The sequence below is a fragment of the Streptomyces sp. NPDC048291 genome (assembly GCF_043201715.1).
Classification (GTDB): Bacteria; Actinomycetota; Actinomycetes; order Streptomycetales; family Streptomycetaceae; genus Streptomyces.
On record NZ_JBICZC010000010.1, the window covers coordinates 460,281 to 511,132 of the forward strand.

Consider the following 50,852-nt stretch of genomic DNA (forward strand, 5'->3'; position numbering starts at 1 on the left):
GGGGGGGCCTGCACCTGTCCCCCCCCCCCCGGGGGGGGGCCGGGGGGGGGTTGGGGGGGGGGGGGGGGGGCGCCCCCCCCCCCGCCCCTCCCTCGTACCCCGCCCGGTCATTCACTCCGTGGACTGCGGGGGGTCCAGAACCTCGCGTCCGACCTGTCCCGCGAGGGCGGCGGCCGGGAAACCCGCATAGGCAGCGGAGTGGAAGACGACCTCCTCCAGCTCCTCGCGCGTGAGGCCGTTGCGCAGCGCGGTGGGGAAGTGGATCCGCAGTTCGGTGTCGGCCCGCAGCGCGATGAGGATGCCGAGGGTCACCAGGCTGCGGGCGCGCAGATCCAGTCCGGGGCGCACCCACAGCCGGCCGAACACGGTCTCCAGGCTCTGCTCGCCGAGACCGGTCGCGAACCCGTCCCGAAGCCGGAGCTGGTCGCTGTCGCCGGAGGTCAGGTCCGGAATCATCTGACGCAGCAGCGCCAAGCCGTCGTCGCGGGCAGTACTCATCGGACTCCGATCGTCACGGGGAAGGGATCACAGGGAAGGGATCCGAGGGGGCAGGAGGTCTAGGGGGGCGGGACAGGGGCCTAGATGAAGGGTGGCCAGGCCACTCCGGCCGCCTCGTCCTCGGCGAGCGGGGCGAGCGACTCGGGCGAGGGGGTCGCCAGCAGCGATCCGACCAGGCTGTCGACCAGGTCGGCCAGTTCGAGGCCGAAGGGCGGCACGGGCCGCCCCAGGGACCGGGCGCGCTCGCGGTCCGCGGCGGTCTGCACGATCAGGGTCATCGCCCGGGCGAGCCGATGGGCCCGCAAGTGCTCCGGCAGATGCGGCAGGTGGGCTCCGAGCCGCTGATGGAAGTCGTGCAGCGAGGCGCGCACCTCCTCCGGCAGACGGTCGAGGAGCTCCTGGTGGCCCTGCTGGCGCAGGGTGGCGATGAAGCTCAGGTAGTGGCTGTCGGGCTGTTCGCCCTGCTCCAGGATGGCCAGCGCCTGGCACTTGAGCAGGCTCCGCAGGTCACCGGCGCGATGGCGCTCCAGCAGCTGTGTCCGGCGGGCGTGCAGGGCGGGCAGGCGGTACTCGATGATGGCGTCGATGAGCCGGTCCTTGGAGCCGAAGTGGTACTGGACGACGGAGTTGTTCCCGGCCCCCGCCGCCGCACCGATCTGCCGCAGGGACACGCCGTCGATGCCGTGCAGCGCGAACAGCCGCTCGGCGGCCGTCACGATCTCCGCCTTGGTCGAACTCAGACTCGTTCCCGTCACCCGACCATGCCAGCACGTCCCACCTGTTAAGTCAATGGCCTTAAAATTCAGGCATCCGTGCCAGTCCGAGCGAGCCGTCGGTCCGTGCCGTCACCGGACGCCGAATCCGGCGTCCAGCGGCCACTGGACACCTGTGATGAACCGCGCCCGGTCCGACACCAGGTAGGCCACGGCGTCGGCGATGTCCTCGGGTTGGAGGATCTCGATGGGCAGGGCATTGCGCATCTGGGAGATCTCGCTGTCCGCCTGCGCGGCCTTCCTGGCCAGCGCCTCGTTCTGGGTCATCCCGGTGGCCACACCGGTCGGGTGGATCGTGTTCACCCGGATCATGTGCGGGGCCAGGTCGTTCGCCAGCGTCTGCATGTAGCCGACGAGTCCGCGTTTGGCGGCGGTGTACGCCTGCGCGCCCGCGTTCGGTGAGCCCGTCCCCCTGATGCCCGCGCTGGAACTCGTGATCACGATCGAGCCGCCCCGGCCGCCGTCGATCACGGCCTGGAGACCTGCCCGGACCGTGTGGAACACACCGGTGAGGTTGGTGTCGACTATGTCCCGCCAGATCTCGACGAACTCGTCCCCCGTCTCCTCGGTGTAGCGGACGATGCCCGCGTTGGCGAGGATGAGGTCCAGCCGGCCGAACTCGGCGTACCCCTCGTCGAACGCGGCCTTGAGGCCGGGGTAGTCGCGCACGTCGGCCTGCAGGCCGACCATCCGGCGCCCCTGCGCCCGCACCAGCCGCACCGTCTCGGCCAGGTCGTCCGGCGACGCGTTGGGATAGTCCATCGTCCTGACGGCCCCGCAGATGTCGACCCCGATGACGTCCACGCCCTCACGGGCCAGCCGCACCGCGTGCGCCCTGCCCTGCCCGCGGGCCACGCCGGTGATGAACGCGACCTTGCCGACGAGCGACCCGGCCATCCGCGCCTCCTCTGCCTGATTGCCTGATTGCTCGATTCGGATTCCTCGTGCGGTCCCGCAGCTTGCCGGGACCGGCGGCACCGGGGGCGACAGGCTTCCGTTCAGTGGAACGGGCTCATCGGGCGAAGCCGTCGACTGGTAGCCCTGTGCCGTCGAGTGATGCGGCGACGGAGGAGGCGGCAGTGAGCGTGACACCCGAGCAGCGGCGGCGCGACCTCCTCGGACTGCGAGAACGCTGGTACGCCGAGGGGCACTACTCGTCCCGGACCATGGCCGACGCCCTCGCGGACGCCGGCCGACGCGTCCCCGGGACGCGGTTCGTATTCGCTGCGGAGGCCGGGACGGGGACCGAGACCGGGACCGGCACCGGGACTGATACCGGGGCGACCACGGTCACCCTGGCCGAGGTCCTGGCTCTCGCCGGGCGTGCGGCGGCCGGGCTGCGCGCACTGGGCGTACGGCCCGGCGACGTGGTGGCCGTCCAAGTCCCCAACCGCCTGGAGCTGATCGTCTCGTACTTCGGCGCATGGCTGGCCGGGGCCGTCGTCCTCCCCGTCACCCACATCTACGGCTCGGCGGAGGTCGGTGTCATCCTGCGGAACGCCGGGGCGAAGGTGCTGGTGCTGCCCGACGCCTGGCGCTCCATCGACTTCACCGACCGCCTGGCCCGGCTCGACGGCGGCCCGGGACTCGAACACGTCGTCATGATCGGCGACCGTACGGCACCCGGCGCGATCCCCTGGACCGACCTCGTAGCCGGGACCGCACAGGCAGCCCCGCCCGAAGGTGTGCACGCCGACGACGTCTGCGCGCTGATCTACACCTCCGGGACGACCGGCGTCCCCAAGGGCGTCCAGCACACGCACAACACCCTGCTGCACGAGCTCCGCAAGGGCGACCTGATGAACGAGGCCGGGCCGCAGGACATCCGCCTCATTCCCTGGCCCTCGGGCCATGTCGCCGGACTGCTCGCCGCGTGCAGCGGGATCGTCTCGGGCACCGACACGGTGCACATGGACCGCTGGAACCCGGTGCGCGCCGTCGAACTCGTCGAGAAGTACCGGTGCACGATCACCAGTGGGACACCGCTGCACGTGGAAGCGCTCCTGAAGGCCGCCGAGGAGAGCAGCCACGACATCTCCAGCCTGCGCTTCGTGCAGATCGGCGCCGCGGGCGTCCCGCCCACGCTGGTCGCCCGCGCCGACGCGGCCGGCATCGTCATGGCCCGCGCCTACGGCAGCACCGAGCATCCGCGGTGCGCCACCTCGCCCCTGGACGCCTCCGCGCACCAGCGCGCGGCGACCGACGGTCTCGCGCGGTTCGGCGACGAGATACGGATCGTCGACGAGCAGTTGCGATCCCGGGCGGCGGGGGAGACGGGCGAGGTCGTGACCCGCGGCCCCAGCCAGTTCGTCGGCTACCGGGACCCGGCGCATGACCATTCGGCGTTTCTGTCCGGCGGCTGGTTCCGCACCGGGGACGTCGGACGGCTGGACGAGGACGGCCGGCTCACCATCACCGACCGCATCAAGGACATCATCATCAGGGGCGGCGAGAACATCGCCTCCAAGGAGGTCGAGGACATCCTCGCCACCCATCCCCGGGTGCGGCACGCGGCCGTGGTCGCCGAACCGGACCCGCGCTACGGCGAGCGGGTCGCCGCCTTCGTGGTCCTCGACAGCGGCACCCTCGACGTCGAGGAGGTACGCGAGCTGTTCGCCCGGCACCGGGTGGCCCCGCAGAAGGCGCCTGAGCGCATCGAGGTGGTCGCCGACCTGCCGCGGGCCCCGTCGGGCAAGGTCCGCAAGTACGAACTGCGCGACCGACTGCGGGCGCCGGCGGCGGACGGGCCGGTCGAGGAACCCGGTCCGTGACCGACGCGGTCGTGACCGCCGTGGCCGTGCCCGTCAGCGCACGGCCACGGGGTTCACCAGCCCGCCGGTGCTGTGCAGGAAGGGCTCGGGAGTCGCGTCGAGCAGGAAGGTGTGACGGCGGTCCCGGGCACACGCCGCCGCGAGCTCTTCGAGCACCCAGTTCTGGCCCTGGACCATGCCCATCATCACCAGGCACAGGACGTGGACGGGCAGCATGACGTCCTCGACCTTCGACGGCAGCAGCTCCATGGGCATGTTGTCGATCGCGACGGCCGCCGCCCCCCGCGCGTGGAAGAAGAGCGGGGCGTCGACGTCGAGCGCGGGAACGGGCCGGCGATAGCGCGGTACGTCGCCCGCGAGGAAGTACGACGCCTGCCCGGTACGGACGAGGACGATGTCGCCCTCCTCCACCGGGGTCTCCTGGGCCTCCTCGACGGTCTCCAGGACGGCCCGCGTGACCGGGAACCCGCCGGGCAGGACGTCGACGCCCTGATGCCGGGCCACGTCCAGCAGAACGCCCCGCGACACGATGGGGCCGGCCGTCTCGATGCCGAGCCTCGCGGCGCCGAAGGCGTCGACGGCGTCCGCGGGCACGCCGTTGTACATCAGGCCCCGGTGGCTGCAGTGCGACAGCGCGTCCCAGTGCGTGGCCGCCTGCGTCGGGGTCAGCACGATGTCGTCGCTGTAGGCGGCCGCGTCCGGGCCGGGGCCCATCGGCGTGTTGATGGCCAGCATGGTCCGGACCGGGTTGATCCGGCCCCGTACCCCCGCGCCGTTCTGCGGGCCGTCCAGCGACAACGGCATGGCCAGGGAGAAGGTCTCGCCCGTGGCCACCGCGGCCGTCCCCTTCCTGACCACCTCGGGGGTGACGAGGTTGAGCGTGCCGCGCTGGTCGTCCGCGCCCCAGCGCCCCCAGTTGCCCACCTGCCCCGCCAGGACGTCGAACTCGGCCACACTCAACACGGGCTCCGCCTCTCGCCGTTGTGCGTCGACCGGCATTCACGCCGTTCGTCACAGGCCCTGCCTAGCGGATCCCGGTCAGTGGAAACCCCACCGGGGAGTTGATCCTTCCCCTGCTTTCCTCAAGTCGGATCCAGCCGACCGGGGAGGAGCACCATGACCAGGCGCGGAGGAACCACATGACGGGGAAGGACGGTCCCGCGCAGGGAGCGTCACCGCGCGTGGACCGGGCGTTCGTCGACCGCGCACTGGACGACGCGGACCTGAACGCCCTGAGGCTCGCGCTGTACCAGGCCACCGCGGACGACTCCCTGCTCGAACTGGAGCTGAAGACCGTCCCGATGTACGGCGGCGCGCTCCGGCAGACCGTCGTCGCCGACGAGGCCGTCGAGCAACTGCGAGCGAGGGCGCGGGAGTTCCTGCTCGACCCACCCGAGGACTTCACCGAGACGCGCCCCGACGACGCTGAACTGCGACGCATGTACGAAGTGTTCGGCGGCGAGAAGCTCACCGACCGGGACTGGGCCTACCGGCGTGGACTCGCCGCCTTCGACGACCATCCGCGGCTGGCCCGGTGGACCGGCCCGAGGCCCGCCCTGCCCGAGGACTTCCACGTGGCCGTCGTCGGCGCCGGCTTCGGCGGCATCGCCATGGCCGTACAACTGGAGCACCTGGGCATCCGGTACACGATCTACGAGCGGCGCTCGGAACTGGGCGGCACCTGGAGCATCAACACCTACCCCGACGTGCGGGTGGACACCACCAACTTCCTCTACCAGTTCTTCTTCGAGAAGAACTACCCGTGGACCGAGTACTTCGCCCGGGCCGGCGAGGTACGCGGATACCTCGAACACGTCGCCAGGAAGTACGGCGTCCACGAGCACATCAGCTTCGACAGCGACGTGCGGGAGGCGTCCTTCGACGCGGCGACCGGGCGCTGGACGATCGAGGCCGTGGTGGACGGCTGGGTGCGGCACCTCACCGCCACGGCCGTGGTGAGCGCGAGCGGGCTGTTCGCCACCCCCAGGCGACTGGACGTGCCCGGCGTCGAGGACTTCCGCGGCGAGATCGTGCACACCGCCGAGTGCACGGGCCGGGAACGGCTCGACGGCCGCGACGTCGCCATCATCGGCAACGGCTCGACCGGCGTGCAGATGCTGTCCTCCGTACGCAGCCGCGCCCGCAGCGTGGGCGTCTTCCAGCGCACCCCGCAGTGGATCACCCCGCGCGAGCGTTACGGCGAGCCCATCCGCCCGGAGACGCGCTGGCTCCTGGACACCATGCCGTACTACTGGAACTGGTACTGCTACTCCGCCGCCGCCCTCCGCCTCGGCGGCCAGATCCTCCAGGAGCCGGACCCACGGTGGCAGGCCGCTGGCGGTCTCGTCAGCGAGGCGAACGACGCGTACCGCGAGACCCTCACCCGGTACGTCAAGTCCCAACTGGGCAGCCGCCCCGACCTGTGGGACAAGCTCATTCCCCGGCACGCTCCCATGGCACGCCGGCTCATCGTCGACAACAACTGGTACGCCTCGCTGCTCAAGGACGACGTCGAGCTGGTCACGGAGACCATCGAACGCTTCACCCCGACCGGGATCCGCACCGCGGACGGCAAGGAACGCGACTACGACGTCGTCTTCACGGCCACCGGTTTCGTCACCCAGAAGTATCTCTGGCCGACCCGCTACCGCGGTCTCGCCGACGAGACCCTGGAGGACCGGTGGAGCGACCCCGCGAGCGGCGGTCCGCGCGCCTACCTCGGCCTCACCGTGCCCGACTTCCCGAACCTGTTCATCATGTACGGCCCCAACTCACAGAACCGCTCCGGATCGCTCGTCGTGTGGATGGAGACCTGGGCGCGCTACATAGGCGAGGCGCTGGTCGCCCTCGTCGAGACGGGGCACAGGTATCTGACCGTCCGCGAGGAGGTCTTCGAGGACTACAACCGCCGCCTGGACGCGGCGATGCGCGCCCTCGTCTGGTACGACCCGGCCTCGACGGAACGCAACTACTACGTCAACGAGTTCGGCAGGCAGCAGGTCAACGCGCCCTGGCGGCTGGAGGAGTACCACGAGCTCCTCGCCCGGTTCGAGCCGGAGCACTATGACTTCGGCTGAACACCGGCCGGGACGGGAGCCCGCGACCACGCGGGGCGGGGCGGCCGCGCGCGTCCCGTGCCGCGCCGCCCCGCCGCCGCGGACGTCAGGACTCCGCGTACGCGAACTTCCGCCCTGTGCCGCCGTCGACCACCAGTGTCTGGCCCGTGATCCAAGCCGACAGGTCGGTGAGGAAGAACAGGATCGCCGACGCGATGTCGCTGGTCGCGCCCACCCTGCCGAGCGGTACCCGGGCGCCCGCCCGCTCGTAGTAGCCGGGCTCCGGATGGCGCTCGGCGATGCGCGGGGTGGCCGTCTGGCCGGGCGCGACGACGTTCGCGCGGATGCCGGGGCCGAGTTCGAGGCAGGCGGTGCTCACCAGGTTGGAGAGGCCGGCCTTCGCGGCCCCGTACACCGCGTGGCCGGGAGCGGACCGCAGGCCCGAGACGGAGCCGACGAACACCATCGCACCGCCCTCCGGCATGGCCTTCGCGCCGATCTGCAGGGCGAGGAAGGCGTGGCGGAGGTTCAGGTCGAGGCCACGCTGCCAGAGTTCGTCGGTCACGTCGCCCAGCGGGCCGTTGTCGGCGATGCCGATGATGTCCGCGATCCCGTGGACGGGGCCGAAGTGCCGTACGGCGTCGGCGAAGATCCGCTCGACGTCCGCGCGGACGGTCGCGTCACCGGTGAGCGCCAGACCGCCGACCTCCTCGGCTACCGTCTCGGCACGGTCCCGGTCCGCGTCGACCACGGACACCTTGGCGCCGACGCCCGCCGCCGCGAGGCAGGTCTGCCGGCCGATGCCCAGCCCACCACCGAGGACCAGCACGTGTCTGCCCGTCAGGTCGATCAACCCACGGTAATCGGGGGTCAGTTCCGTGATGCTCATCGCTACACCTCAGCTCTGTAGGTATATCGATCAGGAAATATATATGTATCGGCTAAAAACATTCAATACCAGGGCAGTTGATGACAGAGGGGCGGTGCTCGAATGATCCGGGTTCAGCCCGAACGCTTCCTCCACGGCGTCCTGCCGGGGGTGTCCTGGACCGGCGGCGGCTCGCGGCTGCCGCTCGCGGCCGGCACGAAGCTGACGGCCGACACCGTCCGGGCCGCCCGGGTGCCGGCCGGCCTGCATCTCGACTTCACCGGCCCGGCGTCGACGGTCGAGCTGACCGTCGAGACGGGGGAGCGGACCAGCGTGCCGGCCCCGACCCTCCCCGAGGCCTTCGCCGTACGGGTGCCGGGCTTCCCGGCCCGGCTGGTGCCCCTGCCGCCCGGTGGCGGAACCGAGCTGATACGGCTGCCCGCGCGCGACCCGAGCAGCGTCGTGCGCGTCTACTTCCCGGAGGCGGCCGACGTGAGGGTCGTCGCCCTGGCGGCCGACCGCCGCCTCGAACCCGTCGAGCCGGGACCTCGCTGGGTGGTGTACGGCGACTCCGTCACCCAGGGCTGGTCGGTGTCGGCGCCCGGTCTGGCCTGGCCCACGTTGGTCGCCGACACGCTCGGCCTCGACCTGGTCAACCTCGGCTTCGCGGGCGCCGCCCGGGGCGAACTGCCCACCGCCGACGTCGTGGCCGACTCCGGCGCCGCCGCCGTGGCCCTGGCCTGGGGAACGAACACCTACTCGTCCCTGCCGACGAGCCCCGCCCAACTCGCCGAGACCACCCGGCTCTACCTCACCGCCGTACGCCAGGGCCTGCCCGACGTCCCCGTCCTCGTCGTCAGCCCGATCGTCCGCCCGGCGGCGGAGCACGTACCCAACCGCTTCGGTGCGAGCCTCGCGGAACTGCGCGCCGCGATGGAGGACGCGGTGCGCCGCTTCGCCGAGGCGACCCAGGACGACGGTCTGGTCCTGCTCCCGGGGCGGGACCTCGTACCGGCCGCACACCTCGTGGACGGCGTGCACCCGGGCGACGAGGGCCACCGCGCCCTTGCCGAGGGCGTCACGCCGCACGTCGCGGCCGGACTCGGCCGGAAGGCGCCGGCGGCGCGTCCGGCATCCGGCCGTTGAAGGCACACCAACACGCAACCGCCGTACGGCAGTGGGGAGAGACGAGATGGACCTGGCAAAGGCGTTCCGGCTGACCGGCAAGGTGGCGGTGGTCACCGGCGCGGGGAGCGGCATCGGACGGGCCGTCGCGGGCGTGCTCGCCGCGGCCGGCGCCCGGGTCGTCGCCGCCGACCTGGACGCGGCGAGCGCCGAGGCCACCGTGGCCGGCATCGTGAAGGACGGCGGGACAGCCGTGGCCCGGCAGGTGGACGTGGCGGATCCGGCCGCCGTGACCGCGCTGGTCGACGACACGGTCTCCCGGCTCGGACACCTCGACGTCCTGGTCAACAACGCCGGCATCATGATCCGCCGCCCCCTCACGGAGGTCCCGCCGGACGAGTTCGACCGGGTCCTCGCGGTCAACCTCAAGAGCGTCCTCTACGGCTGCCAGGCCGCCGCCCGTGTGATGCGGCCCGGGTCGAGCATCGTCAACACCCTGTCCACGATCATTGACTTCGCCACCGCGGGCACGGGGTCCTACGCCGCCGCGAAGAAGGGCGGCGAGGCCGTGACCCGTACGTTCGCCGTCGAGCTGGGCCCCCGGGGCATCCGGGTCAACGGCGTCGCACCCGGCTGGACGGACACCGGCATCACCCGCCAGCGGCACACGGACCCCTCCGGCGCGTTCGGGCAGAGCGGGTTCGACGAACTCGGCCAGAGGATGGCCGCCGCCGCTCCCCTCGGCCGCGTCGCCGAGCCGATCGACTCGGCCCACGCCGTCCTCTACCTCGCGTCGGAAGCGAGCCGGTGCGTCACCGGACACGTCGTCCGTGTCAACGGCGGCGCGTCCATGGCCTGACGCGGTCCGCCGTCACCTCGGCGAGCAGGCGGACCTCGCACCAGGGCATCCCATCGAACGCCACAGAACGGAGAAGCAGGCATGACGCAGACTTCGGCCGAGCGCACGGATCTCGATCGGGCGCGCACCAAGTACCGGGCCGAGCGGGACAAGCGCCTCGACCCCTCGCGCAGCGAGGTCCTCGACCTCGCGCGCCACGGGGAACTGGTCGAGGACCCGTTCACGGCCGTCGAACCGCGAGAGCCGCTGCACGACAGCGTCGACGCGGTGGTGGTGGGCGGCGGATTCGGCGGCCTGCTCACCGCCGCCCATCTGCGCAAGGCGGGCCTCGACCGGATCCGCATCGTGGAGAAGGGCGGCGATGTCGGAGGTGTGTGGTACTGGAACCGGTACCCGGGCGTGATGTGCGATGTCGAGTCGTACATCTACCTGCCGCTGCTCGAAGAGCTGGACTACATGCCCCGGCACCGCTACTCCTACGGCGCCGAGATCCACGCCCACACCCAGCGGCTGGCCCGGCACTTCGGGCTCTACGACCACGCGCTCTTCCACACGTCGGTGACGGGACTGGACTGGGACGAGCGCAGCGCCCGCTGGACCGTGCGGACAGACCGCGGGGACGGGTTCCGGGCCCGCTACGCGGTGGTGGCCCACGGCTCCTTCACCTCGCTGAAGCTGCCCGCGATCGAGGGCATCGACGACTTCGAGGGCAAGCTGTTCCACACCTCCCGCTGGGACTACGACTACACCGGCGGCGACGCGTCCAGCCCCATGACCAGGCTCGGGGACAAGACGGTCGGCGTCGTCGGCACCGGCGCGTCCGCCGTGCAGATCGTCGCCCCGCTCGCCGCGGCCGCCCGCGAGCTGCTCGTCTTCCAGCGGACCCCCTCCACGGTCGCCGTTCGCGACAACCGGGAGACGGACCAGGACTGGTTCCGCACCCTGGAGCCGGGCTGGCAGTGGCGGCGGCGGGAGAACTTCACCCGCGTCACCAACGGGGAGAAGGTCACCGAGGACCTGGTCGGCGACGGGTGGACCGTCTTCTACCATGCGATCCCCGACGGCGACGAGCACGGCGGACCCACGCCCGAACAGTTCGCGGAGCGGCGGGAGCTGGCCGACCTGCGGCACATGGAGACCATCCGGGCCAGGATCGACACGACCGTACGGGACCCCGGGACCGCCGAGGCGCTCAAGCCCTACTACCGCTACCAGTGCAAGCGCCCCTGCTACCACGACGAGTACCTGCCGGCCTTCAACCGGCCGAACGTGCGGCTGGTCGACACCCAGGGACAGGGGGTCCAGCGGATCACTCCCCGCGGGGTCGTCGTCGGCGGCGCCGAGTACCCGCTCGACTGCCTCGTCCTCGCGACCGGCTTCGACCAGGACTCCGCGTACACGGACCGGGTGGGCCTCGATGTGACCGGCCGCGACGGCAGCACCCTCTCCGACAAGTGGAAGGACGGTCCGGAGACGCTGCACGGTGTGATGTCGAGCGGCTTCCCCAACTTCTTCCTGCTGCCGCCGAACTACACCCAGGGTACTGCCGCGATCAACTTCTCCCACATCCTGGAGGAGACCGCGCGTCACATCGCCTTCCTCATCGCCGAGTTCGAACGGCAGGGGGTGATCGCGGACGTCACCCGGCAGGCCGAGGAGGCGTACGTCGGGCAGGTGGTCGACGGCTCCGGCCTGGTCCTGCTGGGCTCGGGCGGCTTCCTCAAGGACTGCACACCAGGACGCTGGAACAACGAGGGGCGCCCCGAGGAGCGGCCCCGCAAGAACGCGAACTACCCGGGCACCTCCACGGCGTACTTCGAGATGCTCGCCGAGTGGCGGCAGCGCGGGGAGTTCACCGGACTGAGCTTCACCGGCACCTGACCCGGTGGTGCCGTCCGCTGCACCTGACCAGGTGGCGCCGCCCACCGCACCCACGGACGGTCAGCCCGGCGGGAGCAGTCTCCATCCGCCGACGCTGCCCCCCTCCGCGCAGCCGCCCGGACGGGAGCGGGCGAAGGAGGTGCCGTCGTGCGTCTCGGCGCCGTCCGCGCCGAGCGCACCCAGGAGGACGAGGCCCGGCGCCACGTCACCGAGGAACGCGTGCGCATCGCCCGCGAGCTCCACGACGTCGTCGCCCACCACATCTCCCTGGTCAACGCCCAGGCGGGGGTGGCCCAGCACCTCATGCGCACCGACCCGGACCGGGCGTACCAGGCGCTGGCCCACATCAAGGACACCAGCCGGGCCGCGCTCGACGAACTCCACGCCACCGTCGGCCTGTTGCGCCAGACCGGCGACGCGCCCCACTCCCGGGCCCCCATCCCCGGCCTGGCCGACCTGGACGCCCTGATCGGCGGCATCCGCGCGGGCGGTTTGGCACGGCCTGATCGGCATGCGCGAGCGCGCCACAGCCGTAGGCGGAACCCTCACCGCCGGTTCGCGGCCGGAGGGCGGCTTCCGCGTCATCGCCGAACTGCCCCTGTCCCCGGCCCCCGTCACCGTCTGACCATCCGTGAGGAGCCCGCCGCCCATGACGATCCGCGTCCTGCTCGTCGACGACCAAGTCCTGCTCCGCGGCACCTTCCGGCTGCTGATCGACGCACAACCGGACATGGAGGTCGTCGCGGAGGCGTCCGACGGCCGGTCAGCCGTGCAACTGGCCCGGTCCGAGCGGGCCGACTTCGTAGTGACGGACATCCGGATGCCCGGGGTCGACGGCATCGAGGCCACCCGGCTGATCGGCCGGGACGAGGACCTGGCCGACGTGAAGGTGCTCGTCCTGACCTCCTTCGAGGTCGACGAGTTCGTGGTCGACGCGCTCAGGGCCGGAGCGAGCGGATTCCTCGGACAAGGCATCGAACCATCCCAGCTCCTCGACGCCATCCGGCTGGTGGCAGCGGACGAGGCACTCCTCTCGCCGGTCGCCACCAAGACGCTGATCGCCAGGTTCCTGGCCCAGCCGCTCCGGGCGGCCTCGCGGACCCCGCCCGGCTCGCCGCCCTCACCCCCGGGAACGCGAGGTGATGACCCTCGTGGCCACCGGGCTGTCCAACACCGACATCGCCGAACGCCTCTACGTCACGCCCGTCACTGTCAAGGCCCACGCCAACCGCGCCATGGCCACACTCGGAGCCCGCGACCGCGCCCAACTCGTCGTCATCGCCTACGAAAGCGGCCTGGCCCGCGCCGGGGAGACACAGCCCTGGACATGACCCGTCCCGGCGGCGCCCTTCGCACGGCGGAACCCGCACCGGGTAAGCATGGGACCTCGGTCAGGCCCTGTGCTGGCCATGCTGCCGGCCATGACCAGCGGTGTGACCACGGAGCCTGCCATCCTCGGCGCCACCGGCCTGACATCCGATCCGGAGCTGAAGGCCCGCTTCGCGGAGTCGGCCCACCCGATCCTGGCGGACCTGGTCGGCGCGGCGCCGCGCTGGGCTGGGTCGAACTACCCTCGCTGGAGGAGGTGGCGGAACTGCTCAGCGACGTCCTCTCCGCGGCGCAGGCCGGCGGCGCGGCCCTGCGCGCCACTTACCTCGGCCGTCGCCTCGTCGGGTTGGGACACTGGCTCCGCTACGCCCGACCGACCCATCGGCCGCACGCCGATCTGGAGAAGATCGCGGTCGATGCCGCCGCACATGGCCGTGGCGTCGGCCGGGCGCTGACCCCGGCCCTGATCGCCGATGCCAGGGAAGCGGGTGTCGAGTCCTCACCCTGGACGCCCGTGGCGACAATGCCCGCGCCCTGCGGCTCTACCGGCCGCTGAGCTTCACCGAATACGGCCGCCTCCCCGACTTCGTCGCCGTCGGCGAGCACCGCTACGACAAGGTCCTCTGCATGCTGGAGTTCCGCCGGCAGGACTGACCAGCGCGTGAGGTGGGCGAGCGCTCCGGTGCGGCGAAGCCGGCCTTCACCCGCGTGACGCGGCCCGGAACGACTACTTCTTGCCGCCGCCGAGGAGCTGCTCCAGCAGCTCACCGAGGCCACCCGGGCCTGCGCCGGGAGCCGCGCCGCCTGAGGGGGCATCCCCGGGAGCGGCCCCCTTGGTCGCAGCCGCACGCTTGGTGAAGACGGCCATCACGACGGGAATGAGCACCCTGATGATCCGGTCGACGTTCGCGGCGGGAATGCCGGTCTTCTTCGACACCGCCTGCGCGACGGGTCTGCTCATCTTGGCGAGCAGGCCGGCCATCAGGCCCCCGGCGAGCCCGCCGCCCAGGGTGGCCACGCCCTGCAGCGGAGGTTCGGCCGCCTCTGCGACGGCTTCGCGGACCTCGATGGCGTCCTCGTCGTCCGCCTCGGCCTGCTCCCGCAGCCGGCTGCTCATCGCGCCGGCGGTCTCGGCCACCGCCTGGCGGGCACCGTCGGTGTCGGTGCCCAGGAGCCCGGCGATCTCGTTCAGATCCTGGTCGCCGAGTTCGCCCAGTACGTCGTCCTGAAATGAAGATTCACTCATGCCGCAAACGCTAATGCGGCACATTCATGACATACCGCGCCACGCCGGGCATCGCCCGTGGGTGAGTGTCTGCGCCTGCCCCTCCGGTGGGAGGCGTCCGGAGTGCGTTCAGGTGACGGTCGCCTTCAGGTTCTCCTGGCGGGCAATGAGGCCGGACGCGGTCACCTCGACCGTCCGGCGTACGGCGTCTGTGAAGTCGATGCGCATGGCCGCCAGCGCGGGATCGGAGGCGTAGGCGGCGAGGACGGCTTGCGGGGGGCGGCTGCACGGCCAGGCGGCCATGGCCGTCAGCAGGGTCGTCTCCACGAGGGTCGAGGCTCCGTCGTTGCCGAGCTCCGGCAGGTACCGGGCGACGAGAGCGGTCAGGTTCCCCAGGGACTTCCGGGCGGTCCGCTTGTGCCGGATCGCGACCTCGGCGGAGATGTTGTGCTCCAGCACTGCGGCCTGCGAGCTGAACAGGTCGCACAGAACGGGCCGTCGCGCCATCGAGACGGCCAGGAGTTCGGCGAGCCGTTCCCCGCGCTTCCTGCTGCCGCCGCCGGTGGGAACGGCTTCCCGCTCCAGCGCGGCGACCCAGTCGGCGACCTGGGTCGCCAGCAGCTCCAGAAGCACCGCCTCGCGCGACTCGAAGTAGCGCAGCACGTTGGCCTTGGCCAGGCAGACCCGGCGGCTCAGGGCGCTGAGGCTGAGCTCGGCCACCGTCATCTCGGTCAGCATCGCGTCCGCGGCGTCGAGGATCTGCCGCCGCCGCTCGCTGCGCTGCTCGTCGGTTCGTGCTCGCTGGAAAGTCACCTCACCATCTTACAGACCGTCGGTACTTTACTAACGGACCGCCGGTTCGTTATGTTGGTCGGAGGCAAGATACCGGCAGTACTTTATGGAGGTCGTCATGTACCAGGTCCCCGACCAGCAGGGAAAGCTCGCCGTCGTCACCGGCGCGAACAGCGGCACGGGCAAGGAGGCGGCCAAACGCCTCGCGGCAGCAGGAGCCGACGTCGTCCTCGCGGTGCGTACCGAGGCCAAGGGGGAGCAGGCGAGGGCGGAGATCCTGGCCGCGCACCCCGGTGCCCGCGCGGAGGTCCGCCGCCTGGACCTGGCGGACCAGTCCTCGGTGCGGGCGTTCGCCGACGGCCTGATCGCCGACGGCCGTCCGCTGGACGTGCTGGTGAACAACGCCGGCGTGATGAACGTGCCCGCGCGCACGGAAACGGTCGACGGCTTCGAACTGCAGCTGGCCAGCAACTTCCTCGGCCCGTTCGCCCTCACCGTCCGGCTCCTGCCGCTGCTGCTGTCCGCCGTGGCGCCGCGGGTCGCCACGATGAGCAGCGGCGTGGCGACGCGGGCGCGGATCGACTTCGACGACCTGCAGGCCGACCGCAGCTACAGCCCGACCCGGGCGTACGCCCAGTCGAAGCTGGCCGACCTCCTGATGATGGAGCACCTGGCCCACCTCGCCGCGCAGCGCGGCTGGCCCCTGCTCTCGGCCGGCGCGCACCCGGGCTACACCCGCACCGGCCTGACGACCTCCGGCCCGCACCTCAACGGCGGCCGCCCCGGTCTGATCGAATCCCTGGCCTACCGCATCGTCCCCTCCCAGGGACCCGAGCAGGGTGCCGAACCCCTGCTCTTCGCCGCAGCCGACCCCGGTGCCGCCCCCGGCGGCTACTACGGCCCCCGCTGGGCGGTCGTCGGTCCGACCAGGCCCGTCGCGCTGCCGCGCCCCGGCCGGGACGAGGCCGCTGCGGCCCGCCTGTGGCAGGAGGCCGAACACCTCACAGGCGAGTCCGTCCCCGCCCGGGCCACCACTTGACCGAAGCCGCCCCTCCCGCCGCCGACCGACAGAGATGCCTCCCCACCAACCAGGAGCCGCCTCCACGCATCGGCCCCAGGCACCCTGGAATCGGTCATCTAGGCTGGCGTGGTGACTGATGAGCAGGAGAGGGTGCAGCCGTCGGGAGTCTGGGCCACGGCCGTCGGGGTAGCCCGAGTACGGGCGTTGGAGACCGAGCGGGAGAACGCGCTGTTCCGCGACCCCCTGGCACAGACTTTCGCCGCCGCCGGCGGCCTGTGGCCCTCCTCGCCACCGCTCCCCGACGACGAGGCCGCTCGCCGTCGCCGGCTGGCCGTGGCGTTCTCCATCGTCATCAGGACGAAGTTCCTCGACGAGCTGTTGCGGCAGGCCTCCGCGTCCGGGGTCCGGCAGGTCGTGCTGCTCGGCGCCGGCATGGACAGCCGGGCCTTCCGGATGGACTGGCCCGAGGGCACCTGGCTGTTCGAGGTCGACACCGCCGTTCCACTGGACTTCAAGGCTTCGGTGCTGCGCCAGGAGCGGACCGTCGCACGCTGCGAGCGGATCACCGTCCCGGTGGATCTGCGAGAGGACTGGCCGGGCGCGCTGGCCGCCGCGGGGCACGACCCGGCCGCGCCGACCGCGTGGATCGCCGAGGGGCTGCTCATCTATCTCCCCGAGGACGCGGTGGAGCTACTGCTGGCCCGCATCAGCGCGCAGTCGGCGCCGGGCAGCCGGATGGGCCTGACGCTGGGCTCGCGCGGCGTGATCGAACGCTTCGGCGCAGACGCCGAGCCGGGATCCGCGGCGTCCATGTGGGTCTCGGAGATGCCCGACGACCCGGTCGCCTGGCTGGCCGGGCACGGCTGGGACGCCACCCCCCACACCCTGCGCGAACGCGCCGCCGCCTACGGCCGCCCGATCAACACCCCGCCACAGCGCGAGGAACGGCCCGGTGGACTGATCTCGGCGGTCCGCCGGTAGGTCGCCCGGGGCTGTTCACGGTCGGCAAGCCATGCGAAGTGGACCAGAGCCCCGGATGAGATCCTGCATGGGTGAACCATCTCGGCGACGCGCATCTGCGCACGTGGACGCTGCGATTCATGGCCCTCCTCGCGGCCGACGTCCGGACTCGGTTCGCCTGGCCGGGGAAGCGGGAACTGGAAACGGACTCCGCCGTCGAGGCGTTGGGGCTTCTCTGCCGTGTTTCCGAAGGGCTCGCGGAGCGCGGAGCCTTCGAACCCGAGGATCTGCGCGACCTTCAGGCCATCGGCCGTTGCCTCGCCGAACTCGACGCCACCCGCCGCACCGGCCTCTGGGCCAACTCCCTCGCCACGGATCCGGCGTGGGATGCGATACGTCCCCTGGCCCGCCGACTCCTCATCACGACGCTGGGCGACTGGCGCCAGGCACTGCCACGCCCGGTGGGCCCGCCCACGGGCCAACACTCAGCAACTCCTCGGAGGAAGAATCCTGCCGGCCCTTTGAACGCGCCCACCCGTAGGGTGATCGCGACGAGAGGAGTGACCCGATGAACCCTCGCGTCCGCCGCGTGCGCCGCAAGCTCGCCGCCGCCCCGTTCCAGCCGCTCCTCCGTCTGGGGCCGCCGTCATGTCTGCGGCTCGGAGCAGGTCCCTTCCATGGCCTCATACCGTCGGCAAGCTGCACCTTGCTGCACATGCAGCCCCAGGCCGAGCCCGGTGCCCCGCGCGGCTTCGACGAGGCCCACCTCACGGGGGAGGGCGATCTCTTCCTCCACAGCATCGAGATGGGGCGCGCGGACGTCTGCGTTCTCGGCATCACGGGACCGCTCACCGGCCGTGTACTCGCCGGCGACAGCGACGGCTGCTGGGGCCCCGACGTCTCCTCTGTGGATGACTTCCTCTCCTGGTACGAACGCCGGCTCGACCTCATGGCCGCAGGGCAGGACAACCGAGCCCCGGAAGTCACCTCCCCGGATCTTCGCGGCCATCCGAACCGGCACCGGCCGGCTCCGAAGATCTGACTCTCCGCCGGCGGCACTGTGATCAGCCCCCTGCTCCGCGGTCCCACCGGAAGACCCAGGTGCGGTTCTACCGTTCACGACGCCTTGCACCGCCACCTCATTCAATGGCGGATTCCTGGCGACCATGCTGATACCGACTTTGGTGGCGGCGTTGGTCTACACGCCGGACGCTGCGCTTCGGGGTCTCCCTTTGGCGGAGTGGTGGCTGCTCGAGGCCGGCCTTAGGACGTCTGTTCCTGACCTTGACCGCGTCATCACGGTGAGCCGACACGCCCTATGCGGCCGGGAGGGGGCCGGGTACGTCGGCAGGGGGCTTCGGGTCCGGCTCGTACGGGGGCGGTCGCCACATGCTTGTGTCCGTTTCTCGCGCGCGGCAACAGGAGCGGCGGTCCTCACCGTGTGCGTCGTGAACCCTCAGATTGCGCGCTGTGTGGGTTGACAGTGCGAGTTCTGTCCGGAGTCGGCAGAACCGTCTGTACCTTCCGCCAATAATCGTCAACAATTTCGTTGACCAACCATGCGTCCCTGTGGATCGCGGGGCTACGGTCCTCGCCGTACCGCCCCTGTGAAGCCGCAGTTGCCAGGGGCCGGGTGTGGGCCGCGAGGTATGGCGGTGTGCTCCGAGACGGGCAGGCCGAACGGGCCGCCCCGCACACCGCCACGACGGTCACTCGCCTCGGCTCAGCGATCGAACGGAGACCGAGTATGCGCATGCTTTCCAGATGGTGCCGGTGGAAGTCCGCCGCTTTCATGGCCACCCTGGCCACCCTGGCCGCCGCCCTCGCCCTCGTGACCGGGGTCAGCATCGCCCTCGCCGGCGCGACGCCCGGCAGCGCGTCCGCACCCGGTTCCGCCGCGGCGGTCGACGCGGCCACGACCACCTCCGGCATCGCCCCGGCGATGACGTGTTCGGGCGTGACATCCCTCGACCTGGCCGCCGCCGTGCCCGGGGTGCCGTTCGAGGCCGGCTCGGCCACGGAGGTCGCCGTGGGCAGCAACACCCTCGGCAACTGGGGGTACTGCGATGTGCAGGGCGTCATCGCCCCGCAGATCCACTTCGAGCTGCGGCTGCCCGACACGGGCTGGCAGGCGGACTACCTGCAGCTGGGCTGCGGCGGCCTGTGCGGCAGCGTCAACACCGGTAACGCCGCCGCGTCCTACGGCTGCGTCCCGCTGACGGACGGCGCCTTCGACAGCCCGCAGCTGGCCCTCACCTACAGGGACATCAAGTTCACGGCGTCCTACTACAAGAAGGTGATGGAGCCCAACGCGGGCATCTACGACGCCACGGACCCCGACCTCACCGCCTTCAAGAAGGCCGGCGGCAAGCTGATCCTCTGGCACGGCCTGGGCGACCAGCACATCCCGGCGGTCGGAACGATGGCCTACTACAAGGCAGTTGAGAAGGCCATGGGCGGCGAGGCGGCCACCACCGGCTTCGCCCGGCTGTTCCTGCTCCCCGGCGTCGCCCACTGCGGCGGTGGCCAAGGCCCCGACAGGCTGGACGCGCTGACCGCGATCACCGACTGGGTCACCCAGGGCAAGGTCCCGGCCGGCCTGCTCACTTCGACGGTAGACAGCGCCGGCAAGGTCACCTCGTCCCGGCCCGCGTACCCCTTCCCGGCCATCGCCGAGAACACCACGGGCGGTTCGTCCGACGACCCCTCCAGCTACACCTCGGTCAAGTCCACGGCCGAGGCGAACCTGACCCTGAACTGGCTCGGTTCCTTCCGCTCCGGCTACGAGCAGGTCGGCAACCGGATACACGGCAAGTGGGTGATCAGCAAGGGCAAGGCCTGACCTGACCCCGCCGGCCGGCCCGACCCCGTACACACGCCGCTGACGCGCGCGGCCCCGCCCACGGGCGTGGGAGGAGACACGGCGAGCATCGTCCTGTGGGACCTCGCGTCAGGACACTGCGTCGCCGTACCCGGCCTGACCGGCGGCAGGGCCCGCTGGCCGGCGTTGTTCAGCCCGGACGGCGCAACCCTCGCCGCAGGCGGCGACACCGCGTTCTACCTCCGTGACCTGACGACCGGCGACGTGACCGCCGTCAAGATCGGACTCCAGAAGGTCACCTCGCTCGCTTTCGGGCCGGACAACAGAGCCGTGGCCTCCTCCGTCGACGGCGAGCTCGTCCGTCTCTGGCACGACTCCGAGTGACCGGCCGGGGCCGGGGGAGCGCTCGGCGGCCCCTTGGCCGACCGCACTGTCGGGCCCGTCGGCGTCCGGCGTGACATCGCGACGGTGCGGACCCGGACGGCCACGGCAGGTTGGAGCTGGTGCAGCACCACGCCGCCAGGGTGATCGGCTCAGAGCTGTCTTGGGTGGGAGTCGAGCCGGAGGGGTGGGCATGAGTGACAGCCAGGTCGCGATCAAAGTCACGAGTGACGAGGCACTGGTGCTGTCGCACCGGCCGGAGAAGCTCCGGATGACAGACCTCAGTCGCGTTGTCGATGATCCGGCTGCCTGGGTGCCGGTCCACCACATCGCCGGAAGGCTGGACGAGGCACCTCCTGAGTTGTTCGCCTCCGCCTGTGACCATCGACTTGAGGCCGCTCGACGGCGACTTCGAGAAGACGGCAGCCGAGCCGAGATCGCCTGTGCCCGGTCACTGTGCGGCCGACCGGGACGCGGCCCTCGGGGAGTAACTTGCCGCCGTGACCAGACAATCGAACACTCCTGACCCGAAGGTCAGCCGCCAGGTGCAGCAGCAGGCCGGGGTCGCCCCGAGCGGTCCCGGCGGCGGCACCCTCTTCACCGAACCGGTTCTGGTCGTGAACCAGAAGGCCAAACTCATAGAGCTGACCAACGAGTACAAGGTCATGGACCAGCACGGCAACCAGCTCGGGTCCGTGGCCGAGGTCGGGCAGAGCGCGCTGCGCAAGGTCGTACGCTTCATCAGCAGCTGGGACCAGTACTTCACCCACCGGCTGGAGATCCGGGACGCCCAGGGGCAGCCGGTGCTGCAACTGACCCGTCCCGCGAAGATATTCAAGTCGCGAGTGATCGTTACCCGTCCGGACGGAGAACCGGTGGGCGAGTTGGTCCAGCAGAACGTCTTCGGAAAGATCAACTTCGCCATCAACGCCGGTGGGACCCAGATCGGCGCCATCAAGGGAGAGAACTGGCGCGCCTGGAACTTCGCTGTCGTCGACCAGGCGGGCACCGAGGTCGCCCGGATCACCAAGACCTGGGAGGGCCTCGCGAAGACCATGTTCACCACAGCGGACAACTACGTCCTCCAGATCCACCAGCAACTCCCAGAGCCGTTGCGGAGTCTGGTCGTCGCCACGGCACTGACGGTCGACACGGCTCTGAAGCAGGACGCCCGCGGACTGGGCTGACGACGAGCCGTGTTGGAGCGGCGCAAGACGCACCCGTCGGGGCAGCGGAGCCTGCCCCGACGGGATCGAAACGGCATCACATTGCTCCCCCTCGTGGTCGTACCTGTCGTTCTCCGATGGACGGTTGGTCCAAGTCCTCCGCCGTGGCAGGGCGTTGGCAGGGAGACGGGGTGGGCGAATCTTCCCGGTCGCGCCACCTGCGCACCTACAGCGCGGGGCGGCGGGTCCCGGGACCACGATGCCCCGCGCGATCCTCATCACACCCGCCGACCGCGCCCTCGTCTTCGAGCGCTTCCTCCGCCTCGGCCAGGCGCACAGCCGCGACGACGGCAGGGCCGGGCTCGGGCTGGCCGTCGCACGGGACGTCGTACGCGACCACGGCGGAGACCTCACCGTCACCGACGCGCCCGGAGGCGGCGCCGCCTTGCCGGTCACCCTGCCGCGGGCACCGCTCGACGCGGGCGGCGACCGCATCCGACCGCACCCCGCACCGTGGTCGGACCCTCCGGCCCGGCCCGACCCGGAGGCGTCACAGGTCGGTTGCGACAGCTTGATACCGTCACGGTGTCGGACCGCCCAGCGCCGTCGAGGTCCGCGGAACCATGGCATTCCCAGCCGGTGACACGGGCCTTCGCTCCGTCGGTCCGGCCCCGGTCGCCAGGACCACGCGCGTCCGGGCAAGGGCCTGCGGGCGGCGGCCTCCCACGTCCTCGGCGACCACCGGACACGCATCTACCAGGCGCACTCCTGGACGAAACGACGGCCCGCCAAGGGGAGTTCGCTTCAGCGCTGTGATCGGCTCTGCTCCTCGGTGCGGGCTGGTCAGGCGCGTCGACGACGAAACGGCCCCCATCGCGTTCCCTATCTGGTTGACCGGGCAGCCACGGCAGGGCCGGTGAGGTGCCTGAGCAGGCGGACCGTGATCCGAGGGCGAGACCGGCGAGTCGCCGGCCGCGGCGGCGCGCACGGCCTCCGAGAGGAGAGTGGGCTACGAGTCCTCCGCCAGGAACCCGCAGGCGCCGCCGCGCAGCGCCCGTAGACGTACTCGTCGAGGTCGAAGGTGGTCAGCACGGGCGTCCTCCTCCGAAGCGTGTTGCTGGTTGAATGCTGCGCGCCGCGGCGCTCGGGGTGAGGTGCTGACACCGCGCGCCCGTTCTCCCTTCGCGATGTGACACGGGCCACATCGGCCCCATGTCACGAACGGAAGGGCAGCTTGCGTCTGGTGGTCGTCCGCACGGCGGGAACGACCGACACGAAAGAGGCAGCAGAGCGATGAACGCGACAGCAGCACAGCAGCACGAGGTCCTGGTCCTGGGCGCTGGCTACGCCGGGCTCTCGGCCACGATCCAGCTCGCAGCCCGCACCAGGAAGCGTGGGAACCTGCGAGTGATGCTGGTCAACCCCTACGACACCTTCACCGAGCGGCTCCGACTGCACATGACCGCCACCGGCCAGGAGACGGCCGAGATGAACATCCCGGAGTTGCTGGACGGCACCGGGGCTGGCTTCGTCCGCGGTTGGGTCACCGCCGTGGACGCCGAGGAGAAGACCGTACGGATCGACGACGACCGGGTCCTGCGCTACGACACCCTCGTCTACGGCCTGGGCAACATCGCGGACACCGTCGCCGTCCCCGGCGTGGACGACCACGCCTACACCCTCAACAGCCCGGAGGACGCGGCCCTCCTCGCTGACCGGCTGACCCGGCTCGACGGCGGAACCGTCGTGGTCGGCGGCAGTGGCCTCACCGGCGTCGAGGCCGCCGCGGAGATCGCCGAGCGGCACCCGGAGCTCCAGATCGTGCTGCTGGGTCGGCAGGAGCCGGGCGCGAGCATGCATCCAAAGGCCAAGGCCCACTTGGACGCGGCGCTCGCCCGGCTCGGCGTGCAGGTGCGCAGCGGCGTCGAGGTGGCCAAGGTGCTACCGGACAGCGTCGAGCTCGCGGACGGCTCCAGCATCCCGGCGACCGCGGTGCTGTGGACCAGCGGCACCCGTGTCTCGCCGCTGGCCGCCGCCGCCGGCCTGATGGTCGACGAGCGCGGCCGGGTGGTCACCGACAGCGCGCTACGCTCGGTCTCCCACCCGGACGTCTACGCCGTGGGCGACGCGGCGGCGATCCGCCAGGGCTACGGCGTGATGCACGGCACCTGCCAGGGCGGCATGCCCACCGGCGTGCACGCGGCCCTCTCGATCCTGCGGGTGCTGGCCGGCAAGGAGCCCAAGCCCTTCCGCTTCGGCTACTACCACACACCCGTCAGCCTGGGCCGGAACGACGCCGTCGTGCAGTTCACCCGCCCCGACGACAGCCCGCGCCGGATCGTGCTGACCGGCAAGCGGGCCGCCAAGTACAAGGAGACGGTCACCGCCGCGCCGTGGCCGACCTTCGCCCGCATGAAGAAGATGCCCGCCTCGGGCGCGTTCTGGCCGCACGGCGGCCGCTACACCCGGATCAGGAGCGCCAAGTGACCCAGCCGCAGCAGGTAGGCCCCGACCAGCTCGCCTTCCAGCAGTACCGCACCCTGCTCTTCTCCGTCGCCTACCGCATCCTCGGCACCGCCGCCGACGCCGAGGACGTGGTCCAGGACGCGTGGCTCAAGTGGTCGGCGGCCGACCGTTCCCAGGTCGCCGACCCCAAGGCCTACCTGACCCGGATCGTCTCCAACCTGGCGATGGAGCGGCTTCGTTCGACCCGCCACCAGCGCGAGACCTATGTCGGGCCATGGCTCCCCGAGCCGATCCTCACCGGCCCGGACACCGCCGACGGCGTCGCCACGGCGGACTCGGTCTCCATGGCCCTGCTGGTCGTCCTGGAGACGCTGAGCCCTCTGGAGCGCGCGATCTTCGTGTTGAAGGAGGTCTTCGCCTTCAGCTACGCGGAGATCGCGCAGGCGGTGGAACGCTCGGAGCCGGCGGTCCGGCAGGGCGCTCACCGCGCCCGCGAGCACGTCCAGGCCCGCCGGCCCCGTTTCACCGCGGACCGCTCCCGCCAACGCGACGTCACCGAGCGTTTCTTCACGGCGACGGCGGGCGGCGACATCAACACCCTCATGGAACTGCTCTCCCCGGACGTGACGCTGTGGACCGATGGTGGCGGCAAGGTCCGCCAGGCCCTCAAGCCGGTCGTCGGCCTTCAGACCGTGGCGAGTTGGTTCGCCGCGCTCGGCACTGTGACCTACCAGGGCGTCGAGCCCGGGCAGATGCGGGCAGAGCTCACCTGGATCAACGGCGGCCTGGGCGTGGTCTTCCGCGGGCCGGACCGCGTGATCGCCACGCTGACCTTCGATTTCGACCCGCAAGGCCGCATCTCGACCATCCACAACGTGGCCAACCCGGACAAGCTCCACGCCGTCGCGGACGGCACTCGGCACGAACTCTCCTGACCGCCCGATCGTTGTCGATGCCCTCCGGAGTCCCCCGCTGCCCCAGCACGGCCCGGGCCCAGGTGGAAGCAGATACGGCAGGCTGTGGCCGTCGTGATCCACTTCTGCTGATCGGCTTGCCTGCCTTGCCTGTTGCCGCCGCGCGTCCGATAGTCCTGACTGCCGCCGAGCGGCACCGGTTGAAGAAGGCGGCCTGGGGCCATAAGACCGAGCACCGGGCCAGGGTGCGGGCGCAGATCGTGCTCCGGGCGGCTCGGGGCAGGTCCAACGCGCGTATCGCCGTTGAGGTGGGAGTGCACGTGGACACCGTGCGCACGTGGCGGGGCCGGTTCGCCGACCTGGGCCTGCCGGGACTGGGCGACCGCAAGCGCCCGGGCGGCCCGCCGCTTTCACCGCGTTGCAGGCTGCGCAGGTCAAGGCGCTGGCCTGCCAGTTTCCCGCCGAGGCCGGCGCGCCGCTGTCGCGCTGGTCGTGCCGGGAACTGGCCCGCAAGGCCGTCGAGCGCGGCATCGCACCCTTCCTGTCGGCGTCCACCGTGCGCCGCTGGCTCGACCAGGACGCCGTCAAACCCTGGCTGTACCGCTCGTGGATCTTCATCACCGACCCGGACTTCCGACCCAAGGCGGCCCGGATCCTGGACCTGTACGCCCGCACCTGGGACGGCGAGCCGCTCGGCGCGGATGAGTACGTGATCAGCGCGGACGAGAAGACCTCCATCCAGGCCCGCTGCCGCTGCCACCCCACCCTCGCGCCCGGCCAGGCGAGAGCGATGCGGGTCAACCACACCTACGGGCGCGGCGGCGCACTGGCCTACCTGGCCGGCTACGACGTCCACCAGGCCACAGTGTTCGGCCACTGCGAGCCGACCACCGGCATAGCCCCCTTCATGACCCTGGTCGCCCAGGTGATGAGCCAGGAACCCTACGCGAGCGCGAAGCGCGTGTTTTGGATCGTCGACAACGACTCCTCCCACCGTGGCAAGGCGGCAGAGGACCGCCTTGTCGCCGCGTTCCCGAACGCCGTGCTGGTCCACACCCCGGTGCACGCCTCCTGGCTCAACCAGGTGGAGATCTTCTTCTCCGTCGTGCAACGCAAAGTCGTGGCGCCCAACGACTTCACCGACCTTGCCCAGGTCGAGGACCGGCTCCGAGCCTTCGAAGACCGCTACAACGCCACGGCACAGCCGTTCCAATGGAAGTTCACCACCTCCGACCTGGACGATCTGCTGGCCAGGCTCGACCGGCACATTGCCGATCACCCAGAAGAATCCTCCGTCGCGCTGGCAGCGTGATCAACCCCCGAAGGACTTCCGGAGCCGACCACTTAGCTGTGCCTAGGGCGAGTTCCTCGTCCTTTCAGGCAGAGGTGGGAGCCTTGCGGGGAACGGAAATGCCCTGCATGCGCAGGCCGGAAGGCGAGACCGAGCGGATGGCCAACCCGTTCCACCGAGTAGTGCACGAGTCTGCGCACCGAGAATTCCCGTTGTTCACCGCGGGCAACATGACGACCGAACAGGCGATCCGGAATCCGCCGAACAAGAACCCGGCCGGTCGCCATCCAGCGCGAGCGCTTGCGGCCGATCTGCTGCGGGCGTCCCGGGTCCTCGCCCTGCGCCACGGACGGGTTGTTTCCAGGCCGCTGTCCTGACCGAGATCACGACCAGGATGATCCAGACGACGAGGCCGGACTGGCCGAATCAGCGGGCGAGGACGACGCTGACGGGCCGGCGGCCAGGGCGCGCGGTGGGGCGGGTCACGAGCGGGGTCTGCTCGACGGGGCGGCGGCCAGCTGGTGCACCTCACGGTTGACCGCCGCCCCGCCGCCCCGCCGCCCCGCCGAACCGGGCGTCCTGGACCGGGTGGGTTAGAAGTGCCGTACGCGGAGCAGGAACTGGCAGCCGCCGGAGCGGCCGTCCGCATCGATGCCGACGGTCACCGGGTTGCCGGCGTAGGCCGTGCGGTACTGGCCCTGAGGCAAGTAGTTCACGCACTGGCCGGCATCACCGTCGGGGTAGAACTGCACATCGAGGCCGATGTCGGAGCGGCCCGACACCGTGAAGGTGAGGTCGCACCAGCCGGGGCGGCTGTCCGTGTCGACCCTGACCGCCTGGCCGAAGGTCCGGAACGTCTGGATCGGCATGCCGTAGGTGCCCTGGTAGTCCCCGCACTGACCGGCGTTCCCGCCGGAGCTGGGCAGGAACGTGTACGTGATGGACGCACCCGCGAGGGTCCCGTCCGGGTCGTAGACACCGAACGCCAGCTGACAGCCGCCGGCACGGTTGTCGGTGTCGAAGCGAATGGCCTGCGTCCAGTCCGGCGACGCCGCCCACTGCTGTCCGGTCGTCCCACCGCACTGGCCGGCGTCGCCGTCGGCGTTGAACTGGACGCCGATCTCCGGCGCGGCGACGAGCGGTGCCGTCACCGCGGCCATTGCCGTGCCCGACATCCCGGCCGTCGTCAGCGCACCTGCGGCCAAGACCAGGACGCACGCAAGCGCTCTGAGACGTCCGGGCAGTCGTAATCCACTCATGCGAAGTCCCCTTCCAGGGGTGATAGGCACTGAGGTGAGGATGCGTCGGGGCACGGCGGCGCTGTCCGAGGACGTCCGCAACGTGCGCCGAAGCCCCAGCTGAGTATGTCTGCCCCAGCCCTGCTCGTATCGCCCTGAACAGGCCATCGCTCCCGCACGGCAGCGCACTGGCCGGGACCGTGCGCCGACGGCCGCGTCGCGGAACTCGCCGGTGACCGCTTTCCAGACTCCCGGCGGCCTCCTGCCCACCGAGCTCGCCACGTCCCGCCGGTAGCGGGTCCCTTGGCGACCCAGTGGGCTCGGGCCGGTTCGACACCTCGGACGTCGCGGTCTGGGGTCAGGGCGACGTGCCGACCGACGCCACCGAGGTCTTCCCGCCGGACTCCGTGCCCGCGTCGAACACTGGCAGCGGTCTGGCCGCGTCCGACTACAAGCGGGCGACGGTCACCTACACCGACGCCTCCGGACTCGAGGTCAACACCGCCACACCTGGCGGGCACATCACCGCTACCGGCTACGACAGGTTCGGCCACACGGTGCGTGACCTGTCTGCCGCCAACCGCGAACTGGCACTCGCCACCGGCGGCAGCGGGCAGGACGAGCAGGTGGCGCCGAACATCAGTCAGATGACCGCCGCCGACCGAGCGGAGCTGCTCTCCACCCGCACGTACTACTCCAGCGATGGACTGCGCGAGACCGAGGAGTACGGCCCGCTGCACCTGGTCCCCCTCACCTCGGCGCTCAGGGCCGGTTCCGGAGGCACAGACCTGCCCGCCGGCACTCAGTGGACGGTGCGCCAGCACACCGTCAACACCTACGACGAGGGCCGGCCGACCGACGGGACCGCCACCGTCAGCGACCAGATCACCACCACCAAGGTCGGCGCGTACGCGGACGGATACCCGTCCGACACGGACGTGCGGACCACGACCACCGCATACGACTGGGTCAAGGGCCTGCCCACCAGCACCGTCACCGACCCGTCCGGTCTGGCGTTGAAGCGCACCACTTCATACGACTCGCAGGGCCGCGTCACCAAGACCACCCTGCCGAAGTCGTCCGGTTCGGACGCCGGCGCCACGGTCACGACCTACTCTCGGCCACCGGCAGCGGCACCTGCAACGGCCGTCCCGAGTGGGCCGACCTGGTCTGCTCCACCGTGTGAGGTCGCACTGTTGTTGCGGTGACCTCATGCCGGTGACCTGTGGTGCCGCAGATGGATTGCGACGGGTTCTGAACCCTGCTCGGGCCGTTTGACCTGCGATCCTGCAGGTTGGGTGAGGCTGCCGCACCGCCCGACCCCAACCTCAATGCGCTGCGCGTCGCACTCGTGCGGCTGCGGGGCGAGCGCGGATGGACCATCGACCAGCTCGCCGAACGCAGCAACCTGGCCCGGCGCACCCTCATCGACCTCGAACACGGCCGCAGCACCGGGAGCATCACCACCTGGCACGCACTGGCCCACGCCTTCGACGTCCCCATCGAACGCTTCCTCGTCTCCCTGTGCGAGGGGCACCCCGCCCCGGTACACCTCAGCCTTGACCCGGCCGCACCACCAGCCGCTCACCGGACCCAAAAAGAATCACCCGCCCGGACGAGACGACATCGAACGACAGATCCACATCTCGCGCAGGCGTTCCCGCACGTGAGGCCGATCGTGTGACATCACCGAAAGCCGCCCCCGGCCATCGGTGCGTCGTCTGGCACGGTCACCGCCATGCACCCCCACCCCCTGCCCAGGCGCCACCACTGGGACGGCAGCCCCCGCCACGTCCCCCGCCGCCGCGGTGTGCAGATCGCCCCGGCCAGCCCCAGCCGGCTGCTGCGTGCCGGTCAGAGCGGCCGCTGCCGCCACTGCGGCAACCGCGTCGACTGGTACCCCCGCCACGACGACCGCCCCATCGCCCTGCACCCTGCGGACGTCGCGGTCGTCGGCACCCCGGCGTTCTGCCGCTGGCACATCGGTGGCGGCATCGCCCACTCCCACGACGACGGCAGTGCCTGGTGCCGCATCCTGCACGCCGTCCTCTGCCCCCGGCAGCCTTTGCGTTCCCACATCGGCCATACCCGGCTCACGGGGCTGCGCCGCGACCTCGCCGTGCACTCCCGCCGCCTGATCGACGCCGGCGCCTTCACCCCCCAGCCCTGCCCGCAGGCCCCTGCAGCCGCGCCAACCGACGGGGACGGACAACCCGCCCGCCCTGTCGTCCGGATCCTCCTCGTCCCCTACCTCGGCCAGAGCCCCCTGGAAGACATCCGCTGCGTCGCCCAGACCCGCCAACGCCGCCGTTGCACCCACTCCGTCCTCGCCCCAGGCCACCTGGCAGGCCGCTGGACACTCCTGCCCACCGGACCCCACCACGGCCAACTCACCCTCCCCGACACCACGATGGCCGTCTACGACCTCACCCACCTGCCCTACACCCACCAACTGCGCTGGCGCGCCCAGCACTGCCCCACCCACGCCAACGGAACCGCCCCCGATCTCGCCCTCGCCGGCTGGCAGGTCTTCGACCCCCTCCTGCACGCCGCCCACATCCGCACCCGCCTGCCGCACCCCCCGGCATACCGGGGGAGAGAGCGGTGACGATGCATCACGCCCTGGAGATCGTGCTGACGCAGGCTGTGACGGTGGCCGAGTTGCGCCGCGCCGCCCAGAACTGGCCGCTCGCAGCCAACCATGACACCAGCCGCCTCATGGCTGTGGCAGGCGGCAAAACCCCCGAACGAGCCGCCCACCGCCTGCGCCAGCGGCTCGCCGGCCGGCTGCCCATCGACGTGATCACCAGCCACTACCCGGACGCCTACGGCTGCGTCCTGCTCAACATCGACTTCCCGCCCGACGCCCACACCACCCTGCGACAAAACGCCCGACGCGCAGGGCTGACCCCCGAACGCTTCGTACAAGAGGCCCTCCAACGGGCCCTGGCCGAGCACGCCGACCGGGAAGCCGACCGACTCGACCACGCCGTACGCCAACTCCTCGCCCACACCACTCCCGCGCACCTGCTCTCCGCCGTCGGACACGCCCTCACCCGCCCCCAACAGGACCTCGCCCCATGAACCCCACCGACGAACAGACAGCCGCCGCCGACGCCTTCCACGCCGGCGACCACCTCGCCCTGCAGGCCGGCGCCGGCACCGGAAAAACCACCACCCTCACCCTCCTCGCCCGCACCACCACACGCCGTGGCCGCTACCTCGCCTACAACCGGGCCATCGCCCAGGACGCCCGCACCCGCTTCCCGAACACCGTCCAGTGCAAAACCGCCCACGCACTCGCCTACGCGGCCGTCGGCCACCGCTACACCCGCCGCCTGAACGCACCCCGCCGCCCGGCCTGGCAGACCGGCCAGGCCCTCGGCATCACCAAACACCTGCGCATCGGCGACCGCGAGGTCTCCCAACGCGCCCTGTCCAACACTGTCCTGCGCACCGTCACCCGCTTCTGCCACACCGCCGACGAGGCCGTCCCCCCCCACCACGTGCCCCCACTGCGCGGACTGGACGACCCCGACCTCCACACCGAACTCGCCGCCCACCTCGTCCCGTTCGCCCGCAAAGCCTGGACGGACCTGCAGCACCCCGACGACGGAGCCGTCCGCTTCGACCACGACCACTACCTGAAAATCTGGGCCCTCACCCGCCCCCGCATCGACACCGACTACCTGCTCCTGGACGAAGCCCAGGACACCAACCCCGTCGTCGAACAGATCTTCCTCAGCCAGCGCGACCACGCCCAACTCGTCATGGTCGGCGACTCCGCCCAGGCCATCTACCACTGGCGCGGCGCCAAAGACATCATGACCGGCTTCGACGGCACCCACCTGACCCTGTCGCAGTCCTTCCGCTTCGGCCCCGACCTCGCCCACGAGGCCAACCGCTGGCTCCACCTCGCCGACGCCCCCATCCGCCTCACCGGCACCCCCGCCCTACGCACCGAACTCGGTCCCGTCACCCGGCCGGACGCCGTGCTGTGCCGTACCAACGTCGGCGCCATGGCTCAGGTCATGGAACTGATGGCCGCCGGATGCCGCGTCGCCCTCGTTGGAGGAGGCGACAGCCTGAGTGCTCTCGCCCAGGAGGCCGCCCGCGACCTCAAAGAAGGACGCCGTACCCATCACCCCGAATTGCTTCTGTTCCCCTCCTGGGGCGAACTGCAGGACTACGCAGCCCACGACCCTGCCGGACGCGACCTGCAGCCTCTCGTCGGCCTCGTCGACACCCACGGCACCGACGCCATCCTCGGCGCCGTTGCCCAACTTGTCGACGAACAGCACGCTCAGACCACCGTCTCCACCGCCCACAAAGCCAAGGGACGTGAATGGTCCCGCGTCAAGATCGCCGACGACTTCGCCCCGCCCAGCCACAGTGACCCGCCCGAGAGCGCAACGGCGCCTGCATCCCAGCCCATCGGCGACAGCGAGGCCCGCCTCGCCTACGTGGCCGTCACCCGCACCCGTCGGCGTCTCGACATCGGAGGCTTGGCATGGGCGCACGGCCGGTGATGACGGCTGGGGGCACGGGGACGTGATCCGGTGAGAGGCCTGCTTCTCGGGCGGAGTGCGGGCCTCGAATGCGTAATCTGTCGCCGGTTCCTTGACGGGACTGGCCGGTGCCTGTGGATGTGTGATCGCGGGCCCGTTTTACCGCAGATCGAGGTGGCCGGCATCCTGGAGCCCGCCTACCGCGTCGCTGGCGACAGCTTCGACTACGCCCTCAACGACAACATCCTGCACGCCGCCGTGATCGACGCGATGGGCCACGGCCTGGACGCAGCCGCGATGGCGACCATCGCCATCGGCGCCTACCGTCATGCCCGGCGCCTGTTCATCAGCCTGGCCGAGAAGTACGCGTTCATGGACGAGGCCATCTCCCGGCAGTTCGGGCCCGATCACTTCGTCACTGCGCAGTTGATGCACGTCAACATTGCCACCGGTGAGATGGAACTGGTCAACGCGGGCCACCCCGCGCCGCTGCTTATCCGCGACGGCCAGGTCGTGCAGCAGCTGGAAAGCGCGACGACGCTGCCCGTCGGCTTCGGAGGTGAGGTGCCCCGGATCAGAGAACACCGGCTCCAGCGAGGCGACCGGGTGCTGTGCTACACCGACGGCATCATCGAGGAACACGTCGACGGAGGGGAACCGTTCGGTGAGGAACGCCTTACCCGCTGCGTCAACCGCCTGGGCGAGAAGCCGTCCGAGGGGATGCGGGCCGATCTGCGCCGGCTCTCCCACACTCTGAAGAGGGAACGGGGCGGGCGCACCAGCGACGACGCCACCCTTTTCATGATCGAGTGGCACGGGGGCGCCGCCGACCACCTCGCCGTTCTCGACTGAGAGTCTCTACGCCGGCCTGGTCCGAACCGGACAGCACCGCCCACATGGACGACGGCCACTCGCCCTGCCCGTGGCAACAAACACACTCCCGAACCGGGACCCCCGCCCCCGCACATGAGGCGGACGCCCGACCACCTGATGCCTGCATTATTCCGTCACCCCGCGAACCGCATTTCGTCGGTAACCCACCGGGCGCACCGGGCAGCTGCAGTCCCGGGTCCCGCCAGGGAGCCGGCAGATGAGTGGACGCAACGCCTGGACGGCACGGCATCCGAAAGATAATCGATTATCTGTGGAATCGTCTATGCTGAGAGCATGACTGGCGCGCCTCGCAACCCGGCTCCCTGTGGGAAGCAGATGCTTTCCGAGCAGGTCTACGCACACCTGTGGAGCGCGATCATGCGCGGGGGCTACGCCCCTGGTGACGCCCTCAAACCGCAGGACCTCGCCAGGGAACAGGGCGTGAGCCTGGCCGTCACGCGCGAGGCGCTTGTGAGACTGGTCGGCGAGGGGCTCGCCGACCGACTGCCCAACCGCGGATTCGCGGTCCCGTCCTTCTCGGACCACCGCTGGCAGGAGATCGCGGAGGCCCGCCGGACCATCGAACCGGTTGTACTGCGCATGTCGATTGAGCGCGGCGACATCGACTGGGAGGCCCGCGTGCGGGCCGCTCATCACCGCCTGGTTCGCGCCCCGGCGTACGTCATGGAGGAGGGTGAGCATTACAGCAGCGCCTGGTCCGAGGCCCACAGGGCCTTCCACCGCACCCTGCTGGAGGGGTGCGGCAACCTCACCCTGCTGGAGACCTTCGACCGGTTGTTCACCGCGAGCGAGCTGGCCCGCCGTTGGTCGGCGCACCGCAACCCCGACCGGGATGCAGCAAAGGAACACCGCATGCTGGAGGAGGCGGCGCTGGCCCGCGACGCCGACACCGCAGCCGCGGTCATGGTTCAGCACCTCGCTTTAACCGCGGCTGCTCTCACCGACGATTCAGGTCAGGCCACCTAGCCGCGGACTGTCTCCAGTTGTGATCAGGATCAGGTTCATTGCCGGTCTGATGGGACTGCGGTGTGACGCATGCGCAACTCGCCGACAGTGAATGGGAGTTCATCGCACTGCTCAGGCCGGCCGACAGATTCGGCCCGTACCCAGAGTGGCTGCGTGAGCGGTTCGAGGGGGTGATCCGGTGGTACCGCGCCGGAGACGGGCGGAGGGAGATGGTCCTGTTGGAAGAAGCGATTGCTGAGGCCGCCGGCAAGGGACGAGATCGACATGTCCCTGGTCGGTGTGGACTCCACCACCAGCGGACTCGTCAAGACGCGGCTGACACGCGGGTCGGCGAACAGGCCCTGGCGGCGTGGGATGGAGGCTGCCTCGCAAAAAAGGGGAGCGTCCGAGGAGCAAGGCGGGCGTGACGGCGAAGCGATCCGCGCCGAACGCCGGCGCATCCATCCGCGACGGTGCGCCAGGCTGAAGGCATTCCTGCTCGGCTGGTCCCGAGGCGGGCTGACCGGCAAGATCCACCTGGCTGCCGGGCGGGTTGCCGACAGCCCCCAAGTTCATTCCCGTCCTGAACAAGGTCCGGGTCCGCCTGGCCGCCGGTTATCCCCGCATCCGGCCAGTCGCGATGGCTGGCGACAGGGGCGGAAGCCCGAGAGCCACCTGGCCGGACTCCGTCTCCGCGCGGCGGCCGTCTGGGTCGGCAGGCTTCTGAAGCCCACTGATCACGACCGGAGGCAGGCCCCGGAGGGCAGGTCGCACCCGGTATGTCCTTATGGCGTGCTGTCAGCGTCCGTGATCGAGGGGTTGAGCGACGTCAGCAGTCTCAGCAGCAGTGCGTGCGCCTGTTCCTGTTCCTCTGGTGTCAGTGCCTGAAGAGCCTCGGCGTGGGTGGCATCCACCGCTTTTCTGGCCTCATCGGCGAGCCGTAGACCGGCTTCCGTGGCGTGGAGCCGCTGGGTGCGTCTGTCGCCGGGGGTGATCCGCCGTTCCAGGAGTCCTCGCTCCACCAGCCCGTTGACCGCGGTCCCCATGGACTGGGGGGTGATCGCCGCCCTGCGCGCCGCAGTCGCGCTGGAGACGCCCGGATCGAGGATGGCCTGTGCCAGGGCACTGTTCTGGGCGAGGGTCAGTTGGAATGGGCGCAGGGTGCGCTCGATCCGGGACGCCATGATCTGGCCGATCTGCCAGGCCACATAGCCGGTGCGCCGGTCGGCACGGGTCACGTGACGGACCTTTCTTGTAAGGCAACTGATTATGATGTATTGATATTATCAGTCAACTTACATTTGAGGAATCTGCTCCCGATGTCCCAGCAAGTCGCCCACCGCCACCCCCGCAGGCACGCCTTGGATGTGGCGCATCCACCGCCCCGCCCCGGAAACACGCGTGCCGTCGTGCTCCCCGTGGCGGTCGTGCTGCTGATCGGCACCGTGTTCGTCAGCGTGTATCTCGCCGCCTTCCATGCACCGCGCCCGCATAAACTGCACGTAGGCACGACCGAGATCGGTACTCGCCAGGAGCACCTGCAGCAGGACCTTGCGCGTGTCGTCCCGGGCGGCTTCACGCTGGAGACCTACCCCGATGAAGACGCGGCCCGGCAGGCCGTCCAGGACAGGTCTGTGTACGCGGCCTACCTGGGCAAGGGGAAACTGCTCTACGGCAGCGCCAACGGAGCTGCCGTCACCGCGACAGTGACCACCGCCTTCGGCTCTGCGGCTCACGCGGAGCACCGAGATCTGTCCGTCGAAGACGTGGCCCCGGCGGCGGCGGGGGACACGCGGGGTCTCTCCGTCTTCTACGCAGCCTTCGGCCTGGTGCTGGCCGGGTATCTCTTCGGTATGACGACGTACCAGCTTGCACCCCGGCTCCAGTACCGCTGGCGGATGGCCAGTCTGGCTATGTTCGGACTCGTCGGCGGTGTCCTGGTCGGTGTTATCGCCGGGAGTACAGGTTTCGGTGCACTGCCCGGCCCCTTCTTCCAGCTCGCCCTCGTCATCGCACTGATGGGCGCCGCCGTCGGCGGTACGACCATGGTGCTGCTGCGCCTGTTCGGCTCCGCGGGCGTCAGCATCGCCTCGATACTCCTGCTGATCCTTGGCAACAGCAGCAGCGGCGGGATCATGCCGGCGGCCTACCTTCCGGGCTGGCTGCGCCCGCTGTCGGAGATCCTGCCTGTCGGGGTGGGGGTTCGCGCCATGCAGGGTCTGTCCCGGTTCCAGGACGACGGTCTGTCCCGTGCGTTGATCATCCTTCCCGCATGGGTGCTCGGCGCGGCCCTAGTGCTCTATCTCAAGGACGTGTTCCGCCGCGAACCCCCGACCGCCGCGAGCGCGTCCGGCCCGCCGCAGCACACGCCGGGCTGGGCATCGGAAGGAGCAGTTGCGGGACCTGGCCAGGCGCGCGGATGATACCGGCCAATACCACGCAAATCCGCTAAGAAGTTGCGCGGACAGGGGCGTTTCACGGTAGTCGGGTTGGGCTGCTATCCCGGCGGTGGGTGCTCCAGGTGCGGCGGACGAGGCTACGCACGGTACGCCTTCAAGCGGCTCTTGCCCTTGGAGGTGCTCGCTCGGAAGGTCAACGTGTGCTCGTCGTCCGGTTGTGGCGACGACCTGTCACGGACTCGGATGCTGCGATGAAGGCTTGCACGAGGGGACGGTTGTCTCCTCGGTGGGCGGCCATGAAGATCCGGCTCGCTGTGGGAGGCCCGTCGAGTTCGAGGCGCCGGGTGCCTGCGGGGAGCAGTGTCGTGACGCTGCAGGGGGCGATGGTGACGCCGAGGCCGGCGGCGACGAACATGATGTTGGTGTGCCAGTTTGAGAACTCTTGCGCGACCTGGACGTCGATGCCGGCGTCCCGCAGCGGCTGCGTGTTCACGTCGAACGCCCGAGCTCCTGCTGTACGCGGGAACAGGATCAGCGGGTCAGCGGCCAGCGCTGTTGCTTCCGCATGGTCGTTTCTTGCGGAGGGGTGCTCTGTGGGGATACCGGCGACAAACCGTTCCGTCGTCAGCAGGGAAAGGTCGATGTCGTCTCGCTCCTCGGCATCCCGCACGGTCCCGACGTCGGCCGTGCCCCGCTCCAGGGCCGCCAGGACGTCGACGGTGAAGCCCTCGTGCAGCTTGATCTGGACGTCTGGGCGGCGGCGGGAGAATGCACGGAGCCGTTCGCCGACGATCTCGGTGGCGGAGGTGATGAAGGCGACATTCAGGCGGTCGGCCTCGCCGCGCCTGACACGGCTGGCCTCGTCGAGGTCGGCCGCAGGCGGGACCGGGGTGGTGGCGCCGGGCAGCGGCCGGCGCCACCACCCTTCAGAGGGATTCGGCGATCCTGCGGAAGACGCGGGCGTGGCGGTGCGACCAGTCGGCGCTGGTGGCGACCGGGAGGCAGGAGAACTTCACGATCACCACCTGCCTGGCCGGGTCGACCCACAGGTACTGGCCGTGGATGCCCGTCGCGTACAGGCTGCCGTGGTCGTCGCCGGTCACCCACCAGTGGTTGTGGTACGAACCGCGCGGGTGCACCTCGCTGAAGACCGTGCCAGTGACTGCGGCCGGGTCGCCGCCCTGGACGATGGCGTCGATCCAGTCCTCGGGGACCACCTGCCGGCCGCCCGCCACTCCGTGGTCCAGCAGGAGCAGGCCGATCCGGGACAGGTCCCGGGCGGTGGTCGACATACCGCCGTTGGCGAAGGCGAAGCCCGCTCGGTCGATCGTGATCTGGGCGTCCCGCTCCATGGCCAGGTGCCGCCACAGCCGCTCGTGGAGCAGGTCCGGGTAGCGGCCCGCGGTGACCCGCTCGGTGACCCAGGCCAGTACGTCGGTCGCTGCCGAGCAGTACTGGAAGCGCCTGCCGTGGGGGCCCGAGGACCGCAGGGACGCCAGGAAGTCGAAGACGGTGCCGGGGTCCTCGGGCTGCCGTGTCCGCCAGCCCGCGATCCGGTCCTGCAGACGTACGTGGGAGGACTGGTCGTGGTAGTCCTCGCTGTAGTCGACGTCCGCCGACATGTCCAGGATCTGCTGGATCGTCGCGGTCCCGAACGCCGAGTCGCCCAGTTCCGGCACGTACGTCCGGGCGGGCTCGGAGAGCTCCAGCGCGCCCTCGGCGACGAGCTGGCCGATCAGCAGCGAGCACACCGACTTGGACACGGACATCAACAGGTGCCTGCAGTGCCGGTCCATCACCCCGTCGTAGGTCTCGTAGCGGATGCCGTCGCGGTCGCACACGAGGAACGCGTCGGTCGCGGACGCCGACAGGAAGGTCTCCAGCGGAACCTCACGGCCGTCGAGCGGAACGTGCAGCCCGGTCAATTCGGAGCCTGCGGCGGAAGGGGACGGCTCGGGTGGGTCGGCGGCGCGGATCACGGCCGCGGGGACGATCTGCTCCGCATGGGCGAAGCCCCAGCGACTCAGCGGGGCGTCCTGCCAGTTTTCCAGCGTGATCGGCCAGGGGCGTCCGCCGCCCTTCACGATGCTGTCCTTCGCAGGGGTCACGCGTTGTTTCCCTTCATACCGGGGCGGGTGGTGGTGACGGCCGTGGCCAGGTGACAGGCGGCTTCGACGCCCTCGGGTCCGGCAGGCTGCGGCAGGGGGACATCGGTGGCGCAGGCGCCGTCCGCCACCTTGCTGCCCTCCAGCGGGCACCGGGGCCGGTAGGCGCAGCCTGCTCCCGGACCGGGAGCAGGCCCGGAGGGTTCCGGCGGGCCGGCCAGGAGGCGGTCGCGTCCCTGACCGGGCACCGAGTCCAGCAGCGCGCGGGTGTACGGGTGAGCGGGGGAGGCCAGCAGCGGGCCGGCCGGACCCGTCTCGACCAGCCGCCCCCGGTACATCACGCCCAGTGTGTCGCTCATGTGTCTGACCACGTCCAGGTCATGGGAGATCAGGAGGAAGGCGAACCCGAGGGAGGCCTTGAGGGCGAGCAGCAGATTGAGGATCTGGGCCTGGACGGACACGTCGAGGGCCGAGGTGGGTTCGTCGAGGACCAGCAGTCGCGGGCTCGTGGCCAGGGCACGGGCGATACCGACCCGCTGGCACTGTCCCCCGGACAACTCGTGCGGCAGCCGTGCGCCGTGTGCGGCCGTCAGCCCGACCTGGTCGAGCAGGTCCGCCGTGCGCCGGGCGGTCTCGGCGCGGCCGAGGCCCTGGAGCCGCAGCGGCTCTCCCACGCTGGCCGCCGCCGTACGGCGGGGATTCAGAGCGGCGACCGGATTCTGGAACACCATCGCCGCGTCCCGCCGGACCGTGCGCAGTGCGGCTCCGTGTGCCGTGGCGACGTCCGTCCCGCCGACCAGGCAGGTGCCGCTCGACGAGCGCAGCAGGCCGAGCGCGGCGCGCGCGAGGGTGCTCTTGCCGGAGCCCGACTCGCCGACCAGGCCGAAGGCGGACCCCGCCGCCACGGTCAGGCTGACCCCCCGCACGGCGTGCACCACCTCACCGCGGCGTCCGGAGCGGGCGGGGAAACTCACCTCCAGGTCGCGTACCTCCAGTGCCGCCCTGCCGGGGGCCGGGTCCACCGGAGTGCCCGCGTGGTCGCCCGCCGGGTCGTTCACCACACAGCCTCGGCCAGGAACGGCGGCCTGCGGCCGTCCGGGGGGCCGCCTTCTCGGGGCACCGGCCAGGTTCCTCATGACGCCGCCTCCTCAGGGGCCCGCAGGCACGCGGCCTGCCGTCCGGGCGCAAGCGCCCTGGGCCGGGGATCGGTGGTCCGGCAGATGTCCATCACCTCTGGGCAGCGGTCGGCGAAGGCGCAGCCGCGCACCTGCGCGGCGTCGGGCGGGACCGTGCCCGCGATGGCGGTCAGCGGCTGCCCGGGGGCGCCCCGGCCGGGCAGGGCACCGAGCAGGCCGCGGGTATAGGGGTGGCCGGGACGGCTGAGGACGTCCTGGGTCGGCCCGTGCTCCACGACCCGGCCCGCGTACATCACGGCCGTGCTGTCGCACACGTCACCGACCACACCGAGGTTGTGGGTGATGAGCAAGGCGGTGAAGCCACTCTCCTGTCGCAGGTCGAGCAGCAGGCGCAGGATGTGCCGGGCGACGGTGGCGTCGAGCGCGGTGGTGGGTTCGTCGAGGACGAGCAGTCTGGGCCCGGCGACCAGCGCCATCGCGATCATCGCGCGTTGCAGCATGCCGCCGGACAACTCGTGCGGGTACGCCCGCGCCACCCGGCGTGGATCGGGCAGGCCGACCCTGCCGAGGCGGTCGAGGACCAGCGCCTCGGCCTCGCGGCGGCTGATGCCCAGGTGCCGCCGGGCGACACGGCGCACCTGGTCGCCGATGCTGAAGACAGGGTTGAAGGCGGTCGCGGGGTTCTGGAAGACCAGGGACACGGCACCACCGCGCAGCGCGGCCCGCTCGGCGGGCGGCAGACCAGCCAGTTCCGCGCCGCCGAGCCGGATGCTGCCGCCGAGTCGGGCGTGCGGCGGGAGCAGACCGAGGACCGCCATCCCGGTCAGCGTCTTGCCGCACCCCGTCTCGCCGACCACGCCCAGGATCTCCCCCTGGGACACCCGCAGATCGACCTCCCGCACCGGCTGTGCCGGGGGCAGCTCAGGGCGGCCGGGGCGTGGGAAGGACACGGTGAGGCCGGTGACCTCCAGCAGCGGTCCCGGGCCCGGTCGGTCGGCGGGAGCGATGTGGTCCGCGGTCGACCGGGGGTACTTCTGAGGGCCGTTGACTGAAACGGGGGTGTCCTGGAACCCGGCCGCCGAAACGGGGTGTTCCTGTGGGCTCATGGCTGAGGCGGAACTCTCCTGAGGTGTCATGGCCGCGCCTTCCGCGGGTCGAGGAGGTCGCGCAGCGCATCCCCCAGCAGGTTGAACCCGAGGACGGTCACGAAGATGGCGAGGCCGGGAAAGGTGGAGATCCACCACGCGTCGAACAGCGAGGCGTGGCCCTCCTCCACCATCAGGCCCCAGTCGGGCGACGGCTGCTGGGCGCCGAGGCCGAGGAAGGCCAGCGAGCCCTCCGCGAGGATCACCGAGCCGAGGTCGACCGTGACCTGGACGAGGATCGGGCCGACACAGTTGCGCACGACGTGGCGGGCGAGGATGACCGGCAGCGGAACGCCCATGGACCGGGCCGCTTCGACGAACGGCCGCTCGCGCAGGGAGCGGGCCTCGGCGCGTACCAGCCTCGCGTACCACGGCCACCAGCAGACCGCGAGCGCCAGGCCCGCGTCGAGCCGGCCGGGGCCGAGGAGGGCGACCGCGACCATGGCCAGCAGCAGCGGCGGGAAGGACTGGAAGAACTCCGTCACCCGGGAGATCACGGTGTCTGTCCACCCACCGAGGTAGCCGGCCGACGCGCCGAGCGGCACGCCCACCGCCACGGCCATTCCGACGACGGCCACCGACAGCAGCAGCGCGGGCCCCGCGCCCAGCATCACCCGCGACAGCACGTCGCGGCCGAGTTCGTCGGTGCCGAACAGGTGGGCCGTGCCGGGTGCGATGTTCCGCGCGGCGACGTCGGCGGCGCCCCGGCCCTGCGCCGGGTAGGGGGCGAGCCAGGTACCGGAGACCGTGACCACGGCCAGCGCGGCGACCAGCACCACAGCGGCCGCGCCGAACCGGTCGGCCCGGGCCAGCCTCAGCCAACGCCGCCACAGCGACCGCGTCCTCGATTCCGGGGCCCCCTCCGGTACGGCCGCCGTCGTGTCCCTGATCACCGGGGCCGTCATGACAGCCTCACCCGTGGGTCGACGCGTGCCTGCAGGACGTCCACCACCGCGTTGGTGAACAGGTAGCCCGCGGCGCCCAGCAGGGTGATGGCCATGATCGACGGGTAGTCGACGGCGAGCATGGTCTGCGTGGCGAACTGGCCGATGCCCGGCCAGTTGAAGACCGTCTCCACGAAGAACGTGCCCGTCAGCGAGTACGCCACGGCCATGCCGAGCACGGTCAGAGTGGGGGAGAGCGCGCCCCGCAGCGCGAGCGTCCACACGATCGCCCTCTCCCGCAGCCCATAGGCTCTCGCCGCGGTGATGTGGTCCTGTGCCAGTACTTCGACCATCGACGCGCGCGTCATGCGGGCCACGAGGCCCACCTGGTAGGCGGCGAGCGTCACCGTGGGCAGCACCAGATGGTTCAACCCGTCGGAAAAGGCGGTCCAGTTGCCGGTCAGGAGACTGTCCAGGAGCGGAAAGCCGGTGACGGACCTGATCGGGTCGACGAACCGCAGGGTGCTGCTGAAGGCGCCGGTCGCCGGCAGCAGGCCGAGCCGGTCCACGAACGCCACCTGGAGCAGCAGTCCCAGCCAGAAGGCGGGCATGGACACGCCTGCGATGGACACCAGCCGGACGAGCGAGTCGACGCGCCCGCCCTCGCGGCGCGCGGCCACGACACCGAGCCCGATGCCGAGCGCAGCGGACAGCAGGGTGGACGCGGCGATCAGCTCCAGTGTCGCGGGCAGCCGGTCCGCGATCTCGCTGAGCACCGGGCGTTTCGTGGCCAGCGAGTAGCCCCAGTCACCGTGGACCAGTCGTACGAGGTAGTGGACGTACTGCTCAGGCAGTGGCTGGTCCAGCCTGAGCTGTGCCCGTATCCGGGCCGCTTGTGCCGCGGTGGCTTTGGGACCTATGTAGGCCAGGGCCGGGTCGCTGGGCAGGACACGGGCGAGCAGGAACGTGGCCATGGTCAGGATCAACAGCACCGTGGCAAAGGACGCCGCGAGCCGCGCGAGGTGTCGCATCATCGAAGCCCCCCCGTCAGCCCGTCGGCTTCAGCGCGGCGAAGAACACGGTGAAGGGATAGTTCTCGTTGAACCCGAAGCCGCTGAGAGCCTTGGGGACGACGTAGACCGCTCGCGAGTCGTACAGCGACAGGCCGGGCGCCTCGGAGTAGAGGATGCGCTCCGCCTGCACGTACAGCGAACGGGCCTTCGCCGGGTCGTCGGCGGTGTAGGTGCCGGCCTTGTCGACGAGGCCGTCGTAGGTGGCGTTCTTCCAGTAGCTGAGGTTGAAGTACGGTTTGACGCTGCTGTGGTAGAGCGAGTACAGGTTGTCCGAGCCCGCGTCGCTGTAGGTCGGCCAGTAGTAGAGGACGAACATGTCCTGTGCCCCGGCCGGGTTGGACTTGGCGTTCTGCCACTGCTGGTTGAACAGCTGAGAGGTGACCTTCACGGTCACTCCGAGCTTTGCGTAGGCGTCCTTGAGCAGCGGCACGAACCGGGCCTCGGCCTCGTTCTCCGAGGCGTACGTCAGGTGGAGGGTGAAGCCGCCCTTCGGGTAACCGGCCTTGGCCAGCAGCTCCTTGGCCTTGGCCAGGTCCTGGTGGTACTGCGGCACGGAGGCGTCGTAGGGGAAGATGTCCTTGGGCACCGGGCCGTGCGACTGCGTGCCGTAGCCCTGGGCGCCGACGGTGATGATGTCCTTGTAGGGCGTGGCGTACGACAGGGCCTGGCGGACCAGGGGGTTGTTCAGGGGCTTGCGCCTGGTGTTGAAGAAGGCGACGTAGTTGAACGGCGAAGAGTAGTCCTTGACTGTGTACTTGGCGTTCTTGCGGAACGAATTGACGTTCTGCAGGGGGACGGACGTGGAGAGGTCGACCTCACCGGCCGTCAGCATCTGCTGGGCCGTCACGGTGTCGGCCGTGATCTGCACGTCGACCGTCTTGTAGGTGGCGGCGCGCGCGGTGTTCCAGTAGGACGCCGCGCGCGTCAGGACCATCTCCTTGCCGGCGCGGTAGGACGCCATCCGGTAGGGGCCGGTGCCGCCGTCGACGCCCTTGGTGTTGTAGTAGGTCTTGTCCTTGGCCGCCGCGTTGAGGGCTTTCGGGGAGACGATCCAGGCGCCGTAGGTGGACGAGGCGATGAGGTCCATCGCGGCGGCGTACTTCAGGTGCATCACGACGGTGTGGTCGTCGGGAGTGGTGATGCTCGCGAGCGGCGCCCAGATGAAGGAGGCACCGCCGCTCTTGCGCGCCGCGAGGACGCTCTGTTCGACCGCGGCGGCGTCGACCCGGGTCCCGTCGTGGAACCTGACACCGCGCCGGATGGTGAAGGTCCAGGTCCTGGCGTCAGCCGACTTCTTCCAGGAGGTGGCGATGGCGGGCGTGTACGCGGTCGACGAGCCGGCAGCGTTCTTCCACAGCAGCGGCTCGTAGATGTTGCCCAGGTACATCGCCTCGGTGGAGAAAGAGGCCACCGGGTCGAGGGTGGTCACGTCAGCGGTCGAGGCGACGGTCAGGACGGCGTCGCCGCCGGACGTGGCGGGTCCGGTGCAACCGCTCGCGGCCAGGGCGCCGACGGTGAGAGCGGCCACGGCGGCCCACCGGCGCGAACAGCGCGCGGGCAGACGTCTGTGATGCACGAAGCACCTCCGGATGGGATGTCGAGAAGAGGGCAAGAAGCGGTGACGTGTGGGGGTACGCGAACCGACCGGGCTGCGGGGCGCCGTTGCCTGACAGTGTTGACCTGCGGGATATGACCCGCAAATACTTGTCTTCCGTACTTCCCATGCCTTGGAGGCATAGTGGAACTGCGTGTCCTTGAGTACTTCCTGTCGATCGTGGATCTCGGTTCGGTCACGGCTGCGGCGCACGAGGTGCACGTGACACAGCCGTCGCTGTCCCGTCAGATCCGGCAGCTCGAAAGGGAGTTGAGTCTGACGCTGTTCCGGCGCGGGGAGGGGCCGCTGCGACTGACGCCCGCGGGCCGCGCGTTCCTGCCGGTCGCCCGTGACGTGATCGCCCGCGCCCGGCTCGCCAGGGACACGGCACGTTCGATGGCCTCCGGCGCGGGCGTGCCGCTGACCGTGATCGCGCCGCCCACGACCGTCACCGACGTCGTGGCGCCGTTCGTCGTGGCCAGCGGTCCCGAGGGACAGATCACCGACGTGATCGAGGCCTCCCCGCACGGCGTCTACGGCGCCCTGTCGGTCGGCCAGGCCGACTTCGCCATCGGTACCCGGCCCCCGCCCTCCGACCTGAGCTACGTCGTGCTCGGCCAGGCCTGTGTGTGGGTCCAGGTCGCCCCCGGCCACCCCTGGGCGGACCGTGACCATGTCACCCTGGACGACCTCAGCACGGACCGGATCATCGTCATGGACGAACTGCACGGTGTGCGGCGGGTCCTGGATGAGGCGGTCGCCAAGGCCGGGCTGGGCTACAAGGCCTCGTACGTGGCCAGGGCGCCGGCCGTCGCGCAGGCGCTGGCGGCGGCGGGCAAGGGCGTGTGCGTCGTCTCCGACGACCCGCGCTTCGCCCTGCGGTCACTGCCGATCCGGCTTGCCGACGGGCCTTTGCACGTCACCCTTTTCGGAGCCTGGGACCCCACACACTACGCCTGCGCCCAGATCCGTTCCTGCCTCGACGGGCTCGCCGTCTTCTGCCGTGACCTGTTCGCCTCGCCTCCCGGCGCCAAGAGCGGCCATACGCGGGTGACATGACGTACGGCACCAACAGGCATTCGACAAACTCCCGTCGCCGGGGTCACCTTCAGCGGCATGAGACCCAGCCCGAGACTCCGCGTGGCCCTGTCCTGCCTGCTTCTGCTGGCCGGGCTGACCGCCACGGCGACCACGGCCTCCGCCGACACTCTCACCGCCGTCGCCGACGACCCCCTGACCGGCAGCGGCGCGGTCAGCCGCACCCTGCTGACCCGTACGGACCTCACCACCGGCACCTCCAGCGCTCCGGTCAGCGACTCCGCCTTCGCGCTCCCCACCGGCGCGGCGGCGCCGTCGCACTCCTTCCAGGGAACTCTGACGCTCAGCGGGACGTCCACGGGCGGCGGGTTCAGTGAGCTCGTGGACACCTACAACCGGACCTCGACCGCCGACTCGGTGTGGAAACACCTGCCGTCGGTCTCCGTCACCTTCGTGCAAAACGGCAGCCACCTCATCCCGACCGTGCGGGGCCTGCAGTACACCGGCTCGACCGTCTGGAACCTGGAAGTGGGCGCCGGCCGGGCCTGGGACGAGACCTCCGACAACGGCATGACCCGCGCGTCCTTCCCGTTCGCGCTCGTCGAACGCAACGCCAACTGCGTGCACAACGGGGAGATGACCTTCCTGTTCGACGCCGGCGGCATCAGCAAGGTGCGCTACCAGATCACCCAGGAGACCTGCGACTACCAGAAGTTCAACATGTGGGGCCAGCTGACGGGCACCTACACCCCGCAGACCGTCAGCAACGCCACCACCATCGAGAACGACTACGCCACCGAGGTGGCGGGACGCCTCCCCACCAAGTCCATCAACGCCCTGGCCACCGACTATCCCAGCTCGGGCGTCGACACGAGCAAGTTCGGCTCCGGCGTCACCGCCTCCAGCATGACCGCCTACGGCGTCTACATCAACGGAGTGAACTACACCTCCGGCTGTACGACCCGCTACGGCAGTTACGCGTTCTGCTCCGACATGCTGCTGCCCTCATACTCCACGGCCAAGAGCGCCTTCACCAGCATCGCCGCCATGCGGCTTGAGCAGCTTTACGGTGCGAGCGTCGCCAGCGAACTGATCAAGAACTGGGTGCCCGAGACGTCCTCGTCCTCGGGTGATTGGTCCAGCGTCACCCTCAACAACGCGCTGGACATGGCGACCGGCAACTACTCCTCATCCGGCTTCGAGACGGACGAGGACGGCACCACCATGTCCAACTTCTTCACCGCCGAGTCGTACAGCTCGAAGGTGTCCACGGCGCTGTCCTACCCCCACAAGTCCACCCCGGGCAGCCAGTGGGTCTACCACACGTCCGACTACTTCCTTGCCGCCCGCGCGGAGAACAACTACCTGCAGTCGAAGGCCGGAAGCAGCGCGGACATCTTCAACCTGGTGCGCGACGACGTCTTCAAACCCCTCGGCGTCGGCCCCGACTCGCTGACCACCGAGCGCACCGACAACTCCGCGACCGGTGTGCCCCTCGGCGGCTACGGACTCTTCTGGACGCAGGACTCCATCGCCAAGGTGGCGAAGCTGCTGAACAACGACGGCGGCGCGGTCAACGGCACCCAGGTGCTCAACTCCACCGCTCTGGCGGCCACGATGCAGAAGACCTCCTCGGACCGGGGCGTCACCACCACCGGGACCACCGCCTTCAAGTACAACAACGGCCTGTGGGCGCTCCAGTTCACCCCGTCGTCCTACCCGCAGTACTCCTGCTCCTTCTACGTGCCGTTCATGTCCGGCTACGGCGGCATCACCGTGGCCATGGCTCCCAACGGAGCCACCTACTACTACGTCAGCGACAACGACGAGTTCTCCTGGGCCGACGCGGTCAACGAGACCAACAAGATCAAACCGATGTGCTCATGATCTGACGTCCCGTCAAAAGTTGCTGTCAGGCCGGCCGCTTCTCCCGGAGCCCCACAAGGGCGCTGGGAAGACCGCATCACGCACCTGCCTCCCCGGGTTCGATAGCGAGGAAGGTGGGTGCCTGATGCGGCAGTAGCTGCGCGGATGGGGACGTAACTGAACTGCTCTGGGCGGTAGTTGAGTTTAGTGTGAAGAAAAAACCATCCCGTCGAGGGCCCTGACGGCCTTGTCTGCGCTGCCCGCCTGCCGCTGTCGAGCGCCACCCTGAGCTGGTTCGCCGGCCTGATATGCGGCCATCTGAAGAAGATCAGGTCACGGTGGCGCGCCCTGCCCGCAGGGAAGATCGCCACCATCGTGCTCGCGGTACTGCGGTGGGACCAGCGGCCGGGCGACCTGGCTGCTGGCAACGGGATACACCGCACCGCCGTGACCCGGCGGGTCAGGGAAGTCGTCGGCCTGCTGGCCGCTCGCGCCCCGCGCATGGACCGCGCCCTCAAAAAGATCACCCACAAGGGTGGCGGGGTCGTATTGCTGGACGGCACGCTGATCCGCACCCGGCGTCGCACCAGCAAAGAGAATCGGAAGAACTACTCCGGCAAGAGCAAATGCCATGGCCTGCTCGTCATCGCGCTCACCGAGGACCACGGCCGACCGTTCTGGGTCTCGGCGGCCCGGCCCGGACGGAACCTCGGAGATCACCGTCTGCCGACACGACCAGCTCACCGCCAAGCTGCGGGCGGCCCGCCCTGGCGCCATCGCCGACCTGGGCTCCGCGACATCGGCGTCGTGCTGGAGAGGATCGAGGGGGACACCATCGGGCGGTCGCTCTGGATGCTCCGCCCGGGCGGTCATCTGGTGACGGCGGTCGCCGAGGAGGACGCGGAGCTCGCTGCCAGGTACGAGGCGGTCGGCATGTGCTTCAGTGGCATCTCGGTCGCCAGGATCCGGTCGCCTTGCGTGACCTCGTCGAACAGGGCAGTTCTGGGCCTACGTGGAGCAGGCGTTCCCGTTCGAGCGCATCACCGACGCCCACCGGCTGCTCGATGGCGGTCACCTCAAGGACAAACTCATCCTCACCGCCTGAAGGCTGTGAGGGAGTCTTCCGTAACATCCGCACCGGAGCGCGGGAGGCCGTCACGACGAGGGCTGCAGTCAACCGCCCCAGGCGCACCTACCGAAACGGGGGCGTGGACAGGACACATACGCAGCCCAAGCCCAGCGGCGCCGGCCGTGCGGGGCCCGGGACGTCAGGCCCGGGCCGTTGATGAGACGTCACGGTTGAGGTGAGTGCTTCAACGGGCTACCGGCCCGTACCTCATCCACCCCCGGCCTGGAAGGGAAACCCGGGGACGGGGCGGGCGAACAAGGTGTGGACGGTCGCCTTCGGCTGCTGCGCGTACAGCGCGAGAATCTGGGTGAAGTCGCCGATGTCGGCGACGCGTGTGTCGAGCTTCGCGCTGTTGACACCGAACTCCACGACGTACCGGCGCAGGGCGTCCAGACGGCTCTGGTCACGGGACGGAACGACGGCAGTGGCGCCGGCACTCAGACCGGCCCGGACGCTGCCTTCACCGATGTTTCCGGTGCCGCCGGCGACGATCACAGCACTGGGGCTGGCGGGAGGCCGGTGGGGTGTCGAGGTGGACACGGTGTCTCCTAACGGAGGGATGGGGATTTCCTGCAGGAGGAAGAAGGCAGTGCGGCGGGCACCAGGTTCAGCGGGGGGAGTCCGCTGCCAGAAGCTGTGTGCGATGCCGCAACCGATCGGCCTCCTGCTTGCGGCCCAGGGCTTTCGCCGCGAGTCCCAGGCCGCAGGACGCCTGGATCACCGGCCGGTTTGCAGGGTGGTCCCAGCTGAGCCGGTCCCCCGGCTGGTAGCCCATTGCATCCAGCACCCGATCGGCGGCGAGCAGGGCGGCGGCGAAGTAGGCGTAAGCCGTCACCATGTCGCCGCGCTCGGCCGCGTAGCGGCCAAGCCGCTCCCACGGCCGTACGACATCGTCCTGGTGCTGCAGGAACAGGGCTTCCACAGCCCGGCGAGCCGTGTCCTCGGAGACTGGTTCCGGGCGTTGGCCAGGCATGGGATCCGGACCTGTCAGGGCTGCGATGCCAGGCGGCTCCTCGGCCCTCAAGCGCCGTCCGGTGTCCAGGTTGACTGGATGGTTGGCCAGGTTGCCGATCATGTGATCCCTCCGGGCATCGCACCGAATCTGTCTCACGGCGGACCGCGTAACGAGCCCAATGTGTCCGTGGGCTGTGCCGACGGACAGGAGCTGTTCTCGTCGCACGCGCGCAGGGGGAGACGTGTGGAGGCCGGGCGGACGCGCCGCCGCGAGGTGTCTCGGGCCGGCGCGCGCGAACGGCCGGGCTACTCGCACGTATGCGCATACGGTCGCCGTTGGTGAGGCCCCGTCGCTCTCGCCACCTCGCCGGGGAAAAGTACATACACAGTTCTTATCAGATGGCTTCTGTCTCGACTAAAGCGCGCATCTCTTTCGATCCGAGGAATATAAGTGTGTACACTAATGCCTGTGTGTGATCGTCATAGAAGGGCGCAGGGCGATGGCGGGCGGAGCCCGAAGGCGTGGAGCAGTCGTGCTCGAAGCGGGTCGTGCTCTCACCTCGGACGACGGCACGAAGCCCGTTCTCAAGGCGGTCGGCGGCTGAGAGGGCCGCGTGATCATGGCTCAACACTGCTTCCCCTCTGCGGTCGGCATCGGCAGCGCTGAGGCTGACCGTTCGACGGATGCCTGGTACGGGAGACCGTCCATGCCGGACGGCTCGTACGCGAAGTCGTCACCCTGTGCCCGAGTCATAGAGCACATGTCACGTACCTACGTCACGGCCGCAGCCGCGATGGGTAGCGAGTCCGCCCCGGCGAGCCGGAACTGGCATTCATGCCTCCGGGACTGCGGCGGGCAGTGCTGATCCGGAAGGCGCGGAGGAAGGGCTCGCCGAGCACACGGAGGCGGACTGCCTGGACGCTGTGCGTGCGTCAGTCAGGGCGATGCGTGAGCGTGCAGCAGGCACCCTTAGTAGCGTGAAATGAGACGAAACGCCATGTCCCGTGAGTTCACCAAGACCGTCATCGCACTGATCGATGCACGCGATGCCGCAGGCTTCAGCCGACTGTTCGCAGAACAGGGGCGCCTGCAGTTCCCCAACGGCGATCCGCTGATAGGCCCCGCGGTCATCGCGGCCAGACTGAAGGGGTTCTTTGCCGCCGTCAAAGGACTGCAACACACGGTGCTCAACGAGTGGACCGAGGGCTCGGACACCATTGCCGAGCTGTCCGTCGACTACCACGGGATATACGGCCGCACAATCACCATCCGTGCCGTGAGCATCTGGCGCATCGATGGGGCCGGGCTCATCGACTCCTACCGTCTCTACTGCGACCTTGCGCCCGTCTTCCTCTGACCGCCCGGACCAGAGCGCTGGCTCGGCCTCACCGGGGATGCCCGACGGACCGGCGAACCGGAGCCCCCACGGTGATCGCGAAGCCCGGCAGACAGCTGGATCTAGCCGGCAAAGACGAGTACGGCCTCCGCTGATCACCGGAATTCCCGGAAGCTGGCCTAGCCTTCGGGCCGGGCGGGGGTACCTCCCGCTTGCGGGAGAGAATCCGCCTTCCGCCCGGGAGTCTGCAGGAGCTTGGGCGTTCACCCGTTCGTGCAGGTTTGCCAGCTACTTGCCGGGCGGCAGGCATCCGGAGGGGGGTTAGAAGTAGCCGCCGTCGGCTTCGATGGTGCGGCCGGTGATGTAGGAGGCGTCGTCGGAGACGAGGAAGGCGGTGACGGCGGCGATCT

The 50,852-nt window shown here is 70.2% G+C and carries 45 protein-coding genes and 9 pseudogenes; 33 read left to right on the plus strand and 21 right to left on the minus strand.

The window, feature by feature from the left end:
• Positions 1-111: 111 nt before the first annotated feature.
• The 3 genes from ACGF5O_RS28180 to ACGF5O_RS28190 all read right to left on the minus strand — a co-directional run bounded on the left by ACGF5O_RS28180 (position 112) and on the right by ACGF5O_RS28190 (position 2,168).
• Positions 112-498 (minus strand): carboxymuconolactone decarboxylase family protein, encoded by a 387-nt coding sequence (locus ACGF5O_RS28180; RefSeq protein ID WP_393812667.1) that lies wholly within the window; start codon positions 496-498, stop codon positions 112-114.
• 80 nt (positions 499-578) lie between these two features.
• A complete protein-coding gene (locus ACGF5O_RS28185) occupies positions 579-1,253 on the minus strand; it encodes a TetR/AcrR family transcriptional regulator (RefSeq protein ID WP_393812668.1) in 675 nt (224 codons plus the stop codon).
• Between the two features lie 90 nt (positions 1,254-1,343).
• Positions 1,344-2,168, minus strand: a complete 825-nt coding sequence (locus ACGF5O_RS28190) for a mycofactocin-coupled SDR family oxidoreductase (protein WP_393812669.1) — start codon at positions 2,166-2,168, stop codon at positions 1,344-1,346.
• 182 nt (positions 2,169-2,350) lie between these two features.
• Here ACGF5O_RS28190 and ACGF5O_RS28195 point away from each other — a divergent pair, with 182 nt between their 5' ends.
• On the plus strand, positions 2,351-4,042 hold the full coding sequence (locus ACGF5O_RS28195; protein ID WP_393812670.1) for an AMP-binding protein: 1,692 nt from the start codon (positions 2,351-2,353) through the stop codon (positions 4,040-4,042).
• A gap of 33 nt (positions 4,043-4,075) precedes the next feature.
• Here the strand turns inward: ACGF5O_RS28195 and ACGF5O_RS28200 are convergent, their stop codons facing one another.
• Positions 4,076-5,002 carry a cyclase family protein gene (locus ACGF5O_RS28200; protein ID WP_393812671.1) on the minus strand — a complete coding sequence of 309 codons (927 nt, stop codon included), beginning with the start codon at positions 5,000-5,002 and terminating at the stop codon, positions 4,076-4,078.
• Between the two features lie 179 nt (positions 5,003-5,181).
• Here ACGF5O_RS28200 and ACGF5O_RS28205 point away from each other — a divergent pair, with 179 nt between their 5' ends.
• On the plus strand, positions 5,182-7,119 hold the full coding sequence (locus ACGF5O_RS28205; RefSeq protein WP_393812672.1) for a flavin-containing monooxygenase: 1,938 nt from the start codon (positions 5,182-5,184) through the stop codon (positions 7,117-7,119).
• Positions 7,120-7,204: 85 nt separating this feature from the next.
• On the opposite strand, the gene ACGF5O_RS28210 is transcribed toward ACGF5O_RS28205, so the two are convergent.
• Complete coding sequence (locus ACGF5O_RS28210; RefSeq protein ID WP_393812673.1) at positions 7,205-7,987, minus strand: SDR family NAD(P)-dependent oxidoreductase; 783 nt, start codon at positions 7,985-7,987, stop codon at positions 7,205-7,207.
• 102 nt (positions 7,988-8,089) lie between these two features.
• On the opposite strand from ACGF5O_RS28210, the gene ACGF5O_RS28215 reads away from it, so the two are divergent.
• The 6 genes and pseudogenes from ACGF5O_RS28215 (at position 8,090) to ACGF5O_RS28240 (ending at position 13,814) form a co-directional block, all read left to right on the plus strand.
• The gene (locus ACGF5O_RS28215) at positions 8,090-9,112 is read left to right on the plus strand and encodes an SGNH/GDSL hydrolase family protein (protein WP_393812674.1); all 1,023 of its coding nucleotides are present in this window, start codon (positions 8,090-8,092) and stop codon (positions 9,110-9,112) included.
• 46 nt (positions 9,113-9,158) lie between these two features.
• Positions 9,159-9,950 carry an SDR family NAD(P)-dependent oxidoreductase gene (locus tag ACGF5O_RS28220; protein WP_393812675.1) on the plus strand — a complete coding sequence of 264 codons (792 nt, stop codon included), beginning with the start codon at positions 9,159-9,161 and terminating at the stop codon, positions 9,948-9,950.
• Between the two features lie 81 nt (positions 9,951-10,031).
• The gene (locus ACGF5O_RS28225) at positions 10,032-11,831 is read left to right on the plus strand and encodes a flavin-containing monooxygenase (RefSeq protein ID WP_393812676.1); all 1,800 of its coding nucleotides are present in this window, start codon (positions 10,032-10,034) and stop codon (positions 11,829-11,831) included.
• Between the two features lie 147 nt (positions 11,832-11,978).
• Positions 11,979-12,456, plus strand: a pseudogene (locus tag ACGF5O_RS28230) (sensor histidine kinase); the annotation flags it as partial.
• A gap of 24 nt (positions 12,457-12,480) precedes the next feature.
• Positions 12,481-13,162, plus strand: a pseudogene (locus ACGF5O_RS28235) (response regulator).
• Between the two features lie 90 nt (positions 13,163-13,252).
• Positions 13,253-13,814 (plus strand): annotated as a pseudogene (locus ACGF5O_RS28240) (GNAT family N-acetyltransferase).
• 73 nt (positions 13,815-13,887) lie between these two features.
• On the opposite strand, the gene ACGF5O_RS28245 reads toward ACGF5O_RS28240, so the two are convergent.
• Positions 13,888-14,406: a DUF937 domain-containing protein gene (locus tag ACGF5O_RS28245; protein ID WP_393812677.1), complete on the minus strand. Its 519-nt coding sequence runs from the start codon at positions 14,404-14,406 to the stop codon at positions 13,888-13,890.
• Positions 14,407-14,514: 108 nt separating this feature from the next.
• Positions 14,515-15,198, minus strand: a complete 684-nt coding sequence (locus ACGF5O_RS28250; protein WP_393812678.1) for a TetR/AcrR family transcriptional regulator — start codon at positions 15,196-15,198, stop codon at positions 14,515-14,517.
• 97 nt (positions 15,199-15,295) lie between these two features.
• Here ACGF5O_RS28250 and ACGF5O_RS28255 point away from each other — a divergent pair, with 97 nt between their 5' ends.
• From ACGF5O_RS28255 to ACGF5O_RS28290, 8 genes and pseudogenes are all read left to right on the plus strand, one after another.
• Entirely contained in the window at positions 15,296-16,216 is a 921-nt protein-coding gene (locus ACGF5O_RS28255; protein ID WP_393812679.1) for an SDR family oxidoreductase, read from the plus strand.
• Positions 16,217-16,327: 111 nt separating this feature from the next.
• Positions 16,328-17,179, plus strand: a complete 852-nt coding sequence (locus tag ACGF5O_RS28260) for a class I SAM-dependent methyltransferase (RefSeq protein WP_393812680.1) — start codon at positions 16,328-16,330, stop codon at positions 17,177-17,179.
• 71 nt (positions 17,180-17,250) lie between these two features.
• Entirely contained in the window at positions 17,251-17,730 is a 480-nt protein-coding gene (locus tag ACGF5O_RS28265) for a hypothetical protein (RefSeq protein WP_393812681.1), read from the plus strand.
• A gap of 143 nt (positions 17,731-17,873) precedes the next feature.
• A complete protein-coding gene (locus ACGF5O_RS28270) occupies positions 17,874-18,200 on the plus strand; it encodes a hypothetical protein (protein WP_393812682.1) in 327 nt (108 codons plus the stop codon).
• A gap of 705 nt (positions 18,201-18,905) precedes the next feature.
• Entirely contained in the window at positions 18,906-20,000 is a 1,095-nt protein-coding gene (locus tag ACGF5O_RS28275) for a tannase/feruloyl esterase family alpha/beta hydrolase (RefSeq protein WP_393812683.1), read from the plus strand.
• Between the two features lie 66 nt (positions 20,001-20,066).
• A complete protein-coding gene (locus tag ACGF5O_RS28280; RefSeq protein WP_393812684.1) occupies positions 20,067-20,363 on the plus strand; it encodes a WD40 repeat domain-containing protein in 297 nt (98 codons plus the stop codon).
• Between the two features lie 497 nt (positions 20,364-20,860).
• Positions 20,861-21,547, plus strand: a complete 687-nt coding sequence (locus ACGF5O_RS28285; RefSeq protein WP_393812685.1) for an LURP-one-related/scramblase family protein — start codon at positions 20,861-20,863, stop codon at positions 21,545-21,547.
• 256 nt (positions 21,548-21,803) lie between these two features.
• Positions 21,804-22,004: pseudogene (locus ACGF5O_RS28290) on the plus strand (ATP-binding protein); the annotation flags it as partial.
• Between the two features lie 419 nt (positions 22,005-22,423).
• Here the strand turns inward: ACGF5O_RS28290 and ACGF5O_RS28295 are convergent.
• A pseudogene (locus ACGF5O_RS28295) lies at positions 22,424-22,627 on the minus strand (DNA-binding response regulator); the annotation flags it as partial.
• 192 nt (positions 22,628-22,819) lie between these two features.
• Here ACGF5O_RS28295 and ACGF5O_RS28300 point away from each other — a divergent pair.
• The 5 genes and pseudogenes from ACGF5O_RS28300 to ACGF5O_RS28320 all read left to right on the plus strand — a co-directional run bounded on the left by ACGF5O_RS28300 (position 22,820) and on the right by ACGF5O_RS28320 (position 26,574).
• Entirely contained in the window at positions 22,820-24,013 is a 1,194-nt protein-coding gene (locus ACGF5O_RS28300) for an NAD(P)/FAD-dependent oxidoreductase (protein ID WP_393812686.1), read from the plus strand.
• Positions 24,010-24,927: an RNA polymerase sigma-70 factor gene (locus tag ACGF5O_RS28305; RefSeq protein WP_393812687.1), complete on the plus strand. Its 918-nt coding sequence runs from the start codon at positions 24,010-24,012 to the stop codon at positions 24,925-24,927. Before ACGF5O_RS28300 ends, ACGF5O_RS28305 begins: the two co-directional genes overlap by 4 nt.
• A 17-nt stretch (positions 24,928-24,944) precedes the next feature.
• A pseudogene (locus ACGF5O_RS28310) lies at positions 24,945-25,253 on the plus strand (helix-turn-helix domain-containing protein); the annotation flags it as partial.
• Between the two features lie 71 nt (positions 25,254-25,324).
• Positions 25,325-26,218, plus strand: a complete 894-nt coding sequence (locus ACGF5O_RS28315) for an IS630 family transposase (RefSeq protein WP_393812688.1) — start codon at positions 25,325-25,327, stop codon at positions 26,216-26,218.
• Positions 26,219-26,325: 107 nt separating this feature from the next.
• Complete coding sequence (locus ACGF5O_RS28320) at positions 26,326-26,574, plus strand: hypothetical protein (protein WP_393812689.1); 249 nt, start codon at positions 26,326-26,328, stop codon at positions 26,572-26,574.
• A 216-nt stretch (positions 26,575-26,790) separates the two neighbouring features.
• Here the strand turns inward: ACGF5O_RS28320 and ACGF5O_RS28325 are convergent, their stop codons facing one another.
• Entirely contained in the window at positions 26,791-27,372 is a 582-nt protein-coding gene (locus ACGF5O_RS28325; protein WP_393812690.1) for a hypothetical protein, read from the minus strand.
• A gap of 377 nt (positions 27,373-27,749) precedes the next feature.
• Here ACGF5O_RS28325 and ACGF5O_RS28330 point away from each other — a divergent pair, with 377 nt between their 5' ends.
• The 7 genes and pseudogenes from ACGF5O_RS28330 (at position 27,750) to ACGF5O_RS28360 (ending at position 33,803) form a co-directional block, all read left to right on the plus strand.
• Entirely contained in the window at positions 27,750-28,643 is an 894-nt protein-coding gene (locus ACGF5O_RS28330) for a hypothetical protein (RefSeq protein ID WP_393812691.1), read from the plus strand.
• Positions 28,644-28,729: 86 nt separating this feature from the next.
• Positions 28,730-28,981, plus strand: a pseudogene (locus ACGF5O_RS28335) (helix-turn-helix transcriptional regulator); the annotation flags it as partial.
• Positions 28,982-29,173: 192 nt separating this feature from the next.
• A complete protein-coding gene (locus ACGF5O_RS28340; RefSeq protein WP_393812692.1) occupies positions 29,174-30,043 on the plus strand; it encodes a DUF6083 domain-containing protein in 870 nt (289 codons plus the stop codon).
• Between the two features lie 2 nt (positions 30,044-30,045).
• Positions 30,046-30,519 carry a hypothetical protein gene (locus ACGF5O_RS28345; protein WP_393812719.1) on the plus strand — a complete coding sequence of 158 codons (474 nt, stop codon included), beginning with the start codon at positions 30,046-30,048 and terminating at the stop codon, positions 30,517-30,519.
• On the plus strand, positions 30,516-31,964 hold the full coding sequence (locus ACGF5O_RS28350) for a UvrD-helicase domain-containing protein (protein WP_393812693.1): 1,449 nt from the start codon (positions 30,516-30,518) through the stop codon (positions 31,962-31,964). Before ACGF5O_RS28345 ends, ACGF5O_RS28350 begins: the two co-directional genes overlap by 4 nt.
• Before the next feature lie 138 nt (positions 31,965-32,102).
• Positions 32,103-32,795, plus strand: a pseudogene (locus ACGF5O_RS28355) (PP2C family protein-serine/threonine phosphatase); the annotation flags it as partial.
• Between the two features lie 315 nt (positions 32,796-33,110).
• Positions 33,111-33,803, plus strand: coding sequence for a GntR family transcriptional regulator (locus ACGF5O_RS28360; protein ID WP_393812694.1), 693 nt, complete (start codon positions 33,111-33,113; stop codon positions 33,801-33,803).
• Positions 33,804-34,567: 764 nt separating this feature from the next.
• On the opposite strand, the gene ACGF5O_RS28365 is transcribed toward ACGF5O_RS28360, so the two are convergent.
• Positions 34,568-35,020, minus strand: coding sequence for a MarR family winged helix-turn-helix transcriptional regulator (locus ACGF5O_RS28365; protein WP_393812695.1), 453 nt, complete (start codon positions 35,018-35,020; stop codon positions 34,568-34,570).
• Positions 35,021-35,200: 180 nt separating this feature from the next.
• On the opposite strand from ACGF5O_RS28365, the gene ACGF5O_RS28370 reads away from it, so the two are divergent.
• A complete protein-coding gene (locus ACGF5O_RS28370; protein WP_393812696.1) occupies positions 35,201-36,205 on the plus strand; it encodes an ABC transporter permease in 1,005 nt (334 codons plus the stop codon).
• 169 nt (positions 36,206-36,374) lie between these two features.
• Here the strand turns inward: ACGF5O_RS28370 and ACGF5O_RS28375 are convergent, their stop codons facing one another.
• The 7 genes from ACGF5O_RS28375 to ACGF5O_RS28405 all read right to left on the minus strand — a co-directional run bounded on the left by ACGF5O_RS28375 (position 36,375) and on the right by ACGF5O_RS28405 (position 44,052).
• A complete protein-coding gene (locus ACGF5O_RS28375) occupies positions 36,375-37,088 on the minus strand; it encodes a LysR family substrate-binding domain-containing protein (RefSeq protein ID WP_393812720.1) in 714 nt (237 codons plus the stop codon).
• Positions 37,089-37,107: 19 nt separating this feature from the next.
• Entirely contained in the window at positions 37,108-38,289 is a 1,182-nt protein-coding gene (locus tag ACGF5O_RS28380; RefSeq protein ID WP_393812697.1) for a serine hydrolase domain-containing protein, read from the minus strand.
• Positions 38,286-39,344, minus strand: coding sequence for an oligopeptide/dipeptide ABC transporter ATP-binding protein (locus ACGF5O_RS28385; protein ID WP_393812698.1), 1,059 nt, complete (start codon positions 39,342-39,344; stop codon positions 38,286-38,288). The genes ACGF5O_RS28380 and ACGF5O_RS28385 overlap by 4 nt, the downstream gene beginning before the upstream one ends.
• Before the next feature lie 74 nt (positions 39,345-39,418).
• Entirely contained in the window at positions 39,419-40,528 is a 1,110-nt protein-coding gene (locus ACGF5O_RS28390) for an ABC transporter ATP-binding protein (RefSeq protein ID WP_393812699.1), read from the minus strand.
• Positions 40,529-40,554: 26 nt separating this feature from the next.
• The gene (locus tag ACGF5O_RS28395) at positions 40,555-41,472 is read right to left on the minus strand and encodes an ABC transporter permease (RefSeq protein WP_393812700.1); all 918 of its coding nucleotides are present in this window, start codon (positions 41,470-41,472) and stop codon (positions 40,555-40,557) included.
• A complete protein-coding gene (locus tag ACGF5O_RS28400; RefSeq protein WP_362599559.1) occupies positions 41,469-42,485 on the minus strand; it encodes an ABC transporter permease in 1,017 nt (338 codons plus the stop codon). Before ACGF5O_RS28400 ends, ACGF5O_RS28395 begins: the two co-directional genes overlap by 4 nt.
• A gap of 13 nt (positions 42,486-42,498) precedes the next feature.
• Positions 42,499-44,052 (minus strand): ABC transporter substrate-binding protein, encoded by a 1,554-nt coding sequence (locus tag ACGF5O_RS28405; RefSeq protein ID WP_393812701.1) that lies wholly within the window; start codon positions 44,050-44,052, stop codon positions 42,499-42,501.
• A 210-nt stretch (positions 44,053-44,262) separates the two neighbouring features.
• Between ACGF5O_RS28405 and ACGF5O_RS28410 the strand changes: the two genes are divergently transcribed.
• A complete protein-coding gene (locus ACGF5O_RS28410; protein ID WP_362599555.1) occupies positions 44,263-45,177 on the plus strand; it encodes a LysR family transcriptional regulator in 915 nt (304 codons plus the stop codon).
• 57 nt (positions 45,178-45,234) lie between these two features.
• Positions 45,235-47,043: a hypothetical protein gene (locus ACGF5O_RS28415; protein ID WP_393812702.1), complete on the plus strand. Its 1,809-nt coding sequence runs from the start codon at positions 45,235-45,237 to the stop codon at positions 47,041-47,043.
• 312 nt (positions 47,044-47,355) lie between these two features.
• On the opposite strand, the gene ACGF5O_RS28420 is transcribed toward ACGF5O_RS28415, so the two are convergent.
• Complete coding sequence (locus ACGF5O_RS28420; RefSeq protein ID WP_393812723.1) at positions 47,356-47,688, minus strand: hypothetical protein; 333 nt, start codon at positions 47,686-47,688, stop codon at positions 47,356-47,358.
• Positions 47,689-47,811: 123 nt separating this feature from the next.
• On the opposite strand from ACGF5O_RS28420, the pseudogene ACGF5O_RS28425 reads away from it, so the two are divergent.
• Positions 47,812-48,127, plus strand: a pseudogene (locus ACGF5O_RS28425) (zinc-binding dehydrogenase); the annotation flags it as partial.
• 231 nt (positions 48,128-48,358) lie between these two features.
• Here the strand turns inward: ACGF5O_RS28425 and ACGF5O_RS28430 are convergent.
• A complete protein-coding gene (locus ACGF5O_RS28430; protein WP_393812703.1) occupies positions 48,359-48,691 on the minus strand; it encodes a hypothetical protein in 333 nt (110 codons plus the stop codon).
• A 67-nt stretch (positions 48,692-48,758) separates the two neighbouring features.
• Positions 48,759-49,226 carry a DUF3151 family protein gene (locus ACGF5O_RS28435; protein ID WP_393812704.1) on the minus strand — a complete coding sequence of 156 codons (468 nt, stop codon included), beginning with the start codon at positions 49,224-49,226 and terminating at the stop codon, positions 48,759-48,761.
• Positions 49,227-50,103: 877 nt separating this feature from the next.
• Between ACGF5O_RS28435 and ACGF5O_RS28440 the strand changes: the two genes are divergently transcribed.
• Positions 50,104-50,463 (plus strand): nuclear transport factor 2 family protein, encoded by a 360-nt coding sequence (locus ACGF5O_RS28440; protein ID WP_393812705.1) that lies wholly within the window; start codon positions 50,104-50,106, stop codon positions 50,461-50,463.
• A 300-nt stretch (positions 50,464-50,763) separates the two neighbouring features.
• Here ACGF5O_RS28440 and ACGF5O_RS28445 read toward each other — a convergent pair whose 3' ends face one another.
• The gene (locus tag ACGF5O_RS28445; protein ID WP_362602878.1) at positions 50,764-50,850 is read right to left on the minus strand and encodes an SDR family oxidoreductase; all 87 of its coding nucleotides are present in this window, start codon (positions 50,848-50,850) and stop codon (positions 50,764-50,766) included.
• Between the last annotated feature and the right edge of the window lie 2 nt (positions 50,851-50,852).

Bases quoted from the DNA above. Each gene is read 5' to 3' on its own strand.
- ACGF5O_RS28435 (WP_393812704.1), bottom strand. From the start codon at position 49,226: ATGATCGGCAACCTGGCCAACCATCCAGTCAACCTGGACACCGGACGG.
- ACGF5O_RS28215 (WP_393812674.1), top strand. From the start codon at position 8,090: ATGATCCGGGTTCAGCCCGAACGCTTCCTCCACGGCGTCCTGCCGGGG.
- ACGF5O_RS28255 (WP_393812679.1), top strand. From the start codon at position 15,296: ATGTACCAGGTCCCCGACCAGCAGGGAAAGCTCGCCGTCGTCACCGGC.
- ACGF5O_RS28275 (WP_393812683.1), top strand. From the start codon at position 18,906: ATGCGCATGCTTTCCAGATGGTGCCGGTGGAAGTCCGCCGCTTTCATG.
- ACGF5O_RS28180 (WP_393812667.1), bottom strand. From the start codon at position 498: ATGAGTACTGCCCGCGACGACGGCTTGGCGCTGCTGCGTCAGATGATT.
- ACGF5O_RS28345 (WP_393812719.1), top strand. From the start codon at position 30,046: ATGCATCACGCCCTGGAGATCGTGCTGACGCAGGCTGTGACGGTGGCC.
- ACGF5O_RS28360 (WP_393812694.1), top strand. From the start codon at position 33,111: ATGACTGGCGCGCCTCGCAACCCGGCTCCCTGTGGGAAGCAGATGCTT.
- ACGF5O_RS28245 (WP_393812677.1), bottom strand. From the start codon at position 14,406: ATGAGTGAATCTTCATTTCAGGACGACGTACTGGGCGAACTCGGCGAC.
- ACGF5O_RS28205 (WP_393812672.1), top strand. From the start codon at position 5,182: ATGACGGGGAAGGACGGTCCCGCGCAGGGAGCGTCACCGCGCGTGGAC.
- ACGF5O_RS28225 (WP_393812676.1), top strand. From the start codon at position 10,032: ATGACGCAGACTTCGGCCGAGCGCACGGATCTCGATCGGGCGCGCACC.
- ACGF5O_RS28325 (WP_393812690.1), bottom strand. From the start codon at position 27,372: ATGTCGGGCACGGCAATGGCCGCGGTGACGGCACCGCTCGTCGCCGCG.
- ACGF5O_RS28210 (WP_393812673.1), bottom strand. From the start codon at position 7,987: ATGAGCATCACGGAACTGACCCCCGATTACCGTGGGTTGATCGACCTG.
- ACGF5O_RS28340 (WP_393812692.1), top strand. From the start codon at position 29,174: ATGCACCCCCACCCCCTGCCCAGGCGCCACCACTGGGACGGCAGCCCC.
- ACGF5O_RS28440 (WP_393812705.1), top strand. From the start codon at position 50,104: ATGTCCCGTGAGTTCACCAAGACCGTCATCGCACTGATCGATGCACGC.
- ACGF5O_RS28320 (WP_393812689.1), top strand. From the start codon at position 26,326: ATGCGCAGGCCGGAAGGCGAGACCGAGCGGATGGCCAACCCGTTCCAC.
- ACGF5O_RS28220 (WP_393812675.1), top strand. From the start codon at position 9,159: ATGGACCTGGCAAAGGCGTTCCGGCTGACCGGCAAGGTGGCGGTGGTC.
- ACGF5O_RS28390 (WP_393812699.1), bottom strand. From the start codon at position 40,528: ATGAGCCCACAGGAACACCCCGTTTCGGCGGCCGGGTTCCAGGACACC.
- ACGF5O_RS28350 (WP_393812693.1), top strand. From the start codon at position 30,516: ATGAACCCCACCGACGAACAGACAGCCGCCGCCGACGCCTTCCACGCC.
- ACGF5O_RS28300 (WP_393812686.1), top strand. From the start codon at position 22,820: ATGAACGCGACAGCAGCACAGCAGCACGAGGTCCTGGTCCTGGGCGCT.
- ACGF5O_RS28395 (WP_393812700.1), bottom strand. From the start codon at position 41,472: ATGACGGCCCCGGTGATCAGGGACACGACGGCGGCCGTACCGGAGGGG.
- ACGF5O_RS28270 (WP_393812682.1), top strand. From the start codon at position 17,874: ATGCAGCCCCAGGCCGAGCCCGGTGCCCCGCGCGGCTTCGACGAGGCC.
- ACGF5O_RS28190 (WP_393812669.1), bottom strand. From the start codon at position 2,168: ATGGCCGGGTCGCTCGTCGGCAAGGTCGCGTTCATCACCGGCGTGGCC.
- ACGF5O_RS28415 (WP_393812702.1), top strand. From the start codon at position 45,235: ATGAGACCCAGCCCGAGACTCCGCGTGGCCCTGTCCTGCCTGCTTCTG.
- ACGF5O_RS28400 (WP_362599559.1), bottom strand. From the start codon at position 42,485: ATGATGCGACACCTCGCGCGGCTCGCGGCGTCCTTTGCCACGGTGCTG.